General features: G+C 61.7%; 36 protein-coding genes and 4 pseudogenes. 16 read left to right on the top strand and 24 right to left on the bottom strand.

All coding sequences use genetic code 11. The annotated features are described in order from the left end of the window. The 3 genes from NCT32_RS14710 to NCT32_RS14700 all read left to right on the top strand — a co-directional run. Positions 1-1,459: RHS repeat domain-containing protein (locus NCT32_RS14710; protein ID WP_250490423.1), on the top strand; the 1,459-nt coding region annotated here is incomplete at its 5' end. Between the two features lie 4 nt (positions 1,460-1,463). Then, positions 1,464-1,991: a hypothetical protein gene (locus NCT32_RS14705; RefSeq protein ID WP_061121578.1), complete on the top strand. Its 528-nt coding sequence runs from the start codon at positions 1,464-1,466 to the stop codon at positions 1,989-1,991. Positions 1,992-2,298: 307 nt separating this feature from the next. Further along, positions 2,299-2,907, top strand: a complete 609-nt coding sequence (locus NCT32_RS14700) for a hypothetical protein (RefSeq protein WP_143756444.1) — start codon at positions 2,299-2,301, stop codon at positions 2,905-2,907. Positions 2,908-3,099: 192 nt separating this feature from the next. Here the strand turns inward: NCT32_RS14700 and NCT32_RS14695 are convergent, their stop codons facing one another. The 4 genes and pseudogenes from NCT32_RS14695 to NCT32_RS14680 form a co-directional block, all read right to left on the bottom strand. After that, positions 3,100-3,255: a hypothetical protein gene (locus NCT32_RS14695; RefSeq protein ID WP_250477275.1), complete on the bottom strand. Its 156-nt coding sequence runs from the start codon at positions 3,253-3,255 to the stop codon at positions 3,100-3,102. Between the two features lie 318 nt (positions 3,256-3,573). Then, positions 3,574-3,809, bottom strand: a pseudogene (locus NCT32_RS14690) (transposase); the annotation flags it as partial. Positions 3,810-4,072: 263 nt separating this feature from the next. Beyond that, a complete protein-coding gene (locus NCT32_RS14685; protein WP_250490422.1) occupies positions 4,073-5,437 on the bottom strand; it encodes a hemolysin family protein in 1,365 nt (454 codons plus the stop codon). 61 nt (positions 5,438-5,498) lie between these two features. Further along, entirely contained in the window at positions 5,499-6,623 is a 1,125-nt protein-coding gene (locus NCT32_RS14680; protein ID WP_311394670.1) for a sensor histidine kinase KdpD, read from the bottom strand. A gap of 586 nt (positions 6,624-7,209) precedes the next feature. Between NCT32_RS14680 and NCT32_RS14675 the strand changes: the two genes are divergently transcribed. The 12 genes from NCT32_RS14675 to NCT32_RS14620 all read left to right on the top strand — a co-directional run bounded on the left by NCT32_RS14675 (position 7,210) and on the right by NCT32_RS14620 (position 21,758). Beyond that, a complete protein-coding gene (locus tag NCT32_RS14675) occupies positions 7,210-8,274 on the top strand; it encodes a glycosyltransferase family 2 protein (protein ID WP_061121581.1) in 1,065 nt (354 codons plus the stop codon). A 454-nt stretch (positions 8,275-8,728) separates the two neighbouring features. Further along, the gene (locus tag NCT32_RS14670; protein ID WP_061121582.1) at positions 8,729-10,003 is read left to right on the top strand and encodes a flippase; all 1,275 of its coding nucleotides are present in this window, start codon (positions 8,729-8,731) and stop codon (positions 10,001-10,003) included. A 300-nt stretch (positions 10,004-10,303) separates the two neighbouring features. Beyond that, the gene (locus NCT32_RS14665) at positions 10,304-10,465 is read left to right on the top strand and encodes a hypothetical protein (RefSeq protein WP_250477274.1); all 162 of its coding nucleotides are present in this window, start codon (positions 10,304-10,306) and stop codon (positions 10,463-10,465) included. 550 nt (positions 10,466-11,015) lie between these two features. After that, positions 11,016-12,173, top strand: coding sequence for a glycosyltransferase (locus NCT32_RS14660; RefSeq protein WP_086961616.1), 1,158 nt, complete (start codon positions 11,016-11,018; stop codon positions 12,171-12,173). Between the two features lie 9 nt (positions 12,174-12,182). Further along, entirely contained in the window at positions 12,183-13,262 is a 1,080-nt protein-coding gene (locus NCT32_RS14655; protein WP_061121584.1) for a glycosyltransferase family 1 protein, read from the top strand. A gap of 70 nt (positions 13,263-13,332) precedes the next feature. Next, a complete protein-coding gene (locus tag NCT32_RS14650) occupies positions 13,333-14,466 on the top strand; it encodes a glycosyltransferase (protein WP_250477273.1) in 1,134 nt (377 codons plus the stop codon). Positions 14,467-14,496: 30 nt separating this feature from the next. Then, positions 14,497-15,594 carry a glycosyl hydrolase gene (locus tag NCT32_RS14645; RefSeq protein WP_061121586.1) on the top strand — a complete coding sequence of 366 codons (1,098 nt, stop codon included), beginning with the start codon at positions 14,497-14,499 and terminating at the stop codon, positions 15,592-15,594. Between the two features lie 498 nt (positions 15,595-16,092). Then, positions 16,093-18,444, top strand: a complete 2,352-nt coding sequence (locus tag NCT32_RS14640) for a polysaccharide biosynthesis tyrosine autokinase (protein ID WP_086961612.1) — start codon at positions 16,093-16,095, stop codon at positions 18,442-18,444. 294 nt (positions 18,445-18,738) lie between these two features. Continuing rightward, positions 18,739-18,999, top strand: coding sequence for a hypothetical protein (locus NCT32_RS14635; protein ID WP_143756445.1), 261 nt, complete (start codon positions 18,739-18,741; stop codon positions 18,997-18,999). A 119-nt stretch (positions 19,000-19,118) separates the two neighbouring features. Continuing rightward, positions 19,119-20,534 (top strand): hypothetical protein, encoded by a 1,416-nt coding sequence (locus NCT32_RS14630; RefSeq protein WP_061121588.1) that lies wholly within the window; start codon positions 19,119-19,121, stop codon positions 20,532-20,534. Positions 20,535-20,631: 97 nt separating this feature from the next. Next, positions 20,632-20,973: an FKBP-type peptidyl-prolyl cis-trans isomerase gene (locus tag NCT32_RS14625; RefSeq protein WP_035502329.1), complete on the top strand. Its 342-nt coding sequence runs from the start codon at positions 20,632-20,634 to the stop codon at positions 20,971-20,973. Positions 20,974-20,984: 11 nt separating this feature from the next. Then, positions 20,985-21,758 (top strand): AraC family transcriptional regulator, encoded by a 774-nt coding sequence (locus tag NCT32_RS14620; protein WP_061121589.1) that lies wholly within the window; start codon positions 20,985-20,987, stop codon positions 21,756-21,758. Here NCT32_RS14620 and NCT32_RS14615 read toward each other — a convergent pair. The 17 genes and pseudogenes from NCT32_RS14615 to leuC all read right to left on the bottom strand — a co-directional run. Further along, positions 21,755-21,951 (bottom strand): annotated as a pseudogene (locus NCT32_RS14615) (PLP-dependent transferase); the annotation flags it as partial. The gene NCT32_RS14620 and the pseudogene NCT32_RS14615 sit on opposite strands and share 4 nt — an antisense overlap. 129 nt (positions 21,952-22,080) lie before the next feature. Further along, positions 22,081-23,628, bottom strand: a complete 1,548-nt coding sequence (gene purF / locus NCT32_RS14610; RefSeq protein WP_061121591.1) for an amidophosphoribosyltransferase — start codon at positions 23,626-23,628, stop codon at positions 22,081-22,083. 143 nt (positions 23,629-23,771) lie between these two features. Next, positions 23,772-24,305 carry a CvpA family protein gene (locus tag NCT32_RS14605; RefSeq protein ID WP_250477272.1) on the bottom strand — a complete coding sequence of 178 codons (534 nt, stop codon included), beginning with the start codon at positions 24,303-24,305 and terminating at the stop codon, positions 23,772-23,774. A 9-nt stretch (positions 24,306-24,314) separates the two neighbouring features. Then, the gene (locus NCT32_RS14600; protein WP_061121593.1) at positions 24,315-25,184 is read right to left on the bottom strand and encodes an SPOR domain-containing protein; all 870 of its coding nucleotides are present in this window, start codon (positions 25,182-25,184) and stop codon (positions 24,315-24,317) included. A 41-nt stretch (positions 25,185-25,225) separates the two neighbouring features. Then, positions 25,226-26,536: a bifunctional tetrahydrofolate synthase/dihydrofolate synthase gene (gene folC / locus NCT32_RS14595; protein WP_061121594.1), complete on the bottom strand. Its 1,311-nt coding sequence runs from the start codon at positions 26,534-26,536 to the stop codon at positions 25,226-25,228. 76 nt (positions 26,537-26,612) lie between these two features. After that, complete coding sequence (accD, locus tag NCT32_RS14590; protein ID WP_035511203.1) at positions 26,613-27,485, bottom strand: acetyl-CoA carboxylase, carboxyltransferase subunit beta; 873 nt, start codon at positions 27,483-27,485, stop codon at positions 26,613-26,615. Positions 27,486-27,555: 70 nt separating this feature from the next. After that, a complete protein-coding gene (trpA, locus tag NCT32_RS14585) occupies positions 27,556-28,359 on the bottom strand; it encodes a tryptophan synthase subunit alpha (protein ID WP_061121595.1) in 804 nt (267 codons plus the stop codon). Positions 28,360-28,434: 75 nt separating this feature from the next. Further along, positions 28,435-29,313, bottom strand: coding sequence for a site-specific DNA-methyltransferase (locus NCT32_RS14580; protein WP_061121596.1), 879 nt, complete (start codon positions 29,311-29,313; stop codon positions 28,435-28,437). Between the two features lie 11 nt (positions 29,314-29,324). Next, positions 29,325-30,518, bottom strand: coding sequence for a tryptophan synthase subunit beta (trpB, locus tag NCT32_RS14575; protein ID WP_061121597.1), 1,194 nt, complete (start codon positions 30,516-30,518; stop codon positions 29,325-29,327). A gap of 49 nt (positions 30,519-30,567) precedes the next feature. After that, positions 30,568-31,236: a phosphoribosylanthranilate isomerase gene (locus NCT32_RS14570; protein ID WP_061121608.1), complete on the bottom strand. Its 669-nt coding sequence runs from the start codon at positions 31,234-31,236 to the stop codon at positions 30,568-30,570. Then, a complete protein-coding gene (gene truA / locus NCT32_RS14565) occupies positions 31,233-32,036 on the bottom strand; it encodes a tRNA pseudouridine(38-40) synthase TruA (RefSeq protein WP_061121598.1) in 804 nt (267 codons plus the stop codon). The genes NCT32_RS14570 and truA overlap by 4 nt, the downstream gene beginning before the upstream one ends. A 2-nt stretch (positions 32,037-32,038) precedes the next feature. Then, the gene (locus tag NCT32_RS14560) at positions 32,039-34,087 is read right to left on the bottom strand and encodes a FimV/HubP family polar landmark protein (protein WP_250490421.1); all 2,049 of its coding nucleotides are present in this window, start codon (positions 34,085-34,087) and stop codon (positions 32,039-32,041) included. Positions 34,088-34,313: 226 nt separating this feature from the next. Next, positions 34,314-35,435, bottom strand: a complete 1,122-nt coding sequence (asd, locus tag NCT32_RS14555) for an aspartate-semialdehyde dehydrogenase (protein ID WP_061121600.1) — start codon at positions 35,433-35,435, stop codon at positions 34,314-34,316. Positions 35,436-35,517: 82 nt separating this feature from the next. Further along, positions 35,518-35,712: a hypothetical protein gene (locus NCT32_RS14550; protein ID WP_143756446.1), complete on the bottom strand. Its 195-nt coding sequence runs from the start codon at positions 35,710-35,712 to the stop codon at positions 35,518-35,520. A 107-nt stretch (positions 35,713-35,819) separates the two neighbouring features. After that, on the bottom strand, positions 35,820-36,887 hold the full coding sequence (leuB, locus tag NCT32_RS14545) for a 3-isopropylmalate dehydrogenase (RefSeq protein WP_250477270.1): 1,068 nt from the start codon (positions 36,885-36,887) through the stop codon (positions 35,820-35,822). Positions 36,888-36,917: 30 nt separating this feature from the next. Further along, positions 36,918-37,568 (bottom strand): 3-isopropylmalate dehydratase small subunit, encoded by a 651-nt coding sequence (leuD, locus tag NCT32_RS14540; RefSeq protein ID WP_061121602.1) that lies wholly within the window; start codon positions 37,566-37,568, stop codon positions 36,918-36,920. Between the two features lie 24 nt (positions 37,569-37,592). Further along, positions 37,593-39,002 carry a 3-isopropylmalate dehydratase large subunit gene (leuC, locus tag NCT32_RS14535; protein WP_061121603.1) on the bottom strand — a complete coding sequence of 470 codons (1,410 nt, stop codon included), beginning with the start codon at positions 39,000-39,002 and terminating at the stop codon, positions 37,593-37,595. 255 nt (positions 39,003-39,257) lie between these two features. Between leuC and NCT32_RS37465 the strand changes: the two are divergent. Further along, a pseudogene (locus NCT32_RS37465) lies at positions 39,258-39,331 on the top strand (type II toxin-antitoxin system PemK/MazF family toxin); the annotation flags it as partial. A 149-nt stretch (positions 39,332-39,480) separates the two neighbouring features. On the opposite strand, the gene gltA reads toward NCT32_RS37465, so the two are convergent. The 3 genes and pseudogenes from gltA to sdhB form a co-directional block, all read right to left on the bottom strand. Beyond that, positions 39,481-40,782, bottom strand: a complete 1,302-nt coding sequence (gene gltA / locus NCT32_RS14530) for a citrate synthase (protein ID WP_061121604.1) — start codon at positions 40,780-40,782, stop codon at positions 39,481-39,483. 136 nt (positions 40,783-40,918) lie between these two features. Beyond that, on the bottom strand, positions 40,919-41,212 hold the full coding sequence (locus tag NCT32_RS14525; RefSeq protein WP_061121605.1) for a succinate dehydrogenase assembly factor 2: 294 nt from the start codon (positions 41,210-41,212) through the stop codon (positions 40,919-40,921). Between the two features lies 1 nt (position 41,213). Continuing rightward, positions 41,214-41,315, bottom strand: a pseudogene (sdhB, locus tag NCT32_RS14520) (succinate dehydrogenase iron-sulfur subunit); the annotation flags it as partial.

Here is a 41,315-nt window from a genome sequence, read left to right as displayed (position 1 = left end):
CGTGCTGGGCCATGCGAAGACGCTAAAGATCGACGAGCAAGAGCCGATTCGCTTTACGCGTGACATGGCGGGACGGCTCAGTCGTGTGGGCTTCTCGGCGGAACTCGATCACGCTCTTGAGTACGACCGCGCCGGGCGACTCAGCCGTCACACGACGATGCACGGCACACAGACTGTCGATCAGGTCGCTTACCGTTACGACGTGCTAGGCAATCTCACCGAGCGCGACGACTCGCGGCTTGGCGCAGACCGCTATCGCTACGATCCGTTAGGGCGCATCGTGGCGCATACAGACCCTGCGCAGACGTTGCGGCACTTCGTATATGACAGGCAAGGCGATCGTTTCCACCACCAGCACGCGAACGAGCGCGGGCGGCAGGTGCAGCATGACAATGGCGCACGTTGGTGGCTCGATGCGGCGGGACAGCTTACCGAGCGCCACGATACCCAAACCGGCGTGCAGCGCTTCACATGGGATGCGTTCGGTCGGCTCGCGGAGTTCGAGAACACGCGCAACGAAAAGTGGGCATATCGTTACGACGCGCTGGGCCGACGAATCGGTAAGGTAGCGCTGGACGGACCTGGCACCGAGCGGCCGAACAAAACGCGGACCTGCTTCCTCTGGGATAGCAACACGATGGCCGGCGAGATGCGTCAAGCACACTCGAAGAATGAGGGGCGCTTCTATGCTTACCATCTGAAGAGCTTCGTGCCGCTGACGATGCAAACCGTCGCGACGGACGAGGTAACCACCAAGACGCACGCGCGGATGTTCTACTATCAGAACGACCCGAACGGCGCACCGGTCAAGCTACGCGCGTACGATGGTCAGATCGTTTGGGAAGCACACTATGGAGTAACCGGCGCAGTCGATTTCTTCGAGACGCATTCAATCGATCAGCCGATCCGCCTGCAAGGTCAATACGCGGACAATGAGTCGGGGCTGCGGTATAACCGTTATCGCTACTTCGATCCGGCGACCGGTAGCTTCGTGTCGCAAGATCCCATCGGGCTACTAGGCGGCGGGAATCCGTACCAGTTTGCGTTCAGCACAGTTGGGTGGATTGATCCACTAGGCCTGCGTTGTGCTCATGTCGACGAAGAGAAAACGCTACATATCAAGAATCAGTTCGAGCCCGGCAGCGCCGAAGATTTGGCTTTGCGACAGCACGTTGCAGATTGGAACGCTCAGATTGAGGCAGCGGGCGGCTCGATGACTCGACAATCTGTAACCAAGGAGATGCGAGCAGCCGCGAACACAACCGCTGAATCGACCAGAAAGGCAAACCCAGAACTCTATCCAGCGGGCGTGGCCGCCGGACATACTCCTGACGTTGGATGGGGTGGAGCGATCGAAGGCCCAATAAAGCCTCTTAACTCTGCCGTTAACGCATATGTTGGCGGTGCGACCCAAGCCGTTCCAGTGGGAACGACATACAACCAAGTTGTCTTGGACTGAAGAAATGATTGTCGAAAATCTTAAAACCGCTGTTGCTCAACGAATCGCTCTGGATACGGTGCCGGACTCCAACAATATGAGTGCTGCCGAGCCAATTCTCCGCGACATTCCCACTTTGAAAAAAGGCAAGTATCGAAAGTTGACACCCATGCTTGAACAGCGATTCAAGATGTGCGGACGTTGGCTGCATGCAACTCATGGCACATGGTTAAGCCTTGCTGATATGGAAATGCTCTGGGACGATCCCGTACAAGACAATCTCGTTCGGGCGTTAAAGTACCAAGCGGAAGCCGCGAGGGACAACTGGCCAAATCATGCCTATGGACTATTTAGGGCGGAACGGCTGTCTCTGTTTGCGGCTAGTGATCTAGGAAACGAGTCGATATTTCTTCTGTGGTTAGACTTCGAAGAAGAGCCGGAGGTGTGGGTCTATGATTCCAACGGAGAATCTAGGTACGCCAATCTTGACGAATACTTGCTTGCTTATATATCGGACGACTTGAGTGCTTCAGAACGAAGCTGGAGAGCTTAATTGTCCGTGCCTCTACGGTAGATGATCACACTTGTGGCAGGCTAGTGCGGCTGTGGAATCAGCCGTTGAATCGGGGCCGTCTGGGCTAAGCACTCAGGCAATTGCACGCCGCCGCCATGCCCGCCCGTATCGCTTACGGTGTATGGCACGCCCGCCGCGCTGCGCGGCGCTTTGCCTCATGTGGTCGAGCGCGGCGGCACTTCGTCGCTGCGCTCCCGCGGCGATCGATGAAGAGAGTATGGCGAAAGCCACGGACGAAAAAAAAGCCCGCTAACGAGCGGGCTGGTCCGCGACGGGCTTCAAAACCTTGGCACAAATTCAGACGATCCGAACTAATGCCGATAACAGAAATATTTTGCTAGAAGCAAAAAAATCCTATGTCGCTTTAGGATTTGCTCTTGTGTGCGAGCACACCGCGATCCACAGGCATTTCGAGGTGCATGCTCAGCGCTGTCCGTCTCGTTGCACACGCGTGGGCGACCGACAAATCGTCGCACATGCGATCGAACCGACGAACTCGTCGCAAAAACCCGTGCACAAGAGCCGGGCACGGCTGCACATTGAACGACCAAACGACGAGCGCCCTTGTTTCAAAATCGTCGCTTCCATCACAAATTTCGTATATCGCAGACCGAAGAGACGCGCCATTACGGCGGTTATCCAAGAGTGTGGACGGGTATCGTTCGAACCGATGTCCAGCAATGGATTCCACGTACAAGTCGCAGTACCTCAAAGTCAGTTTTATGAATTTCCCGCTAGTTCCTTCGCTCGGCCACAGACGTATTTTGAACGTCCCAAACTCGTCATCCTTGCAGATGCGATAGTAAAAGTTGCCGAACCCGATGATGTTAGTGAAGTCACTGACTCTTTCTCGGATAGTCGCTATATCTATGTCCCACTTCGCCGCAACATGTAGATCATAAGTTTCCATGGAAAATTTCCTATATTTGTCGCATAGGTGAACTTAACTTAGGCTCGTCAGTATAAGCATCAGAATATTGCCGACAGGCATTAATACGCGCGCTCACTGTGAGCCGCTCAAACGCCGGGGTCGTCCCGCAGGCGCGTTGACGTATGGCGCGAACTCGGTTCGCATGTTGTTACGGGTTCAATGCTTGGCGCTGTCGCCTAACTCGCCCGAAGCGTACGCGAGCGTCAACTCGATCTGCTGCGCCGTTAGCGCTTCGACGCGAATGTTCGCGCGCGGGTCAGCGCGGTCGATGCCGTGGTAAATGTGCTTCTCTCCCACTTGGCGATCGCTCATAAAGACGCCCCGGCGTGGCATTCGCGAACATTGCGCCCGTTCCGCTTAACTGTGCGATAGCGCGATCGCATCGCATCGAGGATCACGCTTTCGCCTAAGAGGCGTTAACAGAATGAATTTTGCAGGTGTCGCAGCATATGATGCAGCAAGCGATTTTCAAGAAGGCCTCGTGGATGAAAGCGAGGCGCTCGAATCGAATGCGAAGGCAGCGAAAGTGTCTTGCCTAGCCCGCTACCATGAGGCTGATCGCGCCGAGCGATTTCGGTTATGGTCGGCTGCGCGCAATCGCGCAAGCAGCACCTCATGCAACCGCTCCTAGACGCCGGCGGCCTGCCAGTCACGCAAACGACGCCGGCACCTCATGCCGCTGCCGCAGCCCATCTCGCGAGGCGGTAGGTCCCACCCAGACCCGTCTGTAAGACGAAGAGAATGCCCGTAAGCACCGCACCATTGTCGAGTGGCTTGCGCCCCGGATAACGAACTCGCCGTGGCTTCGGAGGAGGCAGCAACGGTTCGATGAGTGCCGAAAGGTCGTCGAGTATCAGCTTGGCCATATCCTTTTCGTCGTCGAAACAATGAAAAGGTAAACAGCATTCATTGAAGGTTAACAGCCCCTGCGTTCATTCTGTTAAGGGTTCTTAGGCAGCCCACGATCACCTGGCAAGCATGGCCAAACTACGCGTGACCGCGGGCGTATCGGGCTGCTTTCTTTGGTCACTTTCAGCAGCAAAGAAAGTGACTGCCGCCCCGCACAGGGGCAACGCTTATAAACCAACACGAAAACGGGATCCGGCGAAAAACCGGAGCACAAAAAAAGTCATTCCGCTTCTTCAAGCGCCTCTTCCCGCGGATAAACCCGCACCAACACAATCCTCGGTCCCTTCATCTTCTTGACAACGATATCGAACCGATCGAAAGAAACCCTCTGCCCTTCAGTAGGCAAATCGCCCAACGCATTGATGACGAGTCCACCAACCGACTCCGCCCGCCCTTCGTCGATATCAATGCCGAGCGCCCGCTCCAGCGAAACCACCGGCAAGCTGCCCTTGCCCATCAACGTGCCGTCGTCCATACGCGACCAGTCGGCATCGCCCTGACGAAACTCGTCGTGAATCTGCCCGACGAGCGCGCCAAGCAAGTTATCCAAGGTAATGAAGCCGATGGGCTTCGCGCCCTTGCGCCCGACGATCGCGAGATGCGGCGCGCCCTTGCGAAACCGTCGAAACAGTTCGAGCGCCGACAGATTCGGCGCGACATATTGCACGGGCCGCACATGCCGCGAAAGTTTGTCGATCTTTCCTGCAGCATCCTTCGAGAGGCTGAAGTTGAAACCGCGCGACCCGCCATCGCCCGCAAGCAACAGGTCCTTCAGATAGATCATGCCGATCACGCGCTCGCCCGACGCATCGGCGAAAAGCGGATAGCGCGAAAAACGATGCCGCGATACCACGGCGAGGTTGTCGCGCATCGGCAAGTCATTGCGCAGCCCGACGAGTTCATGCGCCGGACGCATCAGATCCGACACCGTCATGCGGCTGAAATCGAGCGAATGCGCAATGGTGTTCCACTCGTCCTCGTTGTACGAAGACGCACCGCCATGACGCCGTCCGCGCAGGATCAGCTTGAGTTCGTCGGTGGAGTAATGGGCATCGTGACCGTGTTCGCCCGACATGCCGAAGAGCCGCAGCACGAAGTTTGCGCTCGTGTTAAGCACCCAGATGAACGGGTACATCAGCCAGTAAAAGCCGTAAAGCGGCGTGGCGAGCCACAGGCCCACCTGCTCCGCGCGGCGTATGGCCCAGGACTTGGGCGCGAGTTCGCCGACGACGATATGCAGGAACGAAATGACCGTGAACGCGAAAAAGAGCGAGATGGTCTCGATGAGCTGTTCCGATTCGACGCCGACCAGCGCGAAGATCGGATGCAGGAGCGTCGCGAACGCGGGCTCGCCGATCCAGCCGAGTCCGAGCGATGCCAGCGTGATGCCGAGCTGGCATGCGGACAGATAAGCGTCGAGCTGCCCGTGCACCTTCGCGAGCAGACGGCCGGGAAGACCGTTGGTGCGCGCAATCGCCTTCACGCGCGTGGGCCGCAACTTGACGAGCCCGAACTCCGCCGCGACGAAGAAACCATTCAGCGCGACGAGCAACAATGCGCCGATCAGCGCGACAACCTGAGCCAAAGCAACTCTCTTCGAAAGTGGAAAGCGTCAGTATATGGGCGACAGCTGATCGAAAGTCAATTTACATCCCCGCGACGGGCACGCGTACCGATAACGTAACTTCGGCACCATCCGCGATGTCGCTGTGCTCGAACGCGCCGCCGTGCGCCTCCGACACGCGTTTGCACAGCGCGAGCCCCCACGCGATGCGCCCGCCCTCGCGCGGCTCCAGTGCCTGCCGGCGTGCGAACGCTTCGAGCACATGCGGCGACGCCGGATCGCCGAGCGCCTGTGCCGACGCGCTAAAGCGCACGTCCGTGCGCCACATGCTGCCCTCGATGTTGCTCGACACGCGCACGGTCGCACCGGACGGGCTCGCCTCGGCAGCGAATGCGAGCATGAGCCAGAGCGCTTGCAACAGACGCTCTGCATCGCCTTCCAGTTGTTCTTCTGCAAGGGGCGAGTCGATTTCGATCGTCACGCCGCGAGCGCGCGCCACGCTCGCACGCGCGAGCGCCGCGCTTTTTTCGAGCAGCGGACGCAGCGCGACGGGCGCGAGCGCAACCTGCAGCGCCTTGGTTTCGGCGCGCGTCGTATCGACCGACTGCTCGATCAGCTTCACCTGCTGCTCGACGCCTGAGCGAATGCCAGCGAGCGCGCGCTGCGCGGCGGAATCGTTGGGGTCGACCTTTCGCTCGAGCACGTAGCCCCAGCTATGGATCGCGTTGAGCGGCCCGCGCAGATCATGCGACACGACCGAGAGCACGTGATCGCGCATGAAGAGCGTCGCCTCGGCACGCAGATGCGCGATGCGCTCGGCGCCGCCATGCTCGTCGTCCGGCGCGCCCGCCTCCGAGGACACGATCAGCGTCACGCAATCCGCGCCCGGCAGCGCGATGATAGAAAAGGCGCACGGCGTGTCGTCCTCGCCGAACCTCACGTGCGCGCGGCGCGTCGCGTTGCCCGCGAGCGCGGCATCGGCCGCGGCTGCGAGCGCGGCGGTGAGCGGAGGCGGCAACGGACTGTCGGAAAGCAACCGGCCGCTCAGCGCGGAAGAATCGAGATCGAAGAGATGAGTGAATACGGCGTCGGCGGAGAGGCATCGCTGGGCGGCGTCGAGCACCAGCACGCCGTCGTTTCCTGCGACGGCCGCATCGAAAGCCTTGTCGCCTTCGGGCTCGACCGTACTGGAAAAAGACGTTGTCACGGTTATGGGTCCTTGCGTGTATCGGTGATGCGGTTGATGTCGCGAAAGCCGCATGCGTTGCTGCTGCGCTGCACGTATGGCCTGAAGAATACGGCCGGCGATGAAAACCTCAAGCCATTATATGTGAGCGTCCACGACGCATACGGCAGGAGCGCGCTGCGCCTTCCCGCGCGCCTGGTAGCAAGCCGCGTGCGCGGTCGTACCGGTCGCTCTTCGCTCGCGCTTCTTCGCCGACGAAAATATCGCATTGCTATTAATTCGATTCCTGGAGTTTCGTTAAAGACGCTGGCGATTGTTCTTTATCGGCGTGACGCCTCAACACGAATCGCAAGGTTCGGGCAATAAGCAATTTCAAAGGAAAGCGCGCGATCGATTTTATTTTTCTGTTGACAACGATTTTGGCGTCCGCGTCAGCAAGAATATCGCGTGGCTATCCGGTGCTTTTCATTTGGCTCACTGAACTGTCCCGGCTATGGCTCTCTAATGCACTGCAATCTGGAGGAACCCGCATTTGAAAACCGGCACGCATGATCCGACCTCGGCCACGGTGGCTTCAATTCGAAATCTGACCGGTGACACGAGCACAATGACACGCGTCCCCAGCAGCAATCCCAGAACATTGCTTTCGGTAATCATCCCTGCTTACAACGTCGAACATTTCATTGTCGCCTCGCTGCAATCCGCGCTCTCGCAGCCACGCTCCGACGAGATCGAACTCATTGTGATCGACGACGGCTCGACCGATAGCACGCTCGAACGCATTCTCGAGGTGCAACGCACCGAGCGCGGCCGCAATATCCGCGTGATCCATCAGGAAAACCGTGGCGTATCCGCCGCGCGCAACCGCGCGATCGCGGAAGCCACTTCGCCTTACATCGGCTTTCTCGATTCGGACGATGTCTGGTCAGCCGGTTTCACCATGAAGATCATGCCGCTTCTCGACGCGAACGCGGCCGACATCATCGAGTTCAACGTGGGCATCATCGATTCGAAAGGCAAGACGATCGACAAGGTCGAACTGATCGATCCCGCGACGGTCGGTCAACGTCCGTGCGATCTCGACGCGCTGCTCGACTTTGCACGCGTGTTTCAGGTGTTTCCGGTAGCGCGCGTCTACAGGCGCGCGCTCTGGGAAGGCATCGAGTTTCCGGCCGGCCGCGTCTATGAAGACGCCGCGGCAATTCCGCTCGTCTATACGCGCGCGAAATCGCTCTTCCGGCTCGCCGACGATCTTTACTTCTATCGCCGTCGCGCGGGCAGCATTACCGCCAGGGCGACGCCGTACACGGTGACGTCGCTCGCCACATGTGCCGAAGAGACGATGGAGCGTTGCAACGGCGGGCCGCTCGATGCCTTCTGGCTCGCGGTATTCCATAAGGTCTTCTCGTACGCATGTTTTCAGGCCGCACGCGTAGACGGGCATGCGTTCGCCGAAGCGATCAGGACGGTCGAGGCCACGGCCGCGCACTATCGTGTCTTCGCTGCGAATCGCACCGATGCACCGAAGGCGTTGCGCTTTCATGGAAAGATCGTCGCCGATCGCCGCTGGTTTCAGGCCAAGCGCATCGTCAAGCGCGCGCTCGGCCTCGAACCGCGTCCGCCCGAAAAAGCGTCGCGTGCGGCCTCGTCGGTCGAATCACGCGCGACATAAGGGAACGCGGTGACATCGGTCGGGCGTTCATGAGACGTCCATGCACTGTCCATGCGCACGCACGCACCACAATGTTGTCCTACCAGCACTTCGAACAGATTTCAATCGAACGAACGCACGCTGGAAGGATTCTTGCGTGTGCAAGCCCACTGATGAAAGCACTTTTCTCTTGTTAAATACCTTCTTTCATACGCTTGCGCCTTCTCCGGAAGTTATCGACGGTCCGGAACCGGCGCATTCCGTTCGACTTCAAGCGCCCCGAAGCCAGGCCAAGGCGTGGGTGCGCAGACCTCTTTGGCCCGCGTCGCATTGACGACTGGTCGCACGGGCGAAACTATCCGCTTCGGGCGCTGTCACGCAAAGGCTCACTCGAAACGGGTGAGCCTGCAGGGTTCACAGCCTTGCGTCATAGTCATAAAACACGCTGCGCTCCAGCCGGGGAAAAAACCGTTCAATGGCTTCATTCCGAAAGAACTTTACGATTCTAATGACGTTGCAGGTGTCCACCTACCTTGCACCGCTGCTGACGCTGCCCTGGCTCGCACGCGTCCTCGGTCCGGGCGAGTACGGACGCCTTTCATTCGGCCTGGCCTTCGTCGCGTACTTCATCTCCCTCACGAACTACAGCTTCTCTCTGACCGCCACGCCGAAGGTCTCGATCAATCGGGAAAGCCGCGAACTGCGCTCGAAGATATTCTGGGAAACCATCGTCACGCAGGCCGCACTCGCATTGGCAGGACTCGTCGTCGTGATCGCGCTGACGTCCTTCATACCTTTTCTGGAGGAAAATCGCGAGCTGCTGATCATCGGTTATGGCATGGCCATCGGGGCCATGCTGATTCCTACGTGGTACTTTCAGGGCATCGAAGATCTCGGCATGTTGAGCCTGTTCGTATTCATCGGACGTGCGCTCAGCATTCCCGCGATGTATCTCTTCGTACGCGAGCACGACGATATCTACAAGGCGATGGCCGTCAATGCCCTCGTGCCTTTGCTATCGGGCATCGCGATCTGCACGTACCTGTATTTTCGGCGGGAGCTCGACTTCGTGCGCGTGTCGTTCAGCACCATCCTCGTTCGTCTCAAGGACGGCTGGAGCGTGTTCATTGCGACCGCGATCGTCGATATCTATGCATCGAGCAACATCGTGCTGCTCACCTTCATCTCGGGCAATGTCGCGGCCGGCTACTTCGCCGCGGGTGACAAGCTCATCCGCGCGGCATTGAACATGCTCTCGCCGCTCAAGACCGCGGCTTATCCGCGAGTGAGCTTTCTCATGCATCATGCGAGAGAGGATGCCTTCGCTTTCCTGCGCAAGATGTTCGTCGTACAAGGGCTGATCGTGTCGCTGATATCCGTCTGCATCTTTTTTGGCGCGCCACTCGCAGTAAAGCTCTTGTATGGACCGAAGTTCTTGCCTACCGTAGAGGTGTTGCGCTGGATGGCGTTCGTGCCGTTGATGGCCGGCCTGTCGGATCTCTTCGGTGTTCAGACGATGCTTCCGCTCGGCATGAAGTCGCAGTTCAGCCGCGTGCTGATGGCGTGCGCCGTGTTGAACTTCGGCCTGCTCGCCGTGTTGGCGAAGCTCTTCGGCGAACAGGGTGCAGCGGCCACGGTGTTGATCGTCGAGACGCTCTCGGCGGCGGCGATGGCCTTCACGCTGCATCTGGGAGGCGTGTCGTTCCTCAAGCGCCCGATTAGCGAAGGGGCGGGTTCGGGAACCACGTGAACCGTATGCAGATATGCGCAGTGATGATTAATCTGATCGGCCAAGTTCTTATTCAACCATCGCACGCTCCGAAAATTGACGTGTTATAAACGGTAACAAGTGATTCGATTTCGTAACGCATTCTTTCAAGCGAACCGCTTTCATAAAGCGCTGTTTTGCACCCCGGGCGCGAATTAGACGCGTTCGATTGCGTATTACCCTAAAAGTTGCATTTAAGTATGTGAGTCAGCGAACCGACCCGATCAGTTCGAGCCGATATCTTATTGGTCCAAACAGTGTTTAAATAAGCGAGCCTGCCGAATGGAAACGGAAGAAACGACAGTCGAGCACGTGCAAAAATTGGCGCATCAGGCCGAGAACCTGCGTATGCAATCGGTCGCGGTCCCGCTCAAGGATCTGCAAATCCTTCTACAGATATGCGAAGCGGCGATTGCTCAGCAGAATGCTGCCGCAACGAAATGATGTTCACGAGCGGGTATCGTCAGTCCCGCCACGCTGACGTTGATACGTCCCGGGCATGGACCGAGGAAAGTGCCCAAGCCGGCCAGCAACATGTCCGGCTGTAAGAACTCGAAGCTTTATACCTACCGGCTTTACGTCGCACTGCAGTGAGGCTGCTTTATCGGCTGATCTGCGTTTTGGCGCGATGCAGAACAATCTTCGCAAAGACCGACATCGGGGCGCCCATCCGGCCAGATTGACTGGTCCGGGATTTTGCGGCAGGTAAATCGAGGCTTGTCATCAAGCTCGATGGGGTTCCTCGCATCCCTGTACGCCAGGAACGCAGAGTGCTACGCCGGATCCCGTGTGTATTTATCGCATGCGTATTACATCGCGATTAATACGCCGACACGCAAATCCCGGCCTTTCATGTTCCTTCGAGGTGGTCATGTACGTCCGCCTTGGATGCGTTCGCCCTAACCGAGTGTGTCGCGTCACTTTTCCATAACGATTAGACCATTCCTTCTCATTGCGTATTGCCGCGGGGCTCGGCGAGGCGCCAATTGAAGAGTTGAATATGAAAGAGATCGTCCATATCACCGAGGCCTTCGGCGGCGGCGTGCTGTCCATGCTGACCCAGCTTTCGAACCGCGCCGCCGCGGCCGGCGTCGGCGTAACGATCTTTCATTCGATCCGGCAGGAAACACCGAATAACTTCGCGAAGCTCTTTCATCCGGCGGTAAAGCTAACCTACGTCAGCATGTTCCGCGAAGTGAGCATGAAGAAAGACCTGAGCAGTTTATGGAACCTCGTTCGCAAGCTGAAGGAGTGCGATCCATCCGTAATCCATCTGCATTCGTCGAAGGCAGGCGTTCTGGGACGCGCCGCTGCACGCATTGCCGCGCCGCGTGCACGCGTGTTCTATTCGCCGCATGGTCTTGCGTTCCTTCGCCGCGACGTATCGCCCCTGAAGCAGTTTGCTTATCTGAGCTTCGAGCGCATTGCCGCGCGACTGGGCGGAACCATTGTCGCGTGTTCGGACAGCGAGCTCTCCGAGATCGAGACGAAGATGCATGCGCGGCGGGCGCGCGTGATCGAGAACGGCGTGAACGTGCAGGAGATTCCGCCGCGCGTCGAAAAGAGCGCCAACGGGATTCTTGTCGGCATGAGCGGCCGCGCGATGTTTCAAAAGAATCATGAAGCGTTCGTGAAGCTCGCGACGGAGCTGCACGACGCTTCCACCCGCTTCCTGTGGATCGGCGGCAATGAAGACGAGTTGCCGGCAGGCACACCAAAGGGCGCCGTGTCGTGCAGCGGCTGGGTGACGCGCGATCGCGCGCTCGAGCTCACGTCCGGGCTCGATATCTATGTGCAGACATCGAGATGGGAAGGCATGCCTATCGCGCTCATCGAGGCGCAGGTCGCGGGCATTCCCGCCGTGGTGACCGATGTAGTCGGCAACCGCGATGTCGTTCAGCATGGCGTGACGGGCTTCGTCGCATCGAGCGTCGACGAGATGGCGAAATACATCGCGCTGTTACGCGACGACCGGACACTGCGCGCTCGCATGGGCGCAGAGGCGAGAGCATCCGCCAGCAAGCGCTTTTCGATGGACGCGATCTTCCGTCAATGGCTCTCGATGTACGAGCTCGACGCCGTCAAGCACGCACGTGCGCCTGTCGACGCCGACGAGATCGCCTATGAAACCACCTCCGATTCACAGTTCTGACGCCCTGATATGGACACATCCATCGCCAGCAACAAACTCGTCTATAACGGCCGCTTCACGAGTCAGAAGACCACCGGCGTGCAGCGCGTCGCGCGTGAACTCGTCGCCGCGCTCGTGAAATTACCGCAAGGCTCGCATGTGACGCTCGCCGTGCCACCGCAAGGCGGGCTCGATCCCGTGCAAGGTGTGGAGACCGTGAAACTCGGCTTCGGCAAGGGCGTTTTCTGGGAGCAGGTCGTGCTGCCGCTCTTCGCCGGGCGCTCGCGTATCGTGAATCTCTCGAACTCGGGCTCCATCTTTCGCGCGAACCAGATCATCTACATGCACGATGCCGCGGTGTTCGATACGCCCGCGCACTTTTCGTGGAAGTTCCGCACCTGGTATCACGTGATGTTCTGGATTCTCGCGCGCACGTCGAGCTGCGTGCTGACCAATTCGAAGTTCTCGCGCGACAGGCTCGCGCATCATGTCGGCGTGCCTGCGGAGCGCATCGGGGTGGTGCCGCTCGCAGCCGATCATCTCGATCACATCACGCCGGATACATCCGTGATCGAAGAACTGAAGCTCACGAAGCGCCGTTACGTGCTCGCCGTGAGCAGCATGAATCCGACGAAGAACTTCAAGCGTCTCGTCGAAGCATTCACGCGCCTGAACGATCCTTCCATCGATCTCGTGATCGTGGGTATGAAGAATGCCGCGATTTTCGGCAAGGCGCACGATCTCTCGAGCGCGCCGAACATCAAGCAGGCTGGCTATGTCAGCGATGAAAAGCTGAGAGCGCTCTATCAGCGCGCCGCCTGCTTCCTCTATCCTTCTATCTACGAAGGCTTCGGCATTCCCCCGCTGGAAGCGATGCGCAACGGCTGCCCGACGCTCGTCGGGCGCGCGGCCGCCTTGCCGGAGACGTGCGGCGACGCATCGATCTATTGCGACCCGTACTCGGTCGAAGATATTTCAAACAAGCTGCGCGAGTTGCTTGCTTCGCCGGAATTGAGTGAAGACCTCAAACGTCGCGGCCTCGCGCACGCCGAGCGCTTTCGCTGGACGGAAAGCGCCCGCCTGCTGATGCAGTTCATCGACAAGCCGTGAGAGCGAAGGGGGAAAGCTGGTGAGGTTGGGAATTTATTGCGACTCGGGTATCAACGGCGGCCACGAAAAGATGCTCAAACGATTCATGCTCGCGCTCGTCGCGAGCACTCATGTCAAGACTTTGCATATCCTCGTGCCGACCGCGAACGAGCCGCTGTATCGCTACGTCAGCGATCTTGCGAACACGCATCCGAAAGTGAAGACCATCGGCCTTCCGCATACGGCCGAATCGATACGTGGCAATGTCTTCGCGCTGTGGCGCACGGTCCGCGCAACCGCGACGAAATTGCGTGCGCTGCGCCTGAACAAGCTGCTCATCGCGCAAGGCACGATCGCTTCCGGACTTGCGGGACTCTTCGCCGCGCGCCAAGCGCGCACCACGGCGGTCAGCTATCTACCGCTCGTCGACGAAGCGCCCGTGAACGCGGGCGGCCCCGGAAAGATCAAATGGCTCGTCAAGCGCGCGCTCTATCGCACGCCGAACGAATACGTCACTTTGAACGATCATTTGCGCGGCAAGCTGAAGGAACTCGCGCCCAATGCGCGCGCGATGATCCTCGAGAACTATGTCGACGATCGCTTCAGCCGCTCGGCGCTCACGAAAGAAGCCGCGCGCGCCGCGCTCGGCCTGCCCGACGACAGCACGACGATCATCGCGCATGTCGGCCGGCTCAACTTTCAGCAGAAACGTCAGGATTTCCTGATGCAGGCCATCGAACGCCATGCCGATGCATTCGCACGTACGCTCGTGCTGATCGTCGGAGAAGGACCGGATGCGGGGCGCCTGCAAGCCATGATCGACGCGAGCCCGGCGCTGTCCTCGTGCGTGCGCATGGTCGGGCCGCAGAAGGACGTGCTGCCGTGGATCGTCGCAAGCGATGCGCTCGTGCTGCCGTCCGCTTACGAAGGCGTGCCGCTCGTCATGATCGAAGCGGTGCTCGCGCAACGGCCCATCATCGTGTCGCGCGTGTCGGGGCTCGATTCATATCTGCCCGATGCGCTGCTTTTCCCCGCCGACGACCACGATGCATTCGTCGAGCGCATCTTCGCGGCGCGCGATCTTCCGCTCGCCGCGCTGGCGCAGGAATTCAGGCGTCGCTTTTCCCGTGAAGCATTCGACGCGCAGGCGCAAAGCGTTTTGCTGCACGAGGGCGACATGGGCGCTCAGGCTCCGTCGCAACGTTCCAACGTGCTGATCGAATGACAGTGCGCACTTCCCGAGGGTCGAACACCGATGCGAACTCTGCTGGCTGCCGTATCCCTCTTCGGTGCGCTTTGCTGCGCATCCGTGCTGATCTACGCGCGCAGCGGCACATCCGACGCGTATCACAGCGGTCGCTCGGCGAGCTCCACGGAGCACGCCGCGAGTGTCCCCGCACCGAAAATCGCCTGCGGCAACGGATCGAAAAGCGTGTTCTACGGCATCGCGGGACATCTGGAACATCGCGGCGTGTATCGCATGAGCGACTATGACTTGCAGATTTCACAGCTCCGCGATCTCGGCGTCACGATGTACGCGCAGGATGTATCGAGCGAAGAAAGTGCTCACAGGGTCGCGGATTTCGCACGCGCGGCGGCGAAGCAATGCATCGGCGTGCTCGCGCTCGTTACGCCCTTCGAGCCGGAAAAGCGCGCGAACGAGCAGGAAACCTTCGAGCGGGGCTATGCCCTCGGCAAGACGGCGGGCCGTCTCTTGAAGGGTCTCGTTACGTACTATCAGGTCGGTAACGAATACGACAACTGGACGATACTCGGCTCGGACCGCAGCGGCGAGCATCCGCAGGACTACGACAATGCGATGTTCATGAAGGCGCGCGGGTCGATTCTCGGCTTGATCAAGGGCATTCGTGAAACGAATCCGGACGCGAAGATCCTGCTGACATCGTTCAGCTGGCTGCACTACGGCTTTACCGACATGCTGTACGCAGGCACGCAACCCGACGGCACGCACGGTCATCCGATTCCACATTGGGACATCACCGCGTGGCACTGGTACTCGAACATGGGGTCGATCACGGCGGCGGGCGACAAGAAGGTCAACGTGCTCGAACGGCTGCGCGACAGCTACGGCAAGCCCATATGGATCACGGAGTACGGCGTGCGGCCGACCCATGCCGATCCGGCCGGCTATCTGATCGGCAAGGATGCATTGAAAGGCTTCGTGTCGCTTGCGAAGACGTACAACATACAGAACGTGACCTTGTACGAACTGTATGACGACCAGCGTTACGGCGGCGATGGCAACTACGGTGTGATTCACGACGACGGTAAAACGCGCAAGTCGCGCTTCAATACCGTGCGGGATTTCATCAAGGCCAACCCGATGCCGTGAACGCGCAACTTTTTGGTGCTACAGACAAAGCATGAGCAAAACCGGCGATTATCGCGCGAAATGGCGGTCCCGCAGGAGGCGTCCAGGCAATTACTGCGCATTTAACGTTCGCTACTTAACAGACGCGCGCAGTTTGCAGCCCGAAGATACGCTTGACGCTTTATTTTCCGGACTTACCGTTTCGTTTGACAGCAAGCGATTCGTAACGGGATTCGCGAATTTCATCCGCCGAATCTCGAGGCGCGACGCCGAGGCACGGAGTGTGCTTCTGTCAGATGTCGCACTCCGACGAGCCCACGTGCTTCGTCATGCGTACTCGAAGCAACATACGCTTCGCCCGCTTTTTTCAGAGCCTCTCGCGTCTTTAGTCTGGAAGTTCCGACGGCCACGCGCCGGATCAATAACACGTAAGACGTATCGCGGACATGCCGCGCGGGCTTTCTGTTTTTTCTCAGCCCGGGAAACAACGGTCAACTTATCGAACTGAGGACGGCGCCTTTGAACACCCTCTATGTGAACTCCGGATCTTCGCGCCCCGGCAAGGACGACGGTGAATTCACCGCGAGCGACATGCTCAAGCTCCTGCGCGATCACCTTGGCATCCTCTTCCTGTTCATCGGGATCACGGCCGCGCTCGCGACCGCGTATGCGTTTCTTGCCAGGCCCATCTATTCTTCGGACGTGGTCGTGCGCGTGGATCCACCCGATCCGAACGCGCTCGGCATCGCGCCGCAGAACCAGATGCAGATGCAGCAGTCTCAGCCGACGGTCAACCAGCTCGCGCCCGCGGAAATCTCCGTGATGCAAAGCCGCTCGGTGCTCGAACCCGTCGTCAAGCAGTTCCATTTCGACATCAAGGTCAAGCCCAGCACGTTCCCCGTGCTCGGTCAGATCGCGGATCTGTTTGCGAAGAAGGGACATCTTTCTCCCGCATGGTTCGGCCTCGATGCATACGGCTGGGGCGGTGAGTCGCTGCAGATCGGGCGCCTCGACGTGCCGCCCTCGCTCGAAGACCAGAAGCTCGATTTAGTTCTGCTCGACAACAACCAGTACGAGTTGCGCGACCCCGACGGCGCGATGCTCCTGCGCGGCACGATTGGCCGTCCGGCATCGGCAAACGGCGTGTCGATTCTCGTCAACGGCGCGCTCGGCCATCCGGGCGTGCACTTCGACGTGACGCGCCTCAATACGCTCGACGCCATCGCGCTCATGAAGAAGTCGATGAAGGTGGCCGAGTCCGCGAAAGACACGGGCGTCGTGCAGATCACCTTCAACGCCGACGATCCCGCTCTGACCGCCGATGTCGCGAACGCGCTCGGCCAGGCATATCTGACCGCCGCTGTTCAGGCTCGCCAGGCGAACGACACGAAGACACTCGAATTCATCCGCGGAGAATTGCCGCGCCTCGAAGCCGATCTGCGGCGCGCCGAAGGCAACCTCAGTTCGTTCCGCTCGAAATCGCAGTCGGTGCAGCCGCTCAACGAAGCGCAGGCGTATCTGCAAGGCAGCATCGTGTCGTTGCAACAACTGGCGAACCTGAAGATACAGCGCACGCAGGCGTTGCAGCGCTTTCAACCTAACAGCCCGCAGGTGGTCAACCTCAATCAGCAGATCGCCGAACTCGAGGCGTCGAACAAGCAGATTCAGCAGCGCTTCGACAGCATGCCCGCTTCCGAGCGCCAGAACGCGACCCTCACGCGTGACGCACGCGTGGCCGAGACCATTTACATGGGCATGGTGAACAAGGCGCAAGAACTATCCGTGCGCCGCGCGAGCACGAGCGGCGGTGCGCATATCGTCGATAACGCGCTGCGTCCGTACCGGCCGGTGAAGCCGAACAAGCCGCTCGTGATCGCGGCGGGCACGGCCCTCGGCTTCTTCATGGGCACGTTCTTCATCTTCCTGCGCCGCCACGCGATGATCGGCGTGACCGATCCGATGTTCGTCGAGCGCCGTCTGTCTGTGCCGGTATTGGGGGAAGTGTTGTACAGCCGGCAGCAGGCGATGCTGGATCACGAGATCGCCGTGTCGCCGGTCGAGCATGCGCCGCTCACCTACTCCGGGACGCAGAACGGCGGTCCGCCGAAGGCTCTGCCTTATGTTCATCTGCCGGAACACGATGCGTTCGCGATGCCGCACGTGGCCGATACGGATCGCGATGCCCGCGTGCTTGCTACGCGCTTCCCGCACGATCCGGCTGTCGAGGCGCTGCGCGCGGTGCGCACGGAGTTGTACCGCGACCTCGCCAACGCGCCGAACAACATCGTGATGCTGACGGGTCCGATTCCGTCGGCGGGCAAGAGCTTCGTCGCGGCGAATCTGTCGGTGCTGCTCGCGGAAATCGGTCTGCGCGTGCTCCTCATCGACGGCGATATGCGGCGCGGCCATATCGCTTCGTTCTTCAAGCAGTCGAATCCGGGCGGCCTCTCGGAAGTGCTCAAGGGCGAACTGGCGCTCGGCGACGCGATCCGCTATGTCGGCGTGCCGGGGCTGTCGTTCATGTCGTGCGGCGGTTATCCGGAGAATCCTTCCGAGCTGTTGATGATGCCGGGCTTTCGCAACATGCTTGCGCGCATGAGCGAACAGTTCGACCTCGTGATCCTCGATACGCCGCCCTTCCTCGTCGTCACCGATGCGGCGATCGTCGCGAGCGATGCAGGTTCGACGGTGCTCGTGCTGCGTTCGGGCATTCAGAGCGAGGAAGAAATCGAGGAAACCGTGAAGAAGGTGCAGCGTTCGGGCGGCAGGCTCGTCGGCTCGGTCTTCAACGCGATTCCGCGACGCCCGAGCAATCGCCGCAGTTATGGATATGCGGCGGCATATACGAGCACGTTCAGGTCGGCGCACTGACAGCGCGCGCATAATGAAGCGCAGCGATTGAAGGCATCGCGCCGCGTGCCCGTCACGCGGCGCTTTACGTTGTATTGCTGGTGTGGGGCGTGATGCGTCCATCCGCTGCGGGAATCGTCCGCGCGACCGGACGTGGAACGACTTCGAGCGCTCGCGGCATTGCGCGCAACGCGCTCATTGCAGGCGAAGCGTGGCGACGATCAGACGGAATGTTCATACGTCTTCGCGGGCCACGATGGATCGCAAGATGGCGATGCACTCGCGTCGTCAACGGGGTCGATGAGAGAGACGCATATGAGCGGACCTTTTTCGTTCGGGAAGCGGCTCGTGCAATGCCCGCGCTGCCGCAGGCAGGTGGCTGTGGGCCTGAACGTGTGTCCGCATTGCGACTTTCATCGAGTGCGCAAAACGGTACCCATACCGGCGCCCGCGCCCGCTCCGGCGCCGCGCCTCGTCGTCGAGCAGGCACCGCTCGCAGAGGCGCCACGCATGCCGTCGCGTTCGATGCTCGTGATCCTGCTCGCCATGCTGGCGACGTTTCGCCGCCGAGCCTGAGCGGATAGGCCGCGATGATCGAGCCGGCAAGCGTATTGATTGCCTTGATTCACGCCTTATTCGGCACCGACCTGATAACGACTGACAGTCCGCTTTGAAGCGGGCCCATCCAACCTTCGATGATGAAAGAAAAAGCGGCGCTGACCGACCTCTACTACCGAATCTGGGCCTTCGCGATGCCGGTGACGTCGTTCCTCGTCATGCCTTCGATTCAGGGCACGACGATCGGCTATCTGATGTGCTTCCTCTCCGTGCCGCTCGTGCTGCTCTTCGGCGGGCGCGCGCGCAAGAGCTGGATGCATTTCCTGGGCGCGGCGGTCGTCGTGTGGCTGCTGATGCTCTGCACGTCGCAGCTCGCTGACGTGATGGCCCCGTTCGATCCCGACTTCAGCAAGATCGTGCTCGTCGACGACACCGATCCCTTCACGTTCATCATGCGCAAGAGCATGTTCACGCAGTCCCTCTATGTGGCGGCGGTCGTGCTCTATGCGGCTTACGTGTACCACTACTACAAGCCGACGTGGGACCAGTGGCTGCTCGCCGCCGTCACGCTGTTCGCGCTGTACGGCATATTCGAAGTGGCCTATTACATCGCCACCGGCCAGCCGGGCGACTTCATCTCGAACCGCGCATTCGGCGATCAGTTCGGCAAGGGCATCGTGCGCTCCGACGGCACGGTGAACGGCAGCTCGTTCCAGCAGATCAACATCAAAGGCATTCCGATCCAGCGCCTTAAAGCGCTCACCGGCGAGCCGTCGATGTACGCGATGTCCATCTTCCCGTTCTGGGTCTACTTCAACGCGACCTCGCGCGTGCGCTGGCCCGTATGGGTCATCGGCCTGTCGCTTTTGATGACCACCTCGTCGACGGTGCTGATCGGCTATGCCGTGTATTCGATCATCCGCGTGCGCAAGCTCGGCATCAATCCGGTCAAGGCGCTGATCGGGCTCTTCGTGCTGTGCGTGATCGCCTATCTGCTGCAGGATTACATCGCGGATCTCTTCAAGCAGATGGTCACGGACAAGCTCGAACAGAAAACCGAATCGGGCTCGGACCGCTCGCTGCTGTTCCTCCAGTCGATGCGCCTGTGGGTCGATGCGTCGCCGCTCAATCAGATCTTCGGCATCGGCTTCGGCTATATCCGCTCGACCGATCTGTTCTCGACGCTGCTCGTCAATACGGGTGTCGTCGGCACGGTCTTCATCAGCACGCTGATGCTTTATCCGGCGTTCAGGCTCGACTGGGATCCCCGTGGCATGGCGCTGCGTCAGTGCTGCGCGGCGACCTGGACGATGATGATGGTCTCCGTGCCCGAGTTCGCCTATCTCGCGCCCTGGACGCTGGTCGCGATGGCGTACGTGCGCGTGCGCGCGCTCAAGCTCGCGAGGCAGCACGACGGCGACAGGGCTGCCGCGGCCGCGAGGCAGGAGGCGCAGGATGGCGCGTCGATCGGCACCGCGATCGGCAGGCACGTGAGACCGGACATCGCCACGCGCATCGGCTCGCGCTTCGGCCCGCGTGGCCGCCATCTCTGAGGCCTGCGCGCCGCGCCCCGCTCCTGGCGACGTTCTACAATGTCGGTTTCGACCACCGGCCATCCATCGTCGATGGCCGGGCAACCAGGGAGCAACCATGTCGATTGTCACGACCGATTCCGGTCTCAAATACGAAGACGTCACCGTTGGCGAAGGCGCTGAAGCCGTCGCAGGCAAGACGGTCAGCGTGCACTACACGGGCTGGCTCACGGACGGCCAGAAATTCGATTCGAGCAAGGACCGCAACGACCCGTTCGCCTTCGTGCTGGGCGGCGGCATGGTCATCAAGGGCTGGGACGAAGGCGTGCAGGGCATGAAGGTCGGCGGCGTGCGCCGTCTCACGATCCCGCCGCAACTCGGCTACGGCGCGCGCGGCGCAGGCGGCGTGATCCCGCCGAACGCCACGCTCGTGTTCGAAGTGGAATTGCTGGACGTCTGAGCGACAACGGCATGAGCGCGCCGCTTCATCGTCCCGCCGTGTCGCTGCGCCGCTATGAGGCTGCGCAAGCGTCGGACGTGCACGACTTTCATCAGATCGTGCTCGGTCTCGACGGGTCGATGGAGATGGCCGTCGATGGCAACGGCGCACGCATCGATTGCAGCGGCGCCTGGATCATCCCGGCAGGCGCGCGCCACGACTACTGGGCCGACGGCGATAATCGCCAGCTCGTGATCGATCTGCCGGCCACGTCTGTCGCGGTGCCCGAGCGATACTTCGAGCGGGCGCGCGCGGTCGCGATCGACTCGCGCGTCACGCAGGCAGTCGCCGAGGTCGCCCGTCGTGCGAGCGGCGATACGCCTTTCTCCGATCGTTTCGCATGGCAGGCGGCCGCGCATCTATGCGGCGCGCTGATGCACGACACCGACGATTCCATCGACATGATGCGCGGGCTCGACTTCGCGCGCATCGACCGATGGTTGCGTCTGCATCTATCCGAGCCGCTGCGCATCGCCGATCTCGCCGTGCATTGCGGCTTCGGCATGCGCCGCTTTCATCAGCTCTTCAATGAGGCGTTCGGCGAGACGCCGCATCGCTATCTGCATCGGCTGCGGCTCGACACGGCGCTCACGCTGCTCGCCGACCCGCGCCCGACGCTCACCGATATCGCACTCGATGTCGGCTTCGCCGATCAAAGCGCCTTCACGCACGCGTTCTCGAAACGCTTCGGCATTTCGCCGGGGCAATGGCGCAATGGCGGCTTCAAGTCGCCGCGCGACGCCTAACCCAGACCGCGCGCCAGATCGGCGCGTATAGCCGCAGGATCTTCGAGACTACCGCAAGACGAATCAGGCCTTCGCGTATGCCGGCGGCTTCGCGCAGCTCGGATGTGAGGCGCCCCTGCGTCGTCGTCGAGAGATGCGTGATCGTCGTGCGCGTGTCGCCGAGATTGCCGGTGATCGAGCACAGTCTGGTACCGGCGCGCACGGCGAGCGTGTCGAAGCCGAGGTTGTCGTCCATGTTTTTCTCCCCTGTTTTCAGGCTCCAAACGCAAAAAGCCCGCTTGGTCCTTGCAGACGAAGCGGGCTCTCATGAAGCGCTGAAGACTTACTCGACCGATAGTTGCAGATGCAACTGTGAGCGCGTCATGCCGCCCTCTTGCGCTTCGCTCGCCGCGTCGCGGTCCGATTGCGACTGCGGCGCGAGGCGCGCGGTTTCGATGCGATCGAGATAATCGGTCGTCACATCGCCGGTGATGTAGTTGCCGTCGAAGCACGATGCTTCGAATTCCTTCAGCGCCGGGTTGATGTCGCGGATCGCACTCTTCAGGTCTTCCACGTCCTGGTAGACGAGATAGTCCGCGCCGATCATGCGCGCCACTTCCTCATCGCTGCGGCCGTGCGCGACGAGTTCGCCGCGCGTCGGCATGTCGATGCCGTACACGTTCGGGAACTTCACCGGCGGCGCAGCGGACGCGAAGATCACCTTGTTCGCGCCGGCGTCGCGCGCCATCTGCACGATTTCATGCGAGGTCGTGCCGCGCACGATGGAATCGTCGACGATCAGCACGTTCTTGCCCTTGAACTCGATGCCCATCGCGTTCAGCTTCTGGCGCACCGACTTCTTGCGCACAGCCTGACCCGGCATGATGAAGGTGCGGCCCACGTAGCGGTTCTTGAAGAAGCCCTCGCGATACTCGACGCCGAGCTTCGCGGCCACCTGCATCGCGGCGGGGCGCGACGAATCCGGAATCGGCATCACGACGTCAATCGGCACATCGGGCAGCACGCGCTTGATCTTCTCGGCGAGATAATCGCCCATGCGCAGACGCGCGTTGTAGACCGGCACGCCATCGAGGCACGAGTCCGGACGCGCGAGATACACGAGCTCGAAGATGCAGGGGTTGAGTTCGGGCTTTTCGGCGCATTGATGGTTGTGCAGATTGCCTTCTGCGTCGATGAAGATCGCTTCGCCCGGCTCGACATCGCGCACGAACTCGAAGCCGATGCCTTCGATCGCCACCGACTCCGACGCGACCATCCACTCGACGCCCGTCGCCGTCTCCAGCTTGCCGAGCACGAGCGGGCGGATGCCGAACGGATCGCGGAACGCCACGAGCCCATAGCCCGCGATCAGCGACACGATTGCATACGACCCCTTCACGCGACGATGCACGCCCGCGACGGCCTTCCACAGTGCGGCGGCGTCGAGCTGGAGCCCCGAACTCGCCAGTTGCAGTTCGTGCGCGAACACGTTGAGAAGCACTTCGGTGTCGGACGCGGTGTTGATGTGCCGGCGATCGATCCGGAACATCTCGTCCTTCAGCTGCATCCAGTTCGTGAGGTTGCCGTTATGCGCGAGGATGATGCCGAACGGCGCGTTCACGTAGAACGGCTGTGCTTCTTCCTCGCTCGATGCCGAACCGGCGGTCGGATAACGCACCTGGCCGATGCCGACATTGCCCGGCAAGCTGCGCATGTTGCGCGTGCGGAACACGTCGCGCACCATGCCGTTGGCCTTATGCATGTGGAAGTTGTTGCCGTTCGCCGTGGCGATGCCCGCCGCATCCTGCCCGCGATGCTGGAGCAGGAGCAGGCTGTCATAGATCAGCTGATTGACGGGGGTCTGGGAAACTACACCTACGATGCCGCACATGGCATGGTCCTTCAAAGAGTCGAAACGGGTAGACAAGGCGTTGCCCGGATCTCATCGACGCTTCTCTCATTATTTGGCCGTATCGAGGCCGGGCCGAAGCGTCATCGAGCCGTCGCGCATTCCTCGTGTAGCGGGCCTTGCGTCTATTGTGCGGCGGCTGGCGCCAGGCCGCTCGGTTCGCGAGCGACGTGCACATACGCGGCGAGCGTATCGGGGAGCAGCGGTTTCAATTCGCGCACGCCCTGCTCGGCCATCGGCCGCAGCAGCGCATTGCGCCAAAAATCCTTTTCCGGCAGTTCGGTCAGGCCAGCCAGTGCGACCAGAACCACTACCAATATAGCGCCTCTCACGAGGCCGAACAGCAAGCCCAGGGAGCGATCCACACCGCGCAGGCCGGTCACTTCCGTGATGCGCGTCAAAAGCGCCGATAGCACGCTCGATATGAGCAGCACCGCCGCAACCACCAGCAGAAACGCCACGAGCCATTGCGTGAGCGCGCCGCCGGGCCATGTCGACGGAATATACGGCACGACGAGCCCGACGAAGCGCCCTGCGATCAGAATGGCGGCAATCCAGCCGACCAGACCGAAGGCCTCGGCCAACAGGCCGCGCCACATGCCGCGAAGCGCGGACAGACCAATCACAGCCATCACGCCGTAGTCGAAAGCGGTGAACATCAAATCTGCTTAATTCGATGAGCGAGTGCCGCCGCCGAGGCCGGCCTGGCGCACCTTTACGAGGGCCGCCTGCGCCGACGCGCGATCGGGGAACGGACCCGCGCGCAACAGCGATTTGGTCGCGCCATCCGACTGCTTGCGATGTTCGAGATATGCGGGCACACCCGCAGACTTCAATTTGTTGACCCAGTTCTGCGCGGCGGTTTCGTCGTCGAACTGGCCGATTTGCAGCACGAAACGGCTGCCCGCCGGCGACGACGGCGTATTCGCCGCGCCTGCGGCTGCGTTCGCGGCGGTGTTTGCGTTGTCTTCCTCGGACGGTTCCGTGGCCTGCTGCTTCGCGTTCTGGCTTGCGGCGGCGGCAGGCTTCGACGGCTTCGCTTCAGTCCTGGCTTGCGCCTTCGTTTCGGGCTTCGGCTGTTCCGTTGCTTCGGGCTTCGGTTGTGCCGTAGCGGCGGCCGCAGCGGCCTGCGGCTGCGTCGCGCCAGCGGAAACGCTGCTCGAAGCGCCCGCCGGCGCATCATGCGCGACGCCGGCTTGCGTGTCCGCCTCGGTCGCGTCGCGTGATTGTTTCGCGGCAGGCGACGGGCGATTGGGAATATCGATGGAAATGTCGTCGGTCACGGGCTTCGGACGCGAATCCAGCACCATAGGCAGGACGATGACGGCGGCCAGCACCAGCGCGATCGCGCCGACAAGCCTGCGGCGCGCGCGCTGTTTCTCGGGCAGGGTGGGATCGAGCATCATCGCGTCGGCGTCGGTGCGCTCCGAACGGCGCGTGCGGCGCTCGGTACGGACGGTGTGACGCGAGCCGCGCGAGGAATCGGAGTATGCGTCGCGACCGGAGTCGTCTTTCTTGCCGAACGAAAAGAGTCCCATGTATCGCTTGGTGCTGACGGCCGACCGTCTGGATGATGGCGCTAGTTATGCTGCGTTCGACGGTAGGCCATCACGCCGGCTACCGTGTAGAAACTGCCAAAAACGACGATTCTATCATTTTCGGACGCGCGCCTTAACGCATCTTGAAAAGCTGCGGCTGGCGTTTCGAAGCTAGAAACGCTGCTGTCCGGGCCGTCGTTGACACCGGCGTCGCGCAATGCGTGCTCCAGTTGCTCCGCCGACGCGGCGCGCGGCGTGGGCAGCGCGGTGACGTTCCAGTGGTCGATCTCGCTCGTCAACTGCTTCACGACGCCTTCGATGTCCTTGTCGCCCATCGCGCCGAACACCGCGTACGTGTACGGAAAATAGCCCATGTTGCCGAGATTTTGCGACAAAACGGCGGCAGCGTGGGGATTGTGCGCAACATCGAGAATGATTTGCGGCTTTCCCGGCAGCACCTGGAAGCGGCCCGGCAGTTCGACATTGGCGAGTCCGAGGCGAATATCCTGAGCCGAAACGGGCAAGCGATCACGCAACGATTCGAGCGCGGCCAGCGCCGCCGCCGTGTTGATCAGCTGATTCGCGCCGCGCAGTGCGGGATACGCCAGCGCCGGGCGCCGCTGCTCGCGGCCGATATAGCTCCATTGCTGGCGCTCGTTGCCCGGCTGCGCTTCATAGCGGAAGTCCCGTCCGACGAGCCAAAGATCCGCGCCGATCGCCTGCGCATGATCGATCAGGCTTTGCGGCGGCGACGGGTCGCCGCACACAGCGGGCTTGCCCGGCCGGAAAATGCCCGCCTTCTCGAAGCCGATCTTCTCGCGCGTGTCGCCGAGATAATCGGTATGGTCGATGTCGATGCTCGTGATCACCGCGCAATCCGTATCGACGATATTCACCGCGTCCAGACGTCCGCCGAGCCCGACTTCCAGAATCACGGCATCGAGCCCGCGCGATGCGAAAAGATGCAGGATCGCGAGCGTCGTGAATTCGAAGTAAGTCAGCGAAACCGGTTCGGGCAGGCTCGCGCGCGCCTTTTCCACCGCCTCGAAATGTTGGAGCAGATCGGCGTCGCTCGCCTCGGCGCCGTCGATGCGCGCACGCTCGTTGAACGAAAGCAGGTGCGGCGAGGTATGGCAGCCGACGCGATAACCCGCGCGCAGCAGGATCGTTTCGATGATCGCGCACGTCGAGCCTTTGCCATTCGTACCGCCGACGGTGATGACCGGGCAGTCGAAATGCAGGCCGAGCGCGTCCTTCACCTTGCCGATACGCGTCAGGCCCATGTCGATGCCGACCGGATGCGCTGCTTCCAGATGAGCCAGCCAGGCGTCGAGGGTGGGGAAAGTGTTCATGTTCGAGATGGGGAAAAGCAAAACGCCGCGCGGAACCTCAGGGCTCTCGCGCGGCGCAGCGCTGCATATCAGCGATTCAGGCGACGGAATCGGCGGGTTGCCGCGTCATCAGCGCCATCAATTGGGCAAGTTCTTCGCGCATCTTGCGGCGATCCACGATCATGTCGATGGCGCCCTTCTGCAGCAGGAATTCGGCGCGCTGGAAGCCTTCCGGCAGCTTTTCGCGCACGGTCTGCTCGATCACGCGCGGGCCGGCGAAGCCGATCAGCGCCTTCGGCTCGCCGATCACGACATCGCCGAGAAAGGCGAAGCTCGCGGAGACACCGCCCATCGTCGGGTCGGTCAGCACGGAAATGAACGGCAGCTTCGCATCCGACAGTCTGGTCAGGAGCGCTGTGGTCTTGGCCATTTGCATCAGCGAAAGCAGGCTTTCCTGCATGCGCGCGCCGCCGGACGCCGTGAAGCAGATGAACGGCACGTTCTGCTCGATCGCATTGCGCGCGCCGCGCACAAAGCGCTCGCCGACCACCGAGCCCATCGAGCCGCCCATGAACGAGAACTCGAAGCACGCGACGACGCACGGAATCGTGTGGATCGCGCCGCCCATGACGACCATCGCGTCGGTTTCGTCGGTATCCTCCATCGCTTCCTTGATGCGATCCGGATACTTACGGCTGTCCTTGAACTTGAGCGCATCGACCGGCACGACTTCCTGGCCGATTTCGTAGCGGCCTTCCGGATCGAGCAGGCGGTCGAGCCGCTCGCGCGCGCCAATGCGCATGTGATGGCTGCACTTCGGGCAGACATGCAGGTTCGCCTCGACGTCGTTGCGATACAGCACCGCCTCGCACGACGGGCACTTCACCCAGAGGCCCTCGGGGATGCCTTTGCGGCTCTTGGGATCCGTTTGCTTGATCTTCGGCGGCAGCAGTTTGTCGAGCCAGCTCATCGTTTTTCCTTGACTGATCGGTCGCCGCGCGGCGCACGTCCGAATCGGACGGCCCGCGGCGGCGCGTATTTTACTGTGCGGCGTCGAGTGCCTGACGAACTTCGGCAATGAAGCTCGTCAGTGACGCGGCCGCGGCGTCCGGCTTCGCCTCTTCGAGCAATTGCACGAGGCGGCTGCCGATGACGACGGCGTCCGCGACATCGGCGACGGCACGCGCGGTTTGGGCGTCGCGAATGCCGAACCCGACGCCAACCGGCAGGGGCACATGCGACTTGATGGCCGGGATTTTACTCGCGATGCTGGAAACGTCCAGATTTGCCGCGCCGGTCACGCCTTTCAGCGATACGTAGTAAACATAGCCGCTCGCGATCTTGCCGACCGCCGCGACCCGTTCGTCCGTGGAGGTCGGCGCGAGCAGGAAGATCGGATCGATGCCGGCCGCGCGCATGGACGCGCCGAAGCTCTCGGCCTCCTCGGGCGGGTAATCGACCACCAGCACGCCGTCGACGCCCGCTTCCTGCGCGGCTTTCGCAAAAGCGTCCGCGCCCATGCGCTCGATCGGATTCGCATAGCCCATCAGCACGACTGGCGTTTTGTCGTCGGTCTGACGGAAGCGCTTGACGTCGGCCAGCACGCTCTTGAGCGTTACGCCGCGAGCGAGCGAGCGCTCGGACGAACGCTGGATCACGGGGCCGTCGGCCATCGGATCGGAAAACGGTACGCCCAGTTCTATGACGTCCGCGCCGCCCTTGGCGAGTGCGTGCATGAACTCCACGGTCTGCTCCGGATTCGGGTCGCCCGCGGTGATGAACGGAATCAGCCCTTTCTTGCCCTGCGCGGCCAGCGCCGCAAACGTGTTCTTGATACGGGACATGGGAATTCTCTTGAACGTATTCGTTGACGTCAGACGCCTGGTCGACGTCTGACGCGATTAGCGACGAAAAAAGCGCTATTCGGCCGCTTGCGCAGCGGTATCGGTCGTCGCGAGCGTCTTGCGACGCGCGCGCACGGGCTCCTCGGGCTTGAGGCGTGCGGCCCGCGCTTCGGCGATGCGGCCTTCCGCGATTGCGCAGTACTCGGCGTTGATCTCGTAGCCCGTGAACTGCCGGCCGTGACGCGCGCATGCGACCGCCGTCGTGCCGCTGCCCATGAACGGATCGAGCACCCGGCCGCCGGGGGGACAACTCGCGAGCACCATGCGCTCGACGATCTCCAGCGGCTTTTGCGTCGGATGATCCACCCGCTCGGCGTGCTGCCGATGCAGACGGGAAATGGACCAGACATCCTTCGGGTTATAGCCGAGCTCGAGCCACTTGCTGCCTTCGAAAATCTTGCGCGAGCGTGCCTTTTTCGTCTCTGCGTCGTAGGGGATGCGCACCGGATCGAGATCGAAGTAATAGTCCTTCGATACCGCAAAATAGCCGATGTTATCGTGCACTGACGTAAATTTACGCGTCGTTCCGCCCATGCTCGGCACGCGCCGGTCCCAGACGATCTCGTTGATCATCAGGAGACGGCGCTTCAGGAACACGAACAGTTCGGGCGAGTATTGCCAGGTGCAGAAGATGTAAAGCGAGCCGCTCGGCTTGAGCTTCGGGATCGCCAGACTCAGCCAGCGATAGGTCCACTCGAGAAAAGCGTCGCCCGACAGCATGTCCGAATCGTTCCCGTAGTCCTTGCCCAGACCATAGGGCGGGTCCGCGACGATCAGATCGATCGACGCATCGGGAATGTGTTCGGCATCGGTCAGGAAATCGCGATTGCGGATGTCGCTGCCGGCGCTCTGGAGGGCGCCGACGGACAACGGCTCGTCGATAACGGTGCGCATCGGTCAGGTGCTCAGAACTGGATGCCCGATCGCTCGGCGACCGTATGCATGTCCTTGTCGCCCCGGCCCGACAAATTGACGAGCAGCACCTTGTCACGCGGCAGCGTTTTCGCGAGCTTCGCGCCGTAAGCGAGCGCGTGGCTCGACTCGAGCGCCGGGATGATGCCCTCGATACGGCAGCAGTCGTGGAAGGCTTTGAGCGCTTCGTCGTCCGTGATGCCGACATACTCCGCGCGTCCAGCGTCCTTCAGCCACGCGTGCTCGGGGCCGACGCCCGGATAATCGAGACCCGCCGAGACCGAATGCGTCTCGATGATCTGGCCGTTTTCATCCTGCAGCAGATAGGTGCGGTTGCCGTGGAGCACGCCGGGACTGCCGCCCATGAGCGACGCCGCGTGGCGGCCCGTATCGATGCCATCGCCCGCCGCTTCCACGCCAATCAATTTGACGCCTTTGTCGTCGATATACGGATAAAAAATGCCCATCGCGTTCGATCCGCCCCCAACGCACGCGATGACCGCATCGGGCTGACGGCCCGTCATTTCGGGCATCTGCACGCGGCATTCGTCGCCGATCACGCGCTGGAAGTCGCGCACCATCATCGGATAAGGGTGCGGACCCGCGACAGTGCCGATGATGTAGAAGGTGTTCTCGACGTTCGTCACCCAGTCGCGCATGGCTTCGTTCAGCGCATCCTTGAGCGTCTTCGAGCCGGATTCGACAGGAACGACCGTCGCGCCGAGCAGCTTCATGCGATACACGTTCGCGGCCTGACGGCGCACGTCCTCTGCGCCCATATAGACCACGCACTCCATGCCGAAGCGCGCGGCGATGGTCGCAGTCGCCACGCCGTGCTGGCCCGCGCCAGTCTCGGCGATCACGCGCGGCTTGCCCATCTTGCGGGCGAGCAGCGCCTGGCCGATTACGTTATTCACCTTGTGCGCGCCGGTATGATTCAGATCCTCGCGCTTCAGATAGAGCTGCGCTCCGCCGAGCATGTCGCTCCAGCGCTTCGCGTGATAAATCGGCGACGGACGGCCGACGTAATGCTTGAGCTCGTACTCGTATTCGGCGAGAAACTCGGGATCTTTCTGTGCTGCTTCATACGCGACGCGCAGTTCATCTAGCGCGTGGATGAGCGTTTCGGAGACGAACACGCCTCCATATTGGCCGAAGTGGCCTCTTTCGTCTGGCAAATCGTACATTGCGTCACTCTCTCGGTTACGTGGCCGACAGCGCGGCTCACGTTCCACATCACCCGGCATCCGCTTCGCGCACTGCGCGCACGAATGCCGCCATTCGGGCGGGATCCTTCACGCCCTTGGCGCCCGGCACCTCGATGCCGCTCGAGACATCGACCGCGTACGGGCGCACACGCCGAATGGCGTCACTGACGTTTTGCGCGTTCAACCCACCACTCAAAACGGCCCGATGCCCGAGATCTGTTGGGATAAGTGACCAATCGAATACCTTTCCACCGCCGCCGAAGCCCTCGACGAGAGCGTCGAGAAGAAGGCCGCCTGCGGCTTTGAACTTGAGAGACGATTCTATCAAATGGCTTGTGGACGCATCAGGCCCAATTCGCAGTGCGCGCCAATAGGATAAACCCGCAACTGCTGCAAGTTCCTCGCACTGCTGGGGGGTTTCGTCGCCATGAAACTGCAGCAGCGAAAGCGGCACATTGGACGTGACTTCGCGAATCCATTCCGGCGTCGCATTGACGAAAAGCCCGACGGATGACACGAGCGGCGGCACGTGCCGCGCCAGCTCGACCGCCTGCGCGACGCTCACCGAGCGCGGGCTCGGCGGATAGAACACGAAGCCCACGGCGTCCGCGCCGAGTGCGATGGCGTGCTGCACGTCTTCTACGCGCGAAAGTCCGCATAGCTTGATGCGGGTGCGATGCAAATCTCGTTCGGTCATTTCGGCTCTGCCCACATGGCGCTCCAGGGCATGCTGGCGATATGCGGCGGCGGCACCGCGAAGTGTTCAGGATAGCCGACCTCGGCCAGATACAGGCCGTCCGGCATGAAGGTCGGCGCGGCGGCACGGCGGTCGCGGGCGGCGAGGACATCGGCCATCCACGAAACCGGATGACGGCCGCGTCCGATCGCGACGAGGCACCCCATCAGATTGCGCACCATGTGATGCAGGAACGCGTTGGCGCGAAAGCGAAAGTGAATGAAATCACCCTGCTCGCGCACGTCGATCTGATAGAGGTGCTTCACGGGCGTCTTCGATTGACAATCGGCCGCGCGGAACGACGAAAAATCGTGCTCGCCGATCAGGCAGGCGACCGAATCGCGCATCGCGTCGACGTCCAGCGGCGTGTGTACCCAGCCCGCGCGTTTCGCCAGCATCGGCGAGCGCACCGGATTGACATAGAGAACGTAAAAATACGTGCGCTCGAACGCGGCGAAGCGGGCGTGGAAGTCATCGGGCATCGGCTTTGCCCATTGCACGGCGACGGTATCGGGCAAAAACGCGTTCGTGCCGCGGACCCACGAGAATTCGGTGCGATCGAGTTCGGTGTCGAAATGGACGACCTGGCCGAGACCGTGCACACCCGTATCCGTGCGTCCGGCGACGACGGTAGAAAGCGGCGTCTGCGCGAATTCCGCGAGCGCGCGCTCCAGTTCGTTCTGCACCGTCTTGCCGTGCGGTTGAGACTGCCAGCCGCAAAACGCCGAGCCATCGTACTGAATGCCTAAAGCGATGCGCATCTTCAGGAATGCGGGGCGAGCGTCGAGAGGAGCGTGGCCGCCTGCTGGCGCGTCGCGGGATCGTTCGATTCGATCACTTCCTGCAACAGCGTGCGCGCGCCCGAAAGATCGCCCAACTCGATGTATTCCGCCGCCAATTCGAGCTTGTTGCGCGCGATCGTCGCGAGTTGCGCGGGCGTCAGCGCGGGCAGCGGCTCGGTGGCGCTCGACGCGCGCCCGAGATCGAAGTCCAGGCTGAGCGGCCCGAATCTCGTCGCGCCGAGGCCGGCGACCGAAGCCGCGCCAGCCGTGCCCGCTTCGATCTGCGCGGCCGCGGACTGCCGCTGCGTTTGCGTATGCCGCGCCGCGTCCGTCTGTGCTACCGGCTGCGGAACGAAGGGCACCTGCTCGATCGGCTGCGGGCCAGTCGGGGGCGGCTGCAGCGCTCCGAGGCGTGATTCGGGCGACGGCGCATCGGCGGGCAGCGACGACGTCGCCGGCTCCTGCTCCCTCGCGCCAGGCGGCTTGATCGACAGTTCCATGCGCGGCGGCAGTTCCATTTCGAGCGAGCCAAGCGCGTGAATCGCATCCTGCGGGAACTTCGGCATCGGAAAACGGTGCGCAACCGCCGGCTCTTCATCCGGCGCAATACCCGATTTTTCCGCTTCGCGCGCCGCCTGTTCCTCGATGTCGCGCTGCTCTGCGGCGCGATGCTCGGCCGCTTGCTCTTCGGCCGCACGCGCCTGCAGTTCGCGCAGTTCGGCCTCGCGCGCGATGATCTCGCGGGCCGCAGCCTCGCGCGCCTGATCTTCGCGCTCGGTGACCTGGCGCAACTCGGCCTCGCGCTGCCCGGCCTCGCGGTCGGCCAGATCGCGTGCGAGCGCTTCCCGCGCGGCGGCTTCGCGCGCGTGAATCTCACGCTCTTCGGCTTCCTGTAAGGCGGCCTGGCGCGCCGCGGCTTCGCGCTCCTCGATTTCCCATTTCTCGGCTTCACGACGCGCCGCTTCGCGCGCCGCGCTCTCACGCTCGTGCTGGGCGAGGTGTTCGGGCTGCTCTTGCGTTTCCGCTGCGCCGATCGGCGGCAAGAAATCAGGATGACGGGCCGCCGGCGCTAGCGGCGCGAACGGCTCTTCGCGTACAGGTCGGTTCGCGTGGCCGGGCGCTGCAGCGGACTCGGTGGCCGGCTTCGCCCCGGTCGCCGGCGGAGGTTGATCCTCGGAAGGGGCGGCGGGCGGCTGAGCCGCTTCGGCGTGCTCGACGCTCGTGGCGGCGGCCGCCAGTCCGGACCGGTCAGGCTCGGATGGTTTCCCCGCAGCGCTGGCAGCCGATCCTGCCGTCGATGCCTCGCGCGCTCGGCGCATCGCTTCATTGCGCGCGGCGGCGTCGGCCTGTGCTTCTTCCAGACTTGCAAACGTCCTCGGCGCGCGATCGACGTCCTCGTTACTTGCAGCGGCCTGCCGTTTCTTCCCGCGTCGCATTCTGAATAGCAGGAAAGCACCCACGGCGATCACGATGGCGACGACGAGCGGCGATAGTCCGATGGTCGCCGCGGTCGCGCCGCTGCCGGTGCGGTTGTCGCTGGCCGGCGCGGGCGCCGCCGCAGCGGGTGCGCTTGCGGGCGTGGTGCTTGCCGATGCCGGCTCGGGCGTGGTCGATTCCTGCGCCGCCGTTGCGCTCGCTTGCGGCTCGACGGCCGATGCCGGCGCCGCATCCGACGCTATCGCGCCCGCGCTCTCCGACACTGGCGCCGGGGCTTCTGCAGGCTGATTCTGCTGCGCTTCCGGCGCCGACGCGACGCTCGAAGCCACCGCACCGCTCAGATCGGCAGGCACGTTCAGTACCGCTCCGAGCTTCAGCTTGTTGATATCGTGATTTGAGAACGCGTTCGGATTGGCGTCGAACAGCGCACGCGCCGCCTTCGCGCGAACGTCACGATCCTTCGATCCGGTGAGTTGGCCAGCAACGTCGCTAAGCGATTGTCCGGGCTTGACCGCGTATGTCTGCCCCGTTGCGGCGGGAGCGGCGGCGTCGCTTGCCTGAGCGAGCGCATCGCCAGGATTCGCCCAAAACATCGCGCATACCGCGAAAGTTGCCGCGGCGCACGCCGCACGCGATGACAAAAGGAGAGACCGGCGTGGTCGTTGGATCATTGAGGCTCCGGGTACGGCAAAAATTGAAACATACGGCGCAAAACCAACGAAAAACCGGCTTTGCAATAAAAACTGCGCAAAAACAAAAAGCGCCGCGAGAACGCGACGCTTTTGGGTTTGGCACGCGCTTCCAGGCGCGTAGTTTACTTTACTTGTCGAGCAGAATGCGCAGCATGCGGCGCAGCGGTTCGGCCGCGCCCCACAACAGTTGATCGCCGACAGTAAATGCCGACAGATACTCGCCGCCCATCGCCAGCTTGCGCAGACGGCCGACGGGCACCGTCAGCGTGCCCGTGACGACCGCGGGCGACAGATCGCGAACCGATGCTTCGCGCTCGTTCGGCACCACCTTCACCCAGTCGTTCGCCGAAGCAAGGATGCCGTGCACTTCGTCCAGCGGCACGTCCTTCGTGAGCTTGATGGTGAGCGCCTGCGAGTGGCAGCGCATCGCGCCGATCCGCACACAAAGGCCATCGACTGGGATCGAGCCCGGCGTGCCCATTGCCGGCTTGCCGAGAATCTTGTTGGTTTCGGCGCCGCCCTTCCACTCTTCCTTCGACATGCCGTTGCCGAGATCCTTGTCGATCCACGGAATCAGCGAGCCCGCGAGCGGCACGCCGAAGTTGTCGACGGGCATGCGCTCGCCGTTCATCGCGGCGAGCACGCGGCGGTCGATGTCGAGAATCGCGGATGAAGGATCGGCCAGATCTTCCTTCGCGGAACCGTAGAGCACGCCCATCTGCTGGAGCAGCTCGCGCATGTTCTGCGCGCCCGCGCCCGAGGCGGCCTGGTATGTCATTGCGGTCGTCCACTCGACGAGGTTCTCGCGGAACAGGCCGCCGAGCGCCATCAGCATCAGGCTGACCGTGCAATTGCCGCCGATGAAGTCACGGCCGCGCTTCACGAGCGAATCCTTGATGACGTTCAGGTTGACCGGATCGAGGATGATGACCGCGTCGTCCTTCATGCGCAGCGCCGAGGCCGCGTCGATCCAGTAGCCTTTCCAGCCCGCCGCGCGCAGCTTCGGATACACCTCGTTGGTGTAGTCGCCGCCCTGGCACGTGATGATGGCGTCGCACTTTTTCAGATCGTCGATGCTCGTCGCGTCCTTGAGCTTCGTCTCGTTTTTGGCGAACGACGGCGCGTTGCCGCCCGCATTGCTGGTGCTGAAGAACACCGGTTCGATCAGGTCGAAATCGCCTTCCTGCTGCATGCGTTGCATCAGGACGCTGCCGACCATACCGCGCCAACCAACGAGACCTACGTTCATGACTAACCTTTGACTGTGGACGCTTCCCCGCATCTTTACCCGGCGTGGCCGCGCGGGGAAGACGCTCGGACACGAGGGACGATCAGCGAATCGTGATCGATTTGATGGAGATTTTCGTAATGCGCGTTTTAGCCGTGGCGTTGATAGCCACGATGCGCGTGCCGATGGCGAGTTCCGTCGCGACGGCAGATGAGCCGCGTCCGATGGAATCCAGAGAGAATTGAGTGTTCTTCGCCATGACCAAAGAATATACACGATAACCCGATGTTTTCGTCACGCGCTTGCGGTGCGGCTCTTAAAATCGTACGGATCGTGCTTGAACATCGGTAAAAAGAGACGATCGGCCGCTCTTTTGCCTGCAACCGCCGATCGTCTTTCCGGCGATTACAGCGCCTTCAGCACTGCATCGCCCATTTCCTTCGTGCCGACGATCCGGCCGTCCGCCGTCGCGATATCGCCGGTGCGATAGCCCTGCTCCAGCACCTTCTTCACCGCGCTTTCGATGCGGTCCGCCTGCTCGGTCTTGCCGAGCGAGTAGCGCAGCATCATCGCGGCGGACAGAATGGTCGCGAGCGGGTTGGCCACGCCCTTGCCCGCAATATCCGGCGCGGAGCCGTGCGACGGCTCGTACAGGCCCTTGTTGTCCTTGTCGAGCGACGCCGACGGCAACATGCCGATGGAACCCGTGAGCATCGCGGCTTCGTCGGACAGGATGTCGCCGAACATGTTGCCGGTCACGACGACATCGAACGCCTTCGGCGCTTTCACGAGCTGCATCGCGGCGTTGTCGACGTACATGTGCGACAGCTCGACGTCCGGATACTCCCTGGCGACGTCGATCATCGTGTCGCGCCACAATTGCGACGTTTCCAGCACGTTGGCCTTGTCGACGCTCGTCAGCTTCTTCTGGCGCTTCTGCGCCGCCTGAAACGCGACGTGCGCGATGCGGCGCACTTCGGGCTCGGAATAGCGCATCGTGTCGAAGCCTTCCTTTGCGCCGGCAAACGGGCCGTCCGGCGCTTCGCGCAAGCCGCGCGGCGCGCCGAAATAGATATCGCCATTGAGCTCGCGCACGATCAGGATGTCGAGGCCGGACACGATTTCGGCTTTGAGCGACGACGCGCCCGTCAGTTGCGCATAGCAGATCGCCGGACGGAAGTTCGCGAAGAGTTGCAGATGCTTGCGCAGGCCGAGGATCGCCTGCTCGGGACGTAGCGCGCGCTCCAGCTTGTCGTATTTCCAGTCGCCGACCGCGCCGAACAGGATCGCGTCGGCTTCCTTCGCGAGCGCCAGCGTCGAGTCGGGCAGCGGATGGCCCTTCGCCTCATAACCTGCGCCGCCGACCGGCGCTTCTTCCAGCTCGAACTTCTCGCCGAGCGCGTTCAGCACCTTGACTGCTTCGGCGGTGATTTCCGGACCGATCCCGTCGCCGGGCAATACTGCAATCTTCATCGTCTCTTCCTTCCGTGATCGTTATTCGATTTATCCGACGAGCCGGTTATTCAGCCACGGCTGCTTCGCCAGGCGTTCCGCCTCGTATTGGCGAATCTTGTCGGCATGACGCAGCGTGAGGCCGATATCGTCGAAGCCGTTCAGCAGGCAGTACTTGCGAAAGCCCGGCACGTCGAATGCGTACTCGGTGCCGTCGCCCGTGCGCACGACTTGCGCTTCGAGATCGATCGTCAACTGGAAACCGACGAACGCGTACGTTTCGTTGAACAGCTTGTCGACTTGCTGCTCCGTCAACACGACCGGCAGCAGGCCGTTCTTGAAGCAGTTGTTGTAGAAGATGTCCGCGAAGCTCGGCGCGATGATCGCGCGAAAGCCGTATTGATCCAGCGCCCACGGCGCGTGCTCACGCGAGCTCCCGCAGCCGAAGTTCTTGCGCGTGAGCAGAATCGATGCGCCCTGATAACGCGGCTGATTCAGCACGAAGTCCGGATTGAGCGGACGCTTGCTGTTGTCCTGGCCGGGCTCGCCGACATCGAGATAACGCCATTCGTCGAACGCGTTCGGGCCGAAACCGGTCCGCTTGATCGACTTCAGGAACTGCTTCGGGATGATCGCGTCCGTGTCCACGTTCTCGCGATCGAGCGGCGCAACGAGGCCGCTATGCACAATGAATTTTTCCATGATCTTTCTCTGTATCCCGTTTGATCACGCAAGCTTGCGCACGTCGACGAAGTGGCCTTCGATCGCGGCGGCGGCGGCCATCGCGGGGCTCACGAGGTGCGTGCGACCGCCCGCGCCCTGACGGCCCTCGAAGTTGCGGTTCGACGTCGATGCGCAGCGCTCGCCCGCCTCCAGCCTGTCGGCGTTCATTGCGAGACACATCGAGCAGCCCGGCTCGCGCCATTCGAAGCCGGCGTTCGTGAAAATCTTGTCGAGGCCTTCGCGCTCGGCCTGCGCCTTCACGAGACCCGAGCCCGGCACCACCATCGCGAGACGAATGTTCGACGCGACGCGCTTGCCCAGCGACTTCACGACATAAGCGGCCGCGCGCAGGTCTTCGATACGGGCGTTCGTGCACGAGCCGATGAAAATCTTGTCCGGCTTGATCGATTCGATCGGCGTGTTCGGCTGCAACGCCATATAGGTCAGCGCCCGCTCCATCGCGTCGCGCTTGACCGGGTCCTTTTCCTTCTCGGGATCGGGCACACGGCCGTCGATAGACGTGACCATTTCGGGCGACGTGCCCCACGTCACTTGCGGCACGATCTCGGCCGCGTTCAATTCGACGACGCGATCGAACTGCGCGTCCGGATCCGACTTGAACTGGCGCCAGTATTCGACCGCCTGATTCCATTCCACGCCCTGCGGCGAGTACGGACGGTCCTTCAGGTAATTGATGGTCGTATCGTCGACCGCGACCATGCCGGCGCGCGCGCCCGCTTCGATCGCCATGTTGCAGACGGTCATGCGGCCTTCCATCGACAAGGCGCGGATGGTCGAGCCGCCGAACTCGATCGCGTAACCCGTGCCGCCCGCCGTGCCGATCTTGCCGATGATCGCGAGCACGATGTCCTTCGCCGTGCAGCCGCGCGGCAACGTGCCTTCGACCTTCACGAGCATGTTCTTGCTCTTCTTCTGCAAGAGCGTTTGCGTGGCGAGCACGTGTTCCACTTCCGACGTGCCGATGCCGTGCGCGAGCGCGCCGAACGCGCCGTGCGTGGACGTGTGCGAGTCGCCGCAGACGATGGTCATGCCGGGCAGCGTCGCGCCCTGCTCCGGCCCGATGATGTGCACGATCCCCTGGCGCAGATCGTTCATCTTGAACTGCGTGATGCCGAAGCTATCGCAGTTCGCGTCGAGCGTATCGACTTGGAGCTTCGAAACGGGATCGGCGATGCCGTGCGAGCGGTCGGTGGTCGGGACGTTGTGATCGGACACTGCCAGATTCGCGCTGATTCGCCACACCGGGCGCTCGGCCAGCTTCAGGCCCTCGAAGGCCTGCGGGCTCGTCACTTCATGCAGCAGGTGACGGTCGATGTAGAGGATCGAGGTGCCGTCCTCTTCCGTGTGGATCACATGCGTGTTCCACAGTTTGTCGTAGAGAGTCTGTGCCATGGTGAGCGCTTTCGTATGTGACTGCGGGGAAAGTTTTGCTGGCGGCAGGGCCGGCAGCTTGTCCGGCGATTATGCCACTTCCTGGTACGCCGCGGGTACTACGCTACCCGGAAAAACTTATTAAAAACATAGGGTTATTGTGGTGGTACCAGTACCCGGATGGGAACTACCCGGCTACGCCGTTCGGTCGGCTGTCCAGCGCGGCATCGTGCCGTACGCACAGTATGCGCTTGGCTACGCGACGGTCTGGGTACTTGCGTCGTGGTTTCGCCTCGGAAATGCACGACCATTTGCGGACGGTCATCGTGGCGCCGATGACTTCGAAAGGCACGTCGTCTCGTCGGGAAAGAAAGCCGTCGCAGACAAGGCGCATCGAACGCGCCTCTTACATTGCGAGACTAAGATCAACCGCTCAAAAGCAGAAAGCCCCGGCAGTCACCCGCCGGGGCCTTCACATCAATCTCAAATCCGATTCGGCTTACCGCTTCGCCAACGGCTTCACTTCACGCGGCGTCTGACCGATGAACAACTGACGCGGACGGCCAATCTTCTGCTCCGGATCCGCGATCATTTCGTTCCACTGCGCGATCCAGCCGACCGTACGCGCCATCGCGAAGATGCACGTGAACATCGACGTCGGGATCCCCAGCGCGCGCTGCACGATGCCCGAGTAGAAGTCGACGTTCGGGTACAGCTTGCGCGACACGAAGTATTCATCTTCCAGTGCGATCTTTTCCAGTTCCATCGCGAGCTTGAAGAGCGGATCGTCGTGCAGGCCGAGTTCGTTCAGCACTTCGTGGCACGTTTCGCGCATCAGCTTCGCACGCGGGTCGTAGTTCTTGTACACGCGGTGACCGAAGCCCATCAGCTTCACGCCCGAATTCTTGTCCTTCACCTGCTTGATGAACTCGGGGATGTGGTCGACCGAGCCGATCTCTTCGAGCATGTTCAGTGCGGCTTCGTTCGCGCCGCCATGCGCCGGGCCCCACAGACACGCGATACCGGCCGCGATGCACGCGAACGGGTTGGCGCCCGACGAACCCGCGAGACGCACCGTCGAGGTCGACGCGTTCTGCTCGTGGTCCGCGTGCAGGATCAGGATGCGGTCGAGCGCGCGCACGAGCACGTCGTTGACCTTGTACTCTTCGCACGGGTTCGAGAACATCATGTGCATGAAGTTCGCGCTGTACGACAGTTCGTTCTTCGGATAGACAAACGGCTGGCCGATGCTGAACTTGTATGCCATCGCAACGAGCGTCGGCAGCTTCGCGATCATGCGAATGGCCGACACTTCACGGTGGCGCGGATCGTTGATGTTCAGCGAGTCGTGATAGAACGCCGAAAGCGCGCCCACCGCCGCCGTCAATACCGCCATCGGGTGCGCGTCGCGACGGAAGCCGCGGAAGAAGAAGTGCATCTGCTCGTGCACCATCGTGTGACGCGTGACCGTGTCCACGAATTCCTTGTTCTGCGCCACGTTCGGCAGTTCGCCCTTCAGCAGCAGATAGCAGGTCTCGAGAAAGTCGGCATTCACGGCCAGCTGCTCGATCGGGTAGCCGCGGTACAGCAGCTCGCCCTTGTCGCCGTCGATGTACGTGATCGCGGAATTGCACGCCGCCGTCGACATGAAGCCCGGGTCATACGTGAACTTGCCGGTCTGACCGTACAGCTTGCGGATGTCGATCACGTCCGGGCCCATCGTGCCCTTGTAGATCGGCATTTCGACGCTCGGCGAGTTGTCGCTGAACGATAGCGTGGCTTTAACATCTGACGGGGTCATAGCACATCCTCAATCGAAGTATGGATACAGGTTTTCGATAATTTGCACGACGGAAGCTGCGCGGCAAAACTGTTCGATCGGCCTGTGTGCACTGCAACAGGCCTATTTTGCAAAACTCCGCGAATTCCTGCTGAAATCACACGGTGCGCAGCATGTCCAGCAGGCGGATTACGTCCGGCGTCGCGAGGTCGCCTTCAGGCTCCGTGCGCGCCAGCAGCAAGTCCATCAGTTCGTTGTCGCTCAGCTCCAGCAGGCGGGTCAATGCGGCCACGTCGGCGTCACTGAGGTCATGCTCATATCGGCTGAAGAAGCGATCGAAGATCAGATCGTTTTCCAGCAGGCCGCGCCGTGCGCGCCAGCGAAGGCGCGCCCGGCGAAGGGGATCGGACTGATGCGAGTTGTCTTGATTGTCGACCATCACATAGCCCATCTCAGACAGCGCGGCGCACCATCAATTCCTTGATCTTGCCGATCGCCTTGGTCGGATTGAGCCCCTTGGGGCACACGTCGACGCAATTCATGATCGTATGGCA

The organism is Caballeronia sp. INML2, assembly GCF_023631365.1.
GTDB lineage: Bacteria > Pseudomonadota > Gammaproteobacteria > Burkholderiales > Burkholderiaceae > Caballeronia > Caballeronia turbans.
This window is presented reverse-complemented; position numbering and strand designations above follow the sequence as displayed.

What these genes read in the sequence shown, in the direction of transcription:
- NCT32_RS14705 (WP_061121578.1), top strand. Translation starts at nt 1,464, where the DNA reads ATGATTGTCGAAAATCTTAAAACCGCTGTTGCTCAACGAATCGCTCTG.
- NCT32_RS14695 (WP_250477275.1), bottom strand. Translation starts at nt 3,255, where the DNA reads ATGAGCGATCGCCAAGTGGGAGAGAAGCACATTTACCACGGCATCGAC.
- NCT32_RS14675 (WP_061121581.1), top strand. Translation starts at nt 7,210, where the DNA reads ATGACACGCGTCCCCAGCAGCAATCCCAGAACATTGCTTTCGGTAATC.
- NCT32_RS14670 (WP_061121582.1), top strand. Translation starts at nt 8,729, where the DNA reads ATGGCTTCATTCCGAAAGAACTTTACGATTCTAATGACGTTGCAGGTG.
- NCT32_RS14665 (WP_250477274.1), top strand. Translation starts at nt 10,304, where the DNA reads ATGGAAACGGAAGAAACGACAGTCGAGCACGTGCAAAAATTGGCGCAT.
- NCT32_RS14655 (WP_061121584.1), top strand. Translation starts at nt 12,183, where the DNA reads ATGGACACATCCATCGCCAGCAACAAACTCGTCTATAACGGCCGCTTC.
- NCT32_RS14650 (WP_250477273.1), top strand. Translation starts at nt 13,333, where the DNA reads ATGCTCAAACGATTCATGCTCGCGCTCGTCGCGAGCACTCATGTCAAG.
- NCT32_RS14645 (WP_061121586.1), top strand. Translation starts at nt 14,497, where the DNA reads ATGCGAACTCTGCTGGCTGCCGTATCCCTCTTCGGTGCGCTTTGCTGC.
- NCT32_RS14635 (WP_143756445.1), top strand. Translation starts at nt 18,739, where the DNA reads ATGAGCGGACCTTTTTCGTTCGGGAAGCGGCTCGTGCAATGCCCGCGC.
- NCT32_RS14630 (WP_061121588.1), top strand. Translation starts at nt 19,119, where the DNA reads ATGATGAAAGAAAAAGCGGCGCTGACCGACCTCTACTACCGAATCTGG.
- NCT32_RS14625 (WP_035502329.1), top strand. Translation starts at nt 20,632, where the DNA reads ATGTCGATTGTCACGACCGATTCCGGTCTCAAATACGAAGACGTCACC.
- NCT32_RS14620 (WP_061121589.1), top strand. Translation starts at nt 20,985, where the DNA reads ATGAGCGCGCCGCTTCATCGTCCCGCCGTGTCGCTGCGCCGCTATGAG.
- purF (WP_061121591.1), bottom strand. Translation starts at nt 23,628, where the DNA reads ATGTGCGGCATCGTAGGTGTAGTTTCCCAGACCCCCGTCAATCAGCTG.
- NCT32_RS14605 (WP_250477272.1), bottom strand. Translation starts at nt 24,305, where the DNA reads ATGTTCACCGCTTTCGACTACGGCGTGATGGCTGTGATTGGTCTGTCC.
- NCT32_RS14600 (WP_061121593.1), bottom strand. Translation starts at nt 25,184, where the DNA reads ATGGGACTCTTTTCGTTCGGCAAGAAAGACGACTCCGGTCGCGACGCA.
- folC (WP_061121594.1), bottom strand. Translation starts at nt 26,536, where the DNA reads ATGAACACTTTCCCCACCCTCGACGCCTGGCTGGCTCATCTGGAAGCA.
- accD (WP_035511203.1), bottom strand. Translation starts at nt 27,485, where the DNA reads ATGAGCTGGCTCGACAAACTGCTGCCGCCGAAGATCAAGCAAACGGAT.
- trpA (WP_061121595.1), bottom strand. Translation starts at nt 28,359, where the DNA reads ATGTCCCGTATCAAGAACACGTTTGCGGCGCTGGCCGCGCAGGGCAAG.
- NCT32_RS14580 (WP_061121596.1), bottom strand. Translation starts at nt 29,313, where the DNA reads ATGCGCACCGTTATCGACGAGCCGTTGTCCGTCGGCGCCCTCCAGAGC.
- trpB (WP_061121597.1), bottom strand. Translation starts at nt 30,518, where the DNA reads ATGTACGATTTGCCAGACGAAAGAGGCCACTTCGGCCAATATGGAGGC.
- NCT32_RS14570 (WP_061121608.1), bottom strand. Translation starts at nt 31,236, where the DNA reads ATGACCGAACGAGATTTGCATCGCACCCGCATCAAGCTATGCGGACTT.
- truA (WP_061121598.1), bottom strand. Translation starts at nt 32,036, where the DNA reads ATGCGCATCGCTTTAGGCATTCAGTACGATGGCTCGGCGTTTTGCGGC.
- NCT32_RS14560 (WP_250490421.1), bottom strand. Translation starts at nt 34,087, where the DNA reads ATGTTTTGGGCGAATCCTGGCGATGCGCTCGCTCAGGCAAGCGACGCC.
- asd (WP_061121600.1), bottom strand. Translation starts at nt 35,435, where the DNA reads ATGAACGTAGGTCTCGTTGGTTGGCGCGGTATGGTCGGCAGCGTCCTG.
- leuB (WP_250477270.1), bottom strand. Translation starts at nt 36,887, where the DNA reads ATGAAGATTGCAGTATTGCCCGGCGACGGGATCGGTCCGGAAATCACC.
- leuD (WP_061121602.1), bottom strand. Translation starts at nt 37,568, where the DNA reads ATGGAAAAATTCATTGTGCATAGCGGCCTCGTTGCGCCGCTCGATCGC.
- leuC (WP_061121603.1), bottom strand. Translation starts at nt 39,002, where the DNA reads ATGGCACAGACTCTCTACGACAAACTGTGGAACACGCATGTGATCCAC.
- gltA (WP_061121604.1), bottom strand. Translation starts at nt 40,782, where the DNA reads ATGACCCCGTCAGATGTTAAAGCCACGCTATCGTTCAGCGACAACTCG.
- NCT32_RS14525 (WP_061121605.1), bottom strand. Translation starts at nt 41,212, where the DNA reads ATGGGCTATGTGATGGTCGACAATCAAGACAACTCGCATCAGTCCGAT.